Raw genomic sequence first — 56,215 nt, 5'->3', positions numbered from 1 at the left:
CAATAAGCCGCGCGGCAGTTCGGGGGCCGCGTGTTGTGCGGCTTCCAGGGCATCGATTTCAAACGATGACAGCAGCGGCGGGGTCATGTCTGCCCACAGCTCACGCGCGGCCAGCGCCACGGTTTTGCCGGTCAGCGGCCCGGTTCCGGTGGACGGTTTGATTTCGATGTTGGCCATCATGCCGTGCTGGCGACAACGTTCAGCGACCTGCGAGAGCAGCGGCAGCGGTTCGCCTTTAAATTCATGGCTGAACCAGCTCCCGGCATCGACGCGCAGCAGTTCGTTCCACGTCAGCTTCCCCGCCACGCCCCAGCCGTTGCTGGTGCGCTCCAGGTTGTCATCGTGCAGCAGAAAAATCTGCCCGTCCTGCGACAGCTTGACGTCAAACTCGATCATCGTGTGCCCGTAATGCGCGCCGACATCAATCGCCGCGAGGGTGTTTTCCGGGGCACGTTTTCCGCCGCCACGATGGGCGACGATACGGGGATAAGGCCAGTGACTCATATGCGTTGTCCTGTTTCACCATCAAACAGGTGCAGATGGTTTTCCGGCAGATGCAGCCACAGCGTGCTGCCCGCCTGCGGGCGTTGCTGATGCGGCAAGCGCACCACCATTTTTTGCTCACCCCAACGGCCATGCGCGAGGTTATCTGCACCCAAAATTTCCAGCGTATCCATCACCAGGGGTACGCCGCCTTCGGCCTGCGAGCTTAGCGCAATATGTTCCGGACGGATACCCAGCGTCATGCTGCGCCCGGCGTAGCCGCGATACTGCCAGTTCAGCGGTAACGCCATGCCGCTGGCGAGTTCGAAATGCGTGCCGGAGGCGCTGACCCGGCCATCAAGCAGGTTCATCGCCGGGCTGCCGATAAAGCTCGCCACGAAGCGGCTGGCGGGTTTTTCATACACTTCCACCGGGGTGCCTATCTGTTCGGCAATGCCTTTGTTCATCACCATCACCCGCTGCGCGAGAGTCATGGCCTCGACCTGATCGTGGGTCACATACAACGAGGTAGTATTCAGACGGCGGTGCAGCTGTTGCAGCTCCAGACGCATCTGCACCCGCAGCTTGGCATCGAGGTTCGAAAGCGGTTCGTCGAACAGGAACACCGCCGGGTCACGGACAATCGCCCGCCCCATCGCCACGCGCTGACGCTGGCCGCCGGAGAGCTCGCGCGGACGACGCGTTAACAAATGTTCCAGCTCAAGGATGCGCGCCGCCTCTTTCACCCGCTCGGCGATATGCCCTTTGCCCATGCCGCGGATTTTCAGGCCCCAGGCCATGTTCTCTTCCACGCTCATGTGTGGATACAGGGCGTAGTTCTGGAACACCATCGCAATCCCGCGCTCTTTCGGCTCCAGCTCGGTCACGCGCTGGCGGTCAATCCAGATATCCCCGCTGGAGACACGCTCCAGCCCGGCAACCATTCGCAGCAGCGTCGATTTGCCGCAGCCCGACGGGCCGACCATCACGATAAACTCACCGTCGGAGACATCCAGCGTCAGCGGCTGGATAACCTGGGTTTTGCCGTTGTCCCAGCTCTTGGTTACTGCCTGTAATTTTAATCCTGCCATCTTGGTTATTTCTCACTGTCCACTAAACCACGCACAAACGCACGCTGCATGGCTAAAACGATAATGACCGGCGGGATCAGCGTCAGCAGCATCGCCGCCATCACCTGATTCCACGCGGTAGTGCCTTCGCCGGTGGCGATCATGCCTTTAATGCCCGCCACCGCCGTGCCGAGATTGACGTCGGTGACGATCAGCAGCGGCCACAGATACTGGTTCCAGCCGTAGATAAAGGTGATCACGAACAGCGCCGCCAGGTTGGTTTTCGACAGCGGCAGCACGATGTCGCGGAAAAAGCGCATCGGCGATGCGCCGTCAATCCGTGCCGCTTCTATCAGCTCGTCCGGCAGGGTCATAAAGAACTGGCGGAACAGGAAGGTGGCGGTGGCCGAGGCCATCAGCGGTAGCGTCAGGCCGGTGTAGCTGTCGAGCAGCTTGAGGTTGGCGATCACTTCCACCGTCGGGAAAATACGCACCTCGACCGGCAGCATCAGGGTGATAAAAATCATCCAGAAAAACAGGTTACGCAGCGGGAAGCGGAACCAGACGATGGCGAATGCCGACAGCATCGACACCGCGATTTTGCCCACCGTGATGGTGAACGCCATGATGAAACTGTTGAGCAGCATCAGCCAGAACGGTGCGCTGTTGGCCCCGACACCGCGCAGCCAGATGAGCTTCATGTTCTCCAGCAAATGCGAGCCGGGCACCAGGGTCATTGGAGTGGCGAAGACCGCTTTGTCATCCAGGGTTGCCGCCACAAACGCGACGTACAGCGGGAACAAGACAACCGCAATCCCGAGGATCAACATACTGTGGCTGAACCAGGTCAGCCCGCGACGATGTTCAATCATTGATAGCGCACCTTACTTTCGACATAACGGAACTGCACCACCGTCAGGATAATCACCAACCCCATCAGCACCACCGACTGCGCCGCCGATGCGGACAGATCCAGCCCGGCAAAGCCTTCGCGGTAGATTTTGTAGATAAGCGTAGTTGTGGCCTGCACCGGGCCGCCTGCCGTCGCGGCATCGATAACCGGGAAGGTGTCGAAAAAGGCGTACACCAGATTGACCACCAGCAGGAAGAAACTCACCGGGGCAATCAGCGGCAGCGCAATCGCGAAGAAACGCCGCACCGGCCCGGCACCGTCAATCGCGGCGGCTTCCACCAGCGAGCGAGGAATCGACTGTAACGCAGCGAAGAAGAACAAGAAGTTGTAGCTGATCTGCTTCCACACTGAGGCGAACACCACCAGGAACATCGCCTGGCCGCTGTTCTGCGCGTGGTTCCAGTTGTATCCCATCAGCTCCAGCCAATGAGTAATCAGCCCGCGTCCGGGGTTGAAGAGGAAAATCCACAGCACCGCCGCGATGGCCGGGGCCACGGCGTAAGGCAGCAACATCAGGGTCTGATACAGACGGCTGCCGCGCACCACATAATCGACCAACGCGGCAAAAAACAGCGAGACCAGCAGGCCGCTAATCGTCACCAGGCCACTGAATTTGATGGTGGTCCAGAAAGCGTCGAGGTAGTAGCTGTCGTGAAACAGGGCGATGAAGTTGTCGAAGCCGACAAACTCGCTGGACAACCCAAACGGATCCACGCTCTGGAGGGAGTACCACAGCGCTTCGCCCGCAGGCCAGATAAAGAAAATGACGGTAATCGCCAGCTGTGGCGCGACCAGCACATAGGGCAGCCAGCGCGAGCGAAAGACCGGACGGGATGATGACATAGTTTGACTCTTTTTCGGAAAACGCCGGGTGGCGGCCTACATGAGGCAATGCGTAGGCCGGGTAAGCGCAGCGCCACCCGGCATTTCACAGGTTACGATTTGGTCGACTTCTCAAAACGGCGCAGCAGCTGATTACCCCGCTCGACGGCGGAATCCAGCGCCTGCTGTGGGGTTTTCTTGCCGGTCCACACCGATTCCAGTTCTTCATCCACGATGGTGCGGATCTGCGGCATGTTGCCCAGACGCAGGCCTTTAGTGAACGGCAACGGCGGCTTGTTCAGCATCTGACGGGTAGCGATATCCGCCCCCGGGTTCTTGTCGTAGAAGCCCTGTTGACGGGTCAGGTCATACGCCGCTTTGGTGATCGGCAGATAGCCGGTTTTCTGGTGCCATTCGGCAGCGATTTCCGGTTTGGTCAGGAAGTCGAGGAACTCGGCCACGCCTTTGTAAGTTTCTTTGTCTTTGCCCTGCATCACCCACAGGCTGGCTCCGCCGATAATGGCGTTTTGCGGCGCACCTTTCGCATCGGCGTCGTACGGCATCATGCCCACACCGTAGTTGAATTTGGCGTACTGACGAATGTCTGCCAGCGAACCGGAAGAGGCGGTGGTGATGGCACAATCGCCGCTATAGAACTTCTCAGTGGATTCATCTTTACGCCCGAAGTAACTGAAATCGCCCTTCTTATTCAGTTCTTCCAGCATCGCGATGTGCTTCACCTGCTCTGGCTTGTTGAATTCCAGGACCGCATTGGTGCCGTCAAAGCCGTTGTTTTGGCTGGCAAACGGCAGACCGTTCCACGCGCTGAAGTTTTCCAGTTGGATCCAGCCCTGCCAGCCACTGGCGTAGCCGCACTTCATGCCTGCCGCTTTCAGTTTGGCGGTGTAATCGGCCAGATCCTGCCAGGTTTTCGGTGGCTGATCCGGGTTTAATCCGGCTTTCTTAAAGGCATCTTTGTTGTAGTACAGCACCGGGGTGGAACTGTTAAACGGCTGGCTCAGCAGATGACCGGTTTTAGAATCGGTGTAATAACCGGACACGGTTGGCACGAACTGGGATTCATCAAACTGGATGCCCGCGTCTTTAAACACTTCGTACACCGGCTTAATGGCTTTCGAGGCCATCATGGTGGCGGTGCCGACTTCATAAACCTGTAATAAGGCAGGCGCGTTTCCGGTGCGGAAGGCCGCAATCCCTGCGGCCAGGCTCTGTTCGTAGTTGCCTTTATACACCGGCACAATTTTGTAATCGGGATGGGTGTCGTTAAAACGCTGGGCGAGGGAGTCAACTTCTTTGCCTAACTCCCCTTCCATGGAATGCCAGAACGGAACGGTGGTAACAGCCATGGCCTGGGAGGCAAAGGCCAGACCCAACGTCAGAGCTAAAGCGGTGTGTCGTAACGATGTCATTCGGTTATCTCTCTTGTTGTGCCGGATGCGCGAAATCACGCGTTTTTGTTCGCAACACAACATGACATGGGCGTATGACAGAAATAGAACCGGGAGATGACGGAGAGGTGACAGCCAGGCTTCAGGGAGGTGATGGAATGGTGACGGTGGAGGGACACAGTTCAGGAAACGGTAGGCCCGGCAAGCGACAGTGGACTGACCCCTTATTGTTGGACAGTCCACAGCGCCGCCGGGCAGAAATCATCAGCCGCCCAGATAGGCGCTGCGTACCGCTTCGTTTGCCAGTAACGCATCACCGGTGTCTTCCAGCACCACGTGACCGTTCTCCAGCACGTAGCCACGGTCGGCCAGTTTCAGCGCCTGATTGGCGTTCTGCTCAACGAGGAAGATGGTCATTCCCTCTTTGCGCAGTTGCTCAATGGTGTCGAAAATCTGCTGGATGATGATCGGTGCCAGGCCGAGCGACGGCTCGTCGAGCAGCAGTAGACGCGGCTGGCTCATCAGCGCCCGGCCAATCGCCAACATCTGCTGTTCCCCGCCGGACATGGTGCCCGCTCGCTGAATACGACGCTCCCACAGACGCGGGAACAGTTCGTATACCCACTTAATCCGGGTGTGATACTCGCTGCGGTCGGCAAAGAAGCCACCCATCGCCAGGTTCTCTTCCACGGTCATCCGGGAGAAAACACGACGCCCTTCCGGCACAATCGCCACCGCTTCGCGCATGATTTTTGCAGTCTGCCAGTCGGTAATATCTTTGCCATCAAAAGTGACGCGCCCGCTGGTTGCGCGTGGGTCGCCGCACAGGGTGCCGAGCAGCGTGGTTTTACCCGCGCCGTTGGCCCCAATCAGGGTGACGATTTCGCCCTGGTTGATGTGCAGGCTTACCTCATGCAGCGCCTGGATTTTGCCGTAGTGGGCGCTGACTTTGTCAAAGGACAACATGACTTTTTCCATCTTATGCCTCGCCCCCCATTATGCTTCACCCAAGTAGGCGCGAATAACGTCAGGGTTATTGCGGATTTCTGCCGGTGATCCGTTCGCCAGCGGCGTGCCCTGATTCACCACGTAAATACGGTCTGAAATACCCATCACCAGCTTCATGTCGTGTTCAATCAGCAGAATGGTGGTGTTGTGATGACTGCGCAGTTCGACAATCAGCTCGTCCAGCTCTTTGGTCTCTTTCGGGTTCAGACCCGCCGCCGGTTCGTCGAGCATCAGGATTTCCGGCTGGGTAACCATACAGCGGGCGATTTCCAGACGGCGCTGGTCACCGTAGGCGAGGTTGCTCGCCTGGCGGTTGGCGTGCGCCAGCAGACCGATGCGCTCGAGCCAGGTGGCGGCGCGATCCAGCGCTTCACTTTGCGCTTTACGAAACCCCGGGGTTTTCAGCAGCCCGGAGAAGACGCCGGTTTTCAGCTGCTGATGTTGCGCCACCAGCAGGTTTTCAATCACCGTCATTTCACGGAACAGGCGCACGTGCTGGAAGGTCCGCACCACGCCCATCTGGGCGATTTGCTGGCCCGGCAGGCCTTCAAGATGCTTATCGCGCAGCATAATGCTGCCCCCGGTTGGCTTATAGAACCCGGTCAGGCAGTTAAAGACCGTGGTTTTCCCCGCGCCGTTCGGGCCAATCAGCGAAACGATTTCCTGGGGATGCAGTTCGAGATTAACGTTATTGACCGCCAGCAGGCCGCCAAAACGCATCATCAGATCGTTAACGGATAATAATGGCTGACTCATGCCTGGTCTCCTTTGGTCTGTCCATTCTTCAGTTTCAGCTGTGGACGGGTCATCGGCAGCAAGCCTTGTGGACGCCAGATCATCATCAGAACCATTAAGCCACCCAGCATTAACATGCTGTATTCGTTGAAATCACGCATCAGTTCGCGTGATACCACCAGCAGGACTGCCGCCAGAATAACCGCGAACTGCGAGCCCATTCCGCCGAGCACCACAATCGCTAACACAAAAGCCGATTCGGCGAAGGTGAACGATTCCGGGCTGACGAAGCCCTGACGGGCGGCGAACAATGTTCCGGCGAAACCGGCAAACGCGGCGCTGATGGTGAACGCCGTCAGCTTGATGCGCGTCGGGCTCAGGCCCAGCGAACGGCAGGCGATTTCATCTTCACGCAGCGCTTCCCACGCGCGGCCCAGCGGCATACGCAGCAGGCGGTTAATCACGAACAGGGTCAGGACGACCAACAGCAGCGCCACCAGATAGAGGAAAATCACGCGGTCGTTCGGGTCATACTTCATGTTGAAGAAGTTGCTGAAGGTATCCCAGCCGCCTTCGCGCGCGGTCCGGCTGAACTCCAGACCGAACAGCGTCGGTTTCGGGATCTGGCTGATCCCGTTCGGGCCGCCAGTAATTTCGGTATTGTTGAGCAGCAGAATACGCACAATTTCGCCGAAGCCGAGGGTGACAATCGCCAGGTAGTCTCCGCGCAGACGCAGCACCGGGAAGCCGAGCAGGAAACCAGCCGCGGCAGAGACCAGGCCCGCCAACGGCAGACAGGTCCAGAAGCCGAGACCGTAATAGTGGTTCAGCAGCGCAAAGGTGTACGCCCCGATGGCATAGAAGCCACCGTAGCCGAGTACCAACAGGCCAGACAGCCCCACCACCACGTTCAGGCCGAGGCCGAGAATAATGTAGATCATGGTCAGGGTGGCGATATCAATGGTGCCGCGAGACACCATAAACGGCCACGCTACGGCAATCACCAACAGCGCAATCAGGAACAGCTTCTGTTTAACGGTCGAACCGTCAATCGCTGGCAGAACCAACTTCGGTCCGGAAACGCGCTTCAGGCCTTTCTGCACCATCGGACGCAGCAGCTGGAAGATAAACACCACCGCGGTGCCGATGTAAATCCATTGCCAACGGATATCCGCCGCGGAATTGACCACCAGCTTGGTCCCGCTCAGCGAAAGCTGAACGCCCATGAACACGCCCGCCAGCACGAAGAACATGGCGGCAGACAGCAACGCCATCGCAAAATGCATCGGTTTCATACTTTTTCTACCTCCGGACGACCCAGGATCCCGGTCGGCATTACCAGCAGCACCACAATCAGCAGCGCGAACGACACCACGTCTTTGTATTCGGTACTCAGGTAAGCGGAGGAGAGCGCTTCAGCTACGCCCAGGATAAGGCCGCCGATCATCGCCCCCGGAATGCTGCCGATACCGCCCAGAACCGCCGCAGTAAAGGCTTTCATCCCGGCCATAAAGCCAATGTACGGGTTAATCACCCCGTAGAACTGACCGAGCAGTACGCCCGCCACTGCCGCCATTGCGGCACCGATGACGAAGGTCAGGGCAATCACACGGTCGGTATTAATGCCGAGCAGGCTCGCCATTTTCAAGTCTTCCGCACAGGCACGACAGGCACGTCCCATGCGGGAATAGCGGATGAACACGGTCAGGGCCAGCATCGCCACAAAGGTCACCACCCAGATAACCAACTGCATGGTGGTTATCGAAGCAGAGAAACTTTCGCTGCTGCCGACAATCCACTGGCCGTTGAACAGGCTTGGCAGGGCGATGTCGCGCGAGCCTTCGGTCAGGCTGACGTAGTTTTGCAGGAAGATGGACATCCCGATGGCGGAGATCAGTGCAATCAGGCGTTTGGAGCTACGAACCGGGCGATAAGCGACCCGTTCAATGCTCCAGCCGTAGGCGCTGGCGATGACAATCGCCCCGACGAATCCGGCCCCAACCAGTAGCCAGCTGGTGTCGATGCCCATCATCATCAGTGCGGCGATAATCATGAACGACACATAGCTGCCGATCATATACACCTCGCCGTGGGCGAAGTTGATCATCCCGATAATGCCGTACACCATGGTGTAACCGATGGCGATCAGCGCGTAGGTGCTTCCCAGCGTGACGCCGTTAAACATCTGCTGCAGGAAATAAAGAAACTGCTCTGACATAAGGTAACCTTTTAAATCCGACAAGCCGGATACTGGATTCCACTCTAAATAATTCGAGTTGCAGGAAGGCGGCAAGTTTGCCCAGCCCCGGGAGCGTACAAGAAGTACGTGACCGGGGTGGGTGAACGCAGCCAACGCATCTGCGGCTCGAAGTATGACGAGTGGTTGTCTTATTTGGCGACGCTGGACGACCCGTCCGCATGCCACTGGAAGACACCAAATTCAAATCCCTTCAGATCGCCTTTCTCATCCCAGTTCAGCGGCCCAATCACGGTTTTTGCACCGTTTGCTTTCAAATCTTTAATCAACGCCTGCGGATCTTCGCTGCCGGTGCGGTTCATGGCGGTGGCCAGAGACTGCACTGCGGCATAGGTTATCCACACGTACGGGCCGCTCGGATCTTTCTTCTCGGCTTTCAGCGCATCAACGATACCTTTGTTGGCTGGGTCCTGGTCATAGCGTTTCGGCATTGTGACCAGCATCCCTTCGCCTGCGGCACCGGCGATGTTGGACAGGGAAGCGTTACCCACGCCTTCCGGGCCCATGAACTGCGTTTTCAGGCCAACGGAACGCGCCTGACGCAGGATCTGCCCCATTTCCGGGTAGTAGCCGCCGTAGTAAACGAAGTCGATATTTTCTTTTTGCAGACGGGCTACCAACGCGGAGAAGTCTTTCTCCCCGGCGGTAATCCCGTCGAAGAACACCACGTTCGCGCCGCTCTTCTTCAGGCTATCCTGCACGGAACGCGCCAGACCTTCGCCGTACTGCTGCTTGTCATGAATGATAGCGATGCGCTGCGGCTTCACTTTTTCCACAATGTATTTGGCAGCGGTCGGTCCTTGAGAGGAGTCGAGGCCCGCGGTGCGCATGATGTACTGATAGCCGCGCTGGGTCAGCTCCGGATTGGTTGCGCCCGGGGTGATCATCAGAATGCCTTCGTCTTCGTAAATGTCAGACGCAGGCTGCGTGGAGGAGGAGCACAGGTGGCCGATAACGTATTGAATGCCGTCGTTAACCACTTTGTTAGCGACCGCCACGGCCTGTTTTGGGTCACAGGCATCGTCATATTCCACGGCAACCAGTTTGTCGCCCTTGATGCCGCCCGCCGCGTTAATGTCTTTAACAGCCTGGCGTGCGCCGTTGAACTCCATGTCGCCCCACTGTGCGACCGGGCCAGACATCGCCCCAATCACCGCAACTTTAATATCCTTCGCCAGGGCTGATTGCGTCATCGCCAATGCAATCATTCCCGCAATCAATGTTTTCGCATTCCGTTTCATCTTCAATCCCCATTCGTGATGTTATTTGTATATATTTTGTATTTATCTGGTTAAAAAGCATTCTGTACTTTTAATGCACAACGCTATTTTTACCAGTCTCTTTAATGGTTTAGCGATGCTTTTTGCCAAAAACCTGACTAAAATCTCTATTTTTCAGTCGATTAAGAAAAGATAATATTCTGTATTCAGCCAGAGTTAAACAAAAAAAAGCGCCGTTTTCAGCATAAAATAAGGGTACAAAGAACCGAATAAATCACTACCTTTCAGGTTAAAATCCTGCTTATTTTTCGATCCATGACGCATTGCACTGCCACGACGATCGGCGGAAAACGAATCCGCTGTCATTCAGCATAAAAATAGAAATCGGTTAATCGCGATTTTCGATACACTCAGGGCACTATTTTTTGACGGGTAGCTTCACATGAAACTGACGGTAATCAGGCTGACGGCGCTCAGCGAGCAGGACCCTATCGATCTCGGTAAGATTTGGCCGGAATACAGTTCATCGTCCTTGCAGATGGATGACGAGCACCGGATTTACGCCGCACGGTTCAACGACAGGCTGTTAGGTGCCGTTCGGGTGACGCTAAAGGGCAACCAGGGCGCGCTGGATTCTCTGCGGATACGCGAAGTTACCCGTCGTCGTGGCGTGGGGAGATATCTGCTGGAAGAAGTGCTGCGCGAAAATCCTGGCATCGACAGTTGGTGGATGGCGGATGTAGGCGTCGAAGACCGGGAAGCAATGGCGGCGTTTATGTCTGCGGTCGGCTTTAAGGCGCAGGACAACGGTTGGGTGAAGGGATAAAAAAGCCGGGTGGCGGCTAAGCCTTACCCGGCCTACATTTATTGCCCATTTTCCCAAGCATTTCGCGTTGCAGGAAGGCGGCAAGTTATGAAATCCCCGGGAGCTTACTGAAGTAAGTGACCGGGGTTGAATAACGCAGCCAACGCGCCTGTGGCGCGAAAGGCGAAGGGAAAATTATTTCGCGTCGGTGGCGGTGCCGTTAGCATGCCAGGTGAACACGCCGAACTCGAAGCCTTTCAGATCGCCTTTCTTATCCCAGCTCAGCGGCCCCATGACGGTATCGACGCTGTTAGCTTTCAGCCATTCAGCAATCTTCGCCGGGTCGTCGCTCTGGTTCAGGCCGGCATTCAGAGACTGAATGGCTGCATAGGTGGTCCAGACGAACGCCCCGCTCGGATCCTGTTTCTTGGCTTTGATTGCATCCACAATCGGTTTGTTGGCCGGAACCTGATCGTAGTTCTTCGGTTTGGTCACCAGCAGACCTTCAGCAGAATCACCGGCGATGTTAGACAGCGACACGTTGGCCACGCCTTCCGGGCCCATGAACTGAGTCTTCAGGCCAGCGGCACGCGCCTGGCGCAGGATCTGCCCCATTTCCGGGTGATAGCCGCCGTAGTAAACGAAGTCGATATTCTCTTTCTTCAGACGCGCCACCAGCGTGGAGAAGTCTTTCTCCCCGGCGGTGATGCCGTCAAAGAACACCACGTTAGCGCCGCCTTTCTTCAGGGGGTCCTGCACCGCACGGGCCAGACCTTCGCCGTACTGCTGCTTGTCATGGACAATCGCGATGCGCTTCGGCTTCACGGTGTTGAGAATGTATTTTGCCGCCGTTGGGCCTTGGTCAGAGTCCAGCCCGGTGGTACGCAGGATCAGATTGTAACCGCGCGCGGTCAGCTCCGGAGCGGTCGCCGCCGGGGTGATCATCAGAATGCCTTCGTCTTCATAAATGTCAGACGCTGGCTGCGTGGAGGAGGAGCACAGATGGCCGATAACGTATTTGATGCCATCGTTGACGACTTTGTTCGCTACCGCCACGGCTTGTTTCGGGTCGCAGGCATCGTCATATTTTACGATTTCGAGTTTGTTGCCCTTGATTCCACCCTTGGCGTTAATATCCGCCACGGCCTGCTCAGCGCCAGTGAACTCCTGATCGCCATACTGCGCTACCGGGCCAGACATTGCCCCCACGACGGCAATTTTAATCTCTTCGGCCATCGCCATGTGGCTCATCGCCAACGCGATACATCCTGCCAGTAACGCTTTACCCTTCATATTCATCCTGAGATTCCCCATTGTGATGGTGATTGCTTTTGTTGTGATGTTGTTATGCAGCGCTTTATTTCTGTTTTAGGTCTGCCACCCGCGCTTTTGCAGCATACTCTGCTAAAACATACCCGATTTTTTGGCTTTTGGAACGAGAATTTTGAGGGTTATGTAACAGAAACGTGACAAAAAAAAGCCGCTCCGGAGAGCGGCAAGCCATTACTGGCTGAGGGAGCGTCGAATAATGTCCAGCGCCTTACGGAACTGAGCGTCAGGGATGGTGAGAGGGTAAAGGAAGCGGATCACGTTGCCGTAAACGCCACAGCTCAGCAGTAACAGGCCCTCTTTCATCGCCTTGTCCTGCACCTGTTTGGTAAATTCCGGGGACGGCTCGCCGGTCTGCGGATCGTTGAATTCCACGGCGACCATCGAACCCTGGGCGCGAACGTCGACGATATGCGGGCAATCGGCTTTGGCATTGTTCAGCACTTCCACCAGATGATGACCCAGTTCAGCGGCACGCAAACAGAGCTTCTCTTCGTCGATGATGTCGAGCACCGCATGCGCCGCCGCGACCGCCAGCGGGTTACCGGCGTAGGTGCCGCCCAGACCACCCGGAGCCGGGGCGTCCATCACGTCGGCACGACCCGCCACCGCTGACAGCGGCATGCCACCGGCCAGGCTTTTCGCCATCGTCATCAGGTCGGGTTTCACGTCGTAGTGTTCCATCGCAAACAGTTTGCCGGTCCGGGCGAAGCCGGTCTGCACTTCATCGGCAATCAGCAGAATACCGTGGGTGTCACACAGCTTGCGCAGGGCCTGCATAAAATCGGCTGGGGCGACGTTGAAACCGCCCTCGCCCTGCACCGGCTCCAGAATAATGGCCGCAACCTGATCCGGGGCGATATCCGCTTTGAAGATACGCTCCAGGCTGTGCATCGCATCAGCGGTGCTGACCCCGTGCGCCGCATTCGGGTACTGACCGTGGTAGACGGAACCGGGAAACGGACCGAAACCGATTTTGTACGGGGCCACTTTGCCGGTCAGCGCCATGGTCATAAAGGTACGGCCATGGAAGCCGCCGCCAAAGGTTACCAACCCCGGGCGTTTAGTGTAGGCGCGGGCAATTTTCACCGCGTTTTCGACCGCTTCGGCACCGGTGGAGAAGAATGCAGTTTTCGCCGGGCCGTTGACCGGCACGCGATCGTTGATGCGTTCAGCCAGCGAGACATAGCTTTCGTAAGGGACTATCTGATAGGCGGTGTGGGTGAAGGCCTGTAGCTGTTTTTCAATTGCCGCAACGATTTTGGGATGGCGATGGCCGGTGTTAAGCACCGCAATCCCGGCGGCGAAATCAATCACCTCGTTACCTTCCACGTCCCAGAGGGTAGAATTTTCGGCTTTCTCGGCATAGAAGCCACACATGACGCCAATTCCACGCGGTGTCGCCTGTAAACGGCGCTGATTCAGTTCACTGTTTTTCATCGACCTTACCCCATCTCAAATACGTTTAGTGTTAACAACTTTGAAACAATACAAGTGTTTTACTCTCTGAGCGGTTCTATAATCGAGTACCAGTTTTGAATAATTGAGGGATCCAATTGCGTTCTTTAGTGTGCGATCTCCTGCAACTGCGTCTGGATGAACAGCCTGACGATAAATTGCACAAGAAGCTGTATAACGCCGTGCGCCTGTCGATCCTCGACGGCAGCCTGCCGCCGCAAAGTCGCCTGCCGCCGTCCCGCGATCTCGCCAGCCAGTTACGCTTATCGCGCAACACGGTGCTGACCGTGTATGAGCAGTTGCTGGCAGAGGGCTATATCGTTTCCCGTTCCGGGAGCGGCACCTTCGTGGCGAAAACCGTGCCGGACGCGCTGCTGTTCGCGCCCGGCAGCCATCAGCAACAGGCCAGCGACTCACGCAGCGTGAGCTTTTCAGAACGTGGTCAGGCGCTGCTGGCACACAGTCGCGCCAGCCCTCGCCAGTGGGGCGCTTTTTTGCCCGGCGTGCCGGACGTGAACGAGTTTCCCCACGCCCTGCTGCGTAAAATCCACACCCGCATCAGCCGGAAACCGCAGGCGATGCAGCTCTCTTACAGCCCGTCCGGCGGCAGCCCGGCGCTGCAACAGGCGCTGATGGAGTATCTGCGCGTGGCGCGGTCGGTGCGCTGTACGCCGGACCAAATCCTGATAACCGAAGGCATTCATCAGGCCATTGATCTGGTATCACGCATGCTGTGTAACCCCGGGGATAGCGCATGGATTGAGGAGCCCGCCTATTGGGGCATTCGCAACGTGTTGCAGATGAATGGGGTGACGTTACAGGCGGTGGATGTCGATCTGAGCGGCATGAACCCGCCAGAGCCGGGCGAGACGCCGCCGCGGCTGATTTTCGTGACGCCGTCGCATCAGTATCCGCTCGGCTGTGTGATGAGTCTCGAACGCCGTCAGCGTCTGCTGGCGGTGGCGCGACAAACCGGCAGCTGGATTGTGGAAGACGATTACGACAGTGAGTTTCGCTTCTCCGGCCAGCCTATCCCAGCGTTACAGGGGCTGGTCGAAGACGCGCCGGTAATTTACATCGGCACCTTCAGCAAAACCATGTGGCCGGGCATGCGGCTGGGTTATGTGGTGCTCCCACGCCCGCTGGCGCAATCATTACGCACCGCCCATGCCGAACTGTATCGCAGCGGTCGTTTGCTCGACCAGGACGCGCTGGCGCTGTTTATCCGCGAAGGACATTACACCGCCCATATTCGCCGGATGCGACTGCTGTACGCTCGTCGTCGTCAGCGGCTGACAGGCCTGATAACCGATTACCTCGGCAAAGAAGCGCTGAGCGAATTTAACGATAATGCCGGGCTGCATCTGGTATTGAAGCTCAACGCCGGGTGCGATGACGTGGCGCTGGCGCAAAAAGCCAATGAAAAAGGTGTGCTGGTGCGGCCACTGTCGCGGTATTACCTGAATGACGCCACGCAGCGCGGGCTGTTAATGGGGTTTGCGGCGATGCGCGAGGAAGAGATGGAGGGGGCGTTTAAGGTCTTAATGGAGTGTATAAAATTGTAGGCCCGGTAAGCGCCTGGACGGCGCCACCGGGCATAAGCATTCGAATTACGCTTCGATCGCCATACGCAATTTTTTCATCGCGTTCTTTTCAAGCTGACGCACACGCTCTGCGGACACGCCATAGCGGTCAGCCAGCTCCTGCAGCGTGGACTTGTTGTCTTCGTCCAGCCAGCGGGCGCGAATGATATCCTGGCTACGTTCGTCCAGGCCTTCCATCGCGTGAGTCAGTTTGTTCGCGGCCTGCTCTTCCCAGTTGTCGTCTTCAATGCCGTCGGCAAAGTTAGACGATTTATCCTGAAGGTAGAGCACCGGTGCGACAGAATTGCTTTCGGAATCATCGTCAGACGACATATCAAACGCCATGTCCTGTGCGGACATTCGCGATTCCATTTCACGCACGTCTTTGCTGGATACACCCAGCTCACGCGCCACCATTTCGACTTCATCCTGATTAAACCAGCCCAGACGCTGCTTGGTTTTACGCAGGTTAAAGAACAGCTTACGCTGTGCTTTGGTGGTTGCGACTTTCACGATACGCCAGTTACGCAGCACGTATTCATGAATTTCGGCTTTGATCCAGTGCACGGCGAAAGAGACCAGACGCACACCGACTTCAGGGTTGAAGCGGCGCACGGCTTTCATCAGGCCGATGTTACCTTCCTGAATCAAATCTGCCTGCGGCAGGCCGTAGCCAGAGTAGTTACGAGCAACGTGAACAACAAAGCGCAGGTGAGACAGGATCAGCGTCTTCGCTGCTTCCAGATCGCCCTGGTAATGCAGCTTTTCCGCCAGTGCCCGTTCTTCATCAGCCGTCAACATCGGCCATGCGTTTGCCGCCCGGATATAGGAATCCAGGTTGCCAACAGGGGCTAAAGCTAAAGTTTGCATATCTTTGGTCATTCAAGTCCTCTCAATTTACGTCCTGGCCGTGCTACGTTCCCATCAGGCAACTTTCGGGCCAGTTGTTTCGTGCAGCGAGATTAACATTCACATTTTTATCAGACAGTGATGTTATCCACAAGTTCCATGCAACGATGTGAATAGATTACGCACAAAATGTGACATCACGGTGATAACGTTTGGACAGGGAAAGCAGATGGGTTTTGAAACTCTCCCTGCGAACAGGAATCTTCTTTGCAGCAGGGAGAGAGTATATCAGACTTTTTTTATTCCGGCGTAAAGTGGCGTAAATGTTGAACCGTCGCCAGCCAGGCGGCTACCCAGCCGATCATTGAGCAGACAATCAGCATCAGCAGACACTCGTCGAGGCCTAAGCCGCTGAGTTCAAACTGAGTGCCGAAGACCTTGGCGACTTCGGTGACCGCCGATGACAAACGCAGCACCAGAATCTCCGACAGAATCAACGACAGGAACGCCCCGGAGAAACCGAGTAGCGCCCCGCCATACAGGAATGGACGCAGGATGAAACCGTCGGTCGCGCCAATCAGTTTCTGCACGTTAATGGTATCCCGACGGGCGAAGATGCTCAGACGCACGCTGTTACCGATGACGAGGAAGACCGCCGCCACCATCAGCACGCCAATCATTGCCGCCACGCGTCCGACCAGGCCGGTGATGGAAGATAAACGGGCAAACCAGCTGTCGTCCATCCGCACTTCATCCACGCCCTGAATGCGGGATACGCGATCGCGCAAGGTGTTCAGCGAATCGGTGCCCTGGAAATCAAGCTTCGGAATGACCACCGCCACCGCAGGCAGCGGGTTCTCTTCCAGCATATCCAGCGCGCCGCCAAAGCCTGACCAGTTGCGGAACTCGCCCAATGCTTCATCTCGGGACAGGTAGTTCACTTTGTCCACGCCCTGCTCGGCCTGCAGTTGCCCTACGACTCTCGCCGCGGCGTCATCGTCCAGCGTTTTTTCAAGATAGACCGTGATTTGCGGCGACGGATAATACTGCGAGGCCGCGGTATTCACGTTCTTGTAAACCATATAGCAGACGCTCGGCAGCGTCAGGGAGATGGCGATCACCATCACCGTCAGAAACGTCGCGATCGGTTTACTTTTGAGGTCCTGCAACGCGCCGTTAAACGCGTAACGCACCTGTTCGTTGAAGACGTTGGTTTTGCGCGAGTTCGGCTTCGGGGCCGGTTTCGCACGTTTCGGCGCATTGCCGCCGTTGTGACCAGTGCCACCGCCGTTACGCAACCGGTCAAAGCGGTTGCCGAACTGGCGGATGTGGTTCATCGCGTCGCGTTTATTCACCGTAGCCTCCGTGCAAATGCCCGTCGCTGAGGGTCAGCATGCGGTATGAGCGGCTGGAGATCAGGCCCAGATCGTGGGTGGCCATCAGCACCGTTACCCCAACGCGGTTAAACTCTTCAAACAGGCGCAGAATGCCTTCCGACAACGCCTCATCGAGGTTACCGGTCGGTTCATCCGCCAGCAGCACCGCCGGTTTGTTCACCACCGCACGGGCGATGCCCACGCGCTGCTGCTCCCCGCCGGAGAGCTGAATAGGCAGGTTCTTCGCTTTGTCGAGCAGCCCGACTTTATCCAGCGCCGCCGACACGCGACGGCGGATATCATCGAAACTCGCCCCGGCGATAATCAGCGGGATCGCCACGTTATCAAACACGGTGCGGTCCATCAGCAGGTGGTGATCCTGGAAAATCATCCCAATCTGGCGACGCAGGAACGGCACTTCACGACTTTTCAGACGGCTGATGTCATGCCCGCCGAACCAGATTTTCCCGGTGCTTGGACGCTCGATACCGCAAATGAGCTTTAACAGGGTACTTTTCCCCGCGCCGGAGTGGCCGGTCAGAAAGGCCATCTCACCCGGCTGCAGCTGGAAGTTAATCCCCTGCAGCGCTTGTCTCCCACCGAGATAGGCTTTGCTGACTTGTTCAAAGCGAATCATTGTTAGTCCTCTCGGGCAAAAAGTGCCTCAATAAAATCGTCCGATTTAAACGGACGTAAATCTTCGATACGTTCGCCCACGCCAATGTAGCGAATCGGAATCCCGAACTGATCGGCCACCGAGAAGATAACGCCGCCCTTGGCGGTGCCGTCCAGTTTAGTCAATGTGATGCCCGTCAGCCCAACCGCTTCATGGAACAGCTTCGCCTGACTGATGGCATTCTGACCGGTGCTGGCATCCAGCGTCAGCATAATCTCGTGCGGTGCTTCTTCGTCCAGCTTTTTCATCACGCGAACGATTTTCTTCAACTCTTCCATCAGGTGCGATTTATTCTGCAAACGCCCTGCGGTATCGGCGATCAACACATCGACGTTACGCGCTTTCGCCGCCTGAATCGCATCGAAAATGACCGATGCGGAATCGGCACCCGTATGCTGCGCAATCACCGGGATGTCGTTGCGCTGGCCCCAGACCTGGAGCTGCTCAACCGCTGCGGCACGGAAGGTATCGCCCGCCGCCAGCATCACCGATTTGCCCTGCTGCTCGAACTGACGTGCCAGCTTGCCGATAGTGGTGGTTTTGCCCACCCCGTTGACGCCGACCATCAGAATAACAAATGGGGATTTGCCTTCAATATTAAGCGGTTCATCCACTTTTGCGAGGATTTCGCCCATTTCATCTTTCAGCAGACCGTACAGCGCTTCGGCATCGCGCAGCTGTTTACGGCTCGCGCCTTCGGTCAGATTGGCGATGATTTTACGGGTGGTGTCTACGCCAACATCGGCAATCAGCAGCTGTTCTTCCAGTTCTTCAAACAGATCATCATCGATTTTCTTGCCGCGGAACAGGCTGATAAATCCGGAACCGAGATTTTCTTTGGTTTTTAGCAGGCTGCGTTTGAGCCGCGCGAAGAAGCCCTCTTTGGTTGGGCGCTCCTGCTCCTGCTGTGGCTGCGCGGGTTCTTCGGCGTCTTCTTCAACCGTTTCTTGCGGCGCATCGATGGCGTTTTCCGCGGCATCCGCGGCGGCCAGGGCCTGGGCTTCAAGTTCTTCGTCGCTCAGTTCGTCTTCCGCAAATTCGTCTTCCGGGAGCACATCTTCCGGGATGACGGCTTCGACAACTTCGTCAATCACGGCTTCGGGTTCAGGTTCGACTTCTGCCTCGGGTTCGACTTCTGCCTCGGGTTCGACTTCTGCCTCGGGTTCAGCTTCTGGCTCAGCCTCAACGTGAACCACGGCTTCAGCCTCAACGATGACCTCTTCCGGCTCGACGGGCTGCGGCGCGGCGCTGTGAACAACCTCTTCGGTCACCTCAACAACGTCGTCGGCAAATGCCTGGGTTTCGGTTTCGCTGTGCGCAGTGACTTCCGCTTCCGCTTTCTGTTCCGCTTCGGCGACGGGCTCAACGGCGATCTCTTCCACAGTTTCCTGTTCGATAACCGGTTCTACAGGTGCCTGCTGCGCTTCGCTTTGCTGCTGTTCGGCTTCCTGTTGCTGCTCTTCTTCTTTCTGTCCAAAGCCCAGCCAGGAGAAAAAGCCTCTTTTTTTGTCTTTTGCCATTGGCGACCACGCTCTTCGCTGTTGATTCCCGGTACTGCGTCACTGCGCTATGTACATGGAAGCTAAAAAAATGATGAAATAGTCTATCACTTAACTTAACGCGCATCACCGCCTGGAAGAGTAATCCGGCATTGAGCTGAGCATAGATATGAAAAAACCAAATCACTCCGGCAGCGGCCAAATCCGCATTATAGGCGGGCAATGGCGGGGCCGTAAGCTCCCGGTACCCGACAGCCCAGGCCTGCGCCCGACCACCGACCGCGTCCGCGAGACGCTGTTTAACTGGCTTGCACCGCATATGGTCGATGCCCGCTGCCTCGACTGTTTCGCCGGAAGCGGCGCGCTGGGGCTGGAAGCGCTGTCCCGTTATGCCGGTAGCGCGACGCTGCTGGAGATGGAACGCCACGTGGCACAACAGCTACAAAAAAACCTCGCGACGCTGAACGCCAGCCATGCCAAAGTGGTGAATACCAACAGCTTAACGTTCCTGGCGCAGGCTGGCACGCCGCACGACGTGGTGTTTATCGACCCACCGTTCCGTAAAGGACTACTGGAAGAGACGCTGAATCTGCTGGAAACCCAGGGCTGGCTGGCGGATGATGCACTTATCTATGTCGAAAGCGAAGTGGAAAACGGCCTACCGCCGGTGCCTGCGCACTGGGATTTACACCGTGAGAAGGTGGCCGGTCAGGTCGCTTATCGCCTTTATCACCGTAAAGCACAAGGAAATAATGATGCTGCTTAATATAGGCCGTCTGCTGATGCTTTGCGTCTGGGCCTTCCTGGTTCTCAACGTGGTGCACCCGTTCAAATTTCCGGTCAATATCTTCGTCAACGTGGCGCTGATCTTCATGATCCTGATGCACGGCCTGCAAATGACGCTGCTGAAAGCCACCATGCCAAAAGATGGCCCACAGATGACCCGTGGCGAACAGGTTCGCGTGTTCCTGTTTGGGGTGTTTGAGCTGATTGCGTGGCAGAAGAAGATGAAGCTCACGCCGAAGAAAAAGTGATTTTATGCGCGGCAACAAACCGCGCCCGAACCGTGGGCCCGGCCACGTTTACGCTGCCGGGCACCCCATCATGGCGTCGTAAATGACACGAACCGCGAGCCTTTATAGCTCAGCGTGCCCTTATCCCCGACCGTTAACTGGTCATAGGTTTTTTCTTCCAGACGGAAGGTCACTTCCAGCCCGCCGGTTTCCGGCTTAAAGCTCGCTTCATACCGGATATCGCTCCCCGCCGGGGCGACGATTTGCTGGCGGGAACGTCGCTCGTTAATCACTTTTTGCCGCTTATTGGTCACCACTACCCGCTTTTGTTGCAGCGGCGCGGCATCGTTCTCCAGCTTCTCACGACGCTGTTGCACGAAACGGAACGAGGCGGCGACGACGATAATCGCGACCACAATCACAAAAAAGAGCGGCATTTTGCTCATTGGAACGTTCTCTTGATGTCTGGTAAGAATTGGCGCAAAAGAGGATACCCCGCCCGACCCGGCATTGCCATCCTCCCACTTGCGCCACTACACTGAACTGAAGAGAACTTATACATCAATAACAGATACAGGGACTTATTATGTTGTGGTCATTTATCGCGGTCTGTTTATCCGGTTGGCTGTACGTCGATGCGTCCTATCGCGGCCCGGTGTGGCAGCGTTGGGTGTTTAAACCCGTCACGCTTATCCTGCTGCTGCTGCTCGCCTGGCAAGCGCCGATGTTCAATGCCATTAGCTATCTGGTGCTGGCGGGCCTGTGTGCGTCGCTGATTGGCGATGCGCTGACGCTGTTATCACGTGAACGCCTGCTGTACGCCATCGGGGCCTTCTTCCTGTCGCATCTGCTGTATACGATTTGGTTTGCCAGCCAAATGACGCTCTCCTTCTTCTGGCCGCTGCCGCTGGTGCTGCTGGTGATTGGCGCGTTGTTGATTGCCGTAATCTGGTCACGCCTTGAGGAATTACGCCTGCCGATTTGTACGTTTATTGCGATGACCCTGGTGATGGTGTGGCTGGCCGGGGAGCTGTGGTTCTTCCGCCCGGTCGATACCGCGCTGTCGAGTTTCCTCGGCGCGACGCTGCTGCTGGTGAGCAATATCGTCTGGCTGGGCAGTCACTACCGCCGTCGTTTCCGCGCCGACACCGCCATTGCTTCAGCCTGCTACTTCGCCGGGCACTTTTTGATTGTCCGGGCGCTGTACTTATAATAAATCGCGGTAAAAAGAAGCTTGACTCTGGAGTCGACTCCAAAGTGTATGCTCTGTGTTATTGAGAATTTTATCATTAACAGGAGAGTGCCATGTCGACACCAGAAACGGATGGCAAAAAGGTTCCTAACTTCGCCTCATTCCAGCTCACGCCGGTTACACCCGACGCAGAGAGCTGCGGCTGCGGCGAGACCTGTTCAGCCCCTGAGCAACCCTCTGCCCCACAGGGCGCGCACCGTTATAGCTGGCTAGTCAGCGGCATGGACTGCGCGGCCTGCGCCCGAAAAGTCGAAAACGCCGTGCGGCAACTGTCCGGCGTGCGCCAGGTGCAGGTGCTGTTCACCACCGAAAAATTACTGGTCGATGCCGACCGGGATATTCGCCCGGAGGTAGAAACCGCAGTCAGCAAAGCGGGCTACGCCCTGCGTGCCGAAGATGCCCCACAACAACCCGCCCCCTCGCGTCTGCGTGAAAACCTGCCGTTGATAGTGCTCATGGTGATGATGGCGCTGAGCTGGGGTTTGGCACAGGTAAACCATCCCCTCGGTAACCTGGCGTTTATCGCCACCACCCTGGTTGGCCTGTTCCCTATCGCCCGTCAGGCGCTGCGTTTGATAAAAAGCGGCAGCTGGTTTGCCATCGAAACGCTGATGAGCGTGGCGGCACTTGGGGCGCTGTTCATTGGGGCGACCGCCGAAGCGGCGATGGTCCTGCTGCTGTTTCTCATCGGCGAACGCCTTGAAGGCTGGGCCGCCAGCCGCGCCCGCAAAGGCGTCAGCGCGTTGATGGCCCTCAAACCTGATACCGCCATTCGGCTGCGTAACGGCCAACGCGAAACCGTAGCCCAGCGCGATTTACGTCCGGGTGATGTTATCGAAGTTGCCGCCGGGGGCCGCCTGCCAGCCGACTGCACCCTGGTGTCAACGTTCGCCAGCTTCGATGAAAGTGCGCTCACTGGAGAATCGGTGCCGGTCGAGCGCAACCAGGGCGAAACCGTTCCGGCAGGTGCCACCAGCGTCGATAGACTGGTACAGCTGAGCGTGGTATCAGAGCCCGGCGACAGCGCCATCGACCGCATCCTGCGTCTGATTGAAGAAGCGGAAGAGCGTCGCGCCCCAATCGAGCGTTTTATCGATCGTTTCAGCCGCATCTACACTCCGGCGATTATGCTGGTCGCGCTGCTGGTTGCCGTTCTGCCGCCGCTGCTGGCGGGCGCGGAATGGCTGCCATGGATCTACAAAGGCCTGACCTTGCTGCTGATCGGCTGTCCGTGTGCGCTGGTGATTTCCACCCCGGCGGCGATCACCTCCGGGCTGGCGGCGGCCGCACGCAGAGGGGCGTTAATCAAAGGCGGCGCAGCGCTGGAACAGCTCGGCAGCATTCAACATATCGCGTTTGATAAAACCGGCACTCTGACGGTCGGTAAACCGCGCGTAACCGCTATCGTGCCGCTGAACGGCGCGACGGAAGCGTCCCTGCTGGCGCTGGCGGCTGCGGTGGAACAGGGCTCCAGCCACCCGCTGGCCACGGCAATAGTGAATGAAGCCACGGCGCGTCAGCTTGCCCTGCCCCAGGCTCTGAACCAGCGCGCGCTGGCCGGGTCAGGTATCGAAGCGGACGTGGCCGGCGAAAAAGTGCTGATTTGTGCCGGGGATAAATTCCCGAGCGGAGAGCACGCCGCGCTCATTGCCCAGCTTGAAGACGCCGGGCAGACGGTGGTGGTGGTGGTAAAAAACCAGACGCTACAGGGGATTCTGGCACTGCGCGATACCCTGCGTGACGATGCCCGGGAGGCGGTCAACGCCCTGCATGATTTAGGCATTCAGGGGATTATCCTCACCGGTGACAACCCGCGTGCCGCCGCCGCAATTGCCAAAGAACTGGGGCTTGATTTCCGCGCAGGGCTGCTGCCTGCGGACAAAGTCACGGCGGTCACCGCACTGAATGCACAGGCCCCATTGGCGATGGTCGGGGATGGCATCAACGATGCCCCGGCGATGAAGGCTTCAACTATCGGTATTGCGATGGGCAGCGGCACCGACGTGGCGCTGGAGACCGCTGATGCGGCGCTGACCGGCAACCGTCTGACCGGCCTGGCGCAGATGATAAGCCTGGCCCGCGCCACCCGCGCCAATATTCGGCAGAACATCGCGCTGGCGCTGGGGTTGAAGGGGATTTTCCTGGTGACGACGCTGCTGGGCATCACCGGACTGTGGCTGGCGGTGCTGGCAGATACCGGCGCGACGGTGCTGGTCACCGCCAATGCGCTGCGGTTGCTTAATCGCAAAAGTTAGCGCGTAAGCCCGGCCAGCATCAGCGCCGCCGGGCTTACCCATGACTACATTCCCAGAACGTGTGGCAACCACAGCGATATCGCCGGGATGTAGGTTACCATCGCCAGCACAATCAGCAGCACGCCGTAGAACGGCAGCATCGCACGCACCACGGTTTCTATCTTCTGCTTACTCACTGCACTGGCGACAAACAGCACCGATCCCACCGGGGGCGTAATCAGGCCGATCCCGAGGTTTACCATCATGATCATCCCAAAATGTACCGGATCGATCCCCAGCGCATTGGTCACCGGCAGCAGCACTGGGGTCAGGATCAGGATGATCGGTGCCATGTCCATCAGGGTGCCAATCAGCAGCAACATGATATTCAGGTACATCAAAATCACGTACTTGTTGCTGGAAAGCGTGGTGAAGAACTCGGTGATGCGCACCGGCAACTGCATGTAGGTCATCACCGCGCCAAAGGCGGCGGCAAAACCAATCAGGATCATCACGATACTGACGGTTTTCACCGTGCGATACATCAGCTTTGGCAGCTCACTCCACTGATAGTCGCGATAGATGAACATGGTGACGAAGAACGCCCACAGGCAGGCAACCGCCGCAGATTCCGTTGCGGTAAATATCCCCGAGAGGATCCCGCCCAGAATAATCACCACCGTCATCAGCCCCCACAGAGCGTCGAGGAAAATCTTCACCGCCTGTTTGAACGGGATAACCTCCCCTTTCGGGTAGCCCCGCTTATGGGCGAAGCAGAGACACATCACCATCAGGCTGACCCCTAACAGCAGCCCCGGTAATACGCCGGCGATAAACAGCGTGGCGATAGACACCGTGCCGCCCGCCGCCAGCGAGTAAATCACGGAGTTGTGGCTCGGCGGGATCAAAATCGCCTGTACGGAACCGCTGGCCGTGACCGCCGCCGCATACTCACGCGGATATCCCTTCTTCTCCATCTCCGGGATCATCACGCTGCCGATGGACGCAGTATCCGCCACCGACGAGCCGGAAATCGCCCCGAAAAAGGTCGACGCCACAATGTTCACCAACGACAGCCCGCCGCGAATAAAGCCGACAAACAGATAGGCAAAATTGACCAGACGGCGGGCAATTCCGCCTTCCGCCATAATCGCCCCGGCCAGAATGAAGAACGGAATTGCCAGCAGGGTAAATTTGTTAACCCCGCTGGTTATCTGGATCATCAGCGCTTCCAGCGGTAAATCAATCCAAAGTGCGCCCGCCACTGCGCTGAGCCCCACGGCAAACGCCACTGGCATACCGATAGCCAGCAGAATGGCGAGGGTGAAAAGCAGAATAAATGCGTCCATCTAACACCCCTTAACCGTGATTACCGATGAGTACCACCGGACGGTTCTCCTGAGAACCGAACAGCAATCGCTCGATGACGAATAGAATCAGTACCGCCGAACCGACCGGCAGCGGCAAGTAGGTCTCGCCGGAGGTCAGCAACGGAAACTCCGCCACCGGCTGCTCCCACAGATCGGCGCACAGCCAGGCGCTGTACCAGAACATCAACCCGGTTATCAGCAACATCATCAAATCGACCAGGCGTGCGGTGACGCGTTGTAACGCCGCAGGCAGGCGATCGGTCAGCATGTTGACCGCAATGTGCGATCCGGCGCGGTAACCCACCGCCGCACCGACGAAGGTAAAGGTCACCATGCACAGGATGGCCACGGGCTCAGGCCAGGACTCGCCCCGGTTCAGCACGTAGCGTGAGAAAATCCCGATGGGAATGACGATGGTCATCACCAGCAGCGACACGCCAGCCACCCACATCGCCAGCATGTACAGCTTATCCATCAGCCTTGAAAAAGAGTCGGACATAGGTCCTCCGGTCACGGGATGGCTCACTGTACGTCAGCGATGGCTTTCATCAGATCCTGGTGCTTTTCGCCATAGGCTTTACGCACCGGTTCCGTTGCCTGGACGAAATACGTTTTGTCGATGTCATGGAACTGCACGCCACCGGCTTTCATTTTTTCCAGTGCCTGCTGGTTGTAGGCGTTCCACAGCTGGCGTTGTTCCATCTGTGCTTCACGGGCCAGGGTCACGATTTTTTGCTGCTGGTCGGCGCTCAGTTTGTCCCATTTCACTTTGGAATAGAGCAGCATTTCCGGGGTGATAAAGTGCCCGCTGAGGGTATAGTGCTTCGCCACCGGGATGTAGTTATGGGCGATAAAGGTCGGCGGATTGTTCTCCGCACCGTCAATAACCCCGGTCTGCATCCCGCTGTACACCTCACTCACGCCCATTGCGACGGCATTTGCGCCCATATCCTTCAGGGTATCAATCGCCACCGGGCTACCCTGCACGCGGATTTTCATGCCCTTCAGATCCTCAGGCTTGGTGACCGCTTGCTTGGTTATCAGGTTACGGGTACCGGAGTCCATCCAGCCGAGGAACACCAGTTTGGATTTTGGGTTGTTGGTGAGCTTCTCACCAATTTGTTTGCCGATGTCGCCGTCAATGACCTTGTGCATATGATCTTCATCGCGGAACACATAGGGCAGGGTGAACACTTCGATATCGGGCAGGATCGCCGCCACCGGGGCCATTGAGACGCGGATCATGTCGATCGCCCCCATCTGCGCCTGTTCAATCATTTGCTTTTCATCGCCCAGCACACCGCCCGGGAAGACTTTAATCTCCAGCTCGCCGTTGGTTTGTTGTTTGAGTTTTTCGCCCATGTGCTGCACTGCCACCACGTTTGGGTAGCCTTCAGGATGAACATCGGCAGCGCGGATGGTCTGCGCGAAAACGGAAGAAGTGAAACAGAGAGTGGCAGTCGAAAAGCATAAGGCGGCCACAAATGGCCTGACAGTCATTTTCATCGGTCGTCTCCAGGGGCATTTAATAAAACGTTGTTTTAGTTTTGCGTGTAAAAATTAGCCTGGTACGAGAAGAACGACGGTGAGACGCCTCACAAAAGATACAAATATGAAACGTTGGTTTAACCATTTGATAACGATATTTCAGGGCAGATCACAGTTTCTGCCCTTGGGGGATCAGTGATTTTTACGAATCAGATAGCGGTAAGGCAGCGAATCGGTGTGCTGAGCAATCAGCTCATGATCCATAAAACGGCAGAAGCCTGGAATGTCACGGGTCGTCGCCGGGTCATCTGCGACTATCAGCAACGTTTCACCCACCGGCATGGTGCGTACGGTTTTGCGGACCATCATTACCGGCTCCGGGCAGCGCAGGCCCTGAGCATCCAGGGTGTGGTCAGCAGCAGAAAAAAGATCGCTCATTGTTCACTCAGTCAGTCAAAAAACCGCCTTAGTTTACCCCCAGTTTTTTGTGACGCAAGGCAGGTTAACGATTGCGCGAAAATTAGCCGTTGCAAAGCGCACAGAACGCAGTATTATGCGGCGGTTTTGCAAAGTCTCACAACGCGTTATTGGCGCAGCCAGTTTGAATGAGGCCAGCGCGGAGCGCCCGGAGCGTACACGTAGTACGTGAGGAGCGCGAGCACTGCCCGATGTCAAAATGGCAAGTAAAATAGCGTGTAGCACATATTGGGTTCCCTCACCCCAACCACTAAAAAGGTCACAATATGCTTCAGTTTTCTCAAGCTCAGCGCGTAAAAGCGTTGTTCTGGCTTTCACTTTTTCATCTGCTGGTGATCACCTCCAGTAACTATCTGGTCCAGCTGCCGGTCTCCATTTTTGGTTTTCATACCACCTGGGGCGCGTTCAGTTTTCCCTTTATTTTCCTCGCGACCGATCTGACCGTGCGTATTTTTGGCGCGCCGCTGGCCCGTAAAATCATTTTTGCGGTGATGGCCCCTGCGCTGCTGATTTCTTACGTGATTTCGTCGCTGTTCTATATGGGCGAATGGCAGGGCTTTGCGGCACTTGGCCACTTCAATCTGTTCGTGGCACGCATCGCGGCGGCAAGCTTTATGGCCTATGCGCTGGGGCAAATTCTCGACGTACACGTCTTTAATCGCCTGCGTCAGAACCACCGCTGGTGGCTGGCCCCAACGGCATCGACCCTGTTTGGCAACGTCAGCGATACCCTCGCCTTCTTCTTCATCGCCTTCTGGCGCAGTCCGGATCCGTTCATGGCCGCACACTGGGTAGAAATCGCGCTGGTTGATTACACCTTCAAGGTGCTCATTAGCCTGGTGTTCTTCTTGCCGATGTATGGCGTATTGCTAAATATGTTGTTGAAAAAACTGGCAGATAAATCTGAAAACCGCGCTTTTCAGCCAGGGTAAAGGTTCATCCAACGGGTTGTGATAAGATAGGTGGATGTGCCATTAATGGCCGTTTATCAAAAGGAAGATGTCAATGCGCAATTTGGTTAAATACGTCGGTATTGGCCTGCTGGTAATGGGCCTTTCAGCCTGTGATAACAGCGACAGCAAAACCCCGGTTCAGGGCGCAGCCGCCGAAAGCAACGCCGCTGCACAGCCTGTAAAACTGCTGGATGGCAAACTCAGCTTCTCCCTGCCGGCCGATATGACCGACCAGAGCGGCAAACTGGGCACCCAGGCCAATAACATGCACGTCTATTCTGACGCCACCGGCCAGAAAGCGGTGATCGTGATTGTCGGCGACAACACCGACCAGGATCTTGTCGCGTTGGCTTCCCGCCTTGAAGAGCAGCAGCGCAGCCGCGACCCGCAGTTGCAGGTCGTGACCAACAAATCCATCGAGCTGAAAGGTCATACCCTGCAACAGCTCGACAGCATCATCTCTGCCAAAGGCCAGACCGCGTACTCTTCAGTGGTATTGGGCAAAGTGGACAACAAACTGCTGACCCTGCAAATCACCCTGCCTGCTGACGACCAGCAAAAAGCGCAGGCGACCGCAGAGAACATCATCAATACCATCGTCATCAACTAAGTTAACCTGCTGACGACAAAGCCCCCGGTTTCGCGACCGGGGGCTTTTTTACGTCCAACAGGACCGAAACGATTCTTTCGTCATTCTTTCCGATAGTCAGCGCGGCGCAACGCACTACACTTAATGCCGGTAAACAATAAGGAAATGACCATGACAACGCCTGCCGCTGATAAAGCGGGACTACACATCTTATTAAAACTGGCGGCGCTGGTGGTGATCCTGGCCGGGATCCACTCTGCTGCCGATATTATTGTTCAACTGCTTCTGGCCCTCTTTTTCGCCATTGTTCTCAACCCGCTGGTAACCTGGTTTATTCGTCGGGGTGTTTCCCGACCGCTCGCCATCTCCATTGTGGTGTTCGTGATGCTGTGCGTCCTCACCGCGCTGATAGCCGTGCTGGCGGCCTCTGCCAACGAGTTTGTCGCCATGCTACCGAAGTACAACAAAGAACTTACCCGCAAACTGCTGGCGCTACAGGATGCGATGCCGTTCCTGCATATGCACATGTCGCCAGAGCGAATGCTGCAACGCGTCGACTCCGATAAGATGATGACCTTCGCCACCACCATGATGACCGGGCTTTCCGGGGCGATGGCCAGCATCGTGCTGTTGGTGATGACGGTGGTGTTTATGCTGTTCGAGGTGCGCCACGTGCCGTACAAACTGCGTTTCGCGCTGGTGAACCCGCAAATTCACATCGCTGGCCTGCACCGCGCGCTGAAAGGCGTTTCACACTATCTGGCGCTGAAAACGCTAATAAGCCTGTGGACCGGGCTGATTGTCTGGCTTGGCCTGATGCTGCTCGGCGTACAGTTCGCGTTGATGTGGGGCGTGCTGGCGTTCCTGCTGAACTACGTGCCGAACATTGGCTCGGTGATTTCCGCCATTCCACCGATGATTCAGGCGTTCCTGTTTAACGGCTGGTACGAGTGCCTGCTGGTCGGCGGGTTATTCCTCGCCGTGCATATGGTGCTGGGAAATATCGTCGAGCCGAAGATGATGGGTCGCCGCCTCGGTATGTCAACGCTGGTGGTCTTCCTGTCGTTACTGGTCTGGGGCTGGCTGCTCGGCCCGGTCGGAATGCTGCTGTCGGTGCCGCTCACCAGCGTCTGTAAAATCTGGATGGAGACCACCAAAGGCGGCAGCAAGCTGGCTATCCTGTTGGGACCAGGCCGACCTAAAAGCCGATTGCCGGGATAAGGACATTGCCCGGCGGGGCTGCGCTTGCACGAGTCTACCGCTCCCGTAGACCCGGCAAGCATCGCGCCGCCGGGGAAAATGAATAATACCCTGAGAAAAATTAGCCTTTAATTAAAATCAAAAACGCTGGAATGTTAATTAAGACCCACTGGATTATCACATTAATAGATATTCCGGTTGCAGCCCCCTACAGACTCCCTTATCATTTTTAACGTCAAAATAACCAAAAAAGCACCGGATATCGCGGCAGGGCCATATTTACCTTTTGTTGATGCCGGGTTTGGATAATGCCTGGTTTAATCACGCATTACTTTTATTTAATGGAGTTATTGATGAAAAAGTTAGTGAAGTGGTTTGTTGCCGCAGCCATGGTCGGCGCGCTGGCGGGTTGCGTCTCCCGCACCGCGCCGATTGAAACCGTTCAGAGCCCGGTGACGGCAGGTCACACTGACGCTCAGGTGCGTAATGCCATTTTAAAAGCGGGACTCAACCGTCAGTGGATCATGACCGACGCAGGCCCTGGCATCATTAAAGGCCGTCAGCAGGTACGCGACCACACCGCCAATATTTTGGTACAGTATTCTGCCAACAGCTACATCATCAAATACGATGGCAGCACTAATCTGATGGCCAGCGGCGGCCAAATTCATAAAAACTATAACCGCTGGGTACATAACCTCGATAAAGATATTCAGATTAGTCTCTCCAGCGCCGTACAGCAGTAATCGTTATTTTGGATATCAGGCTACCAGGGCCTGATATCCCATTGCGTTTTCCAGCCTGATGAAAAAAATAGTGAAATTAAGACCACTCTGCCTGACAGATAATCGCCAGACTGCCGACAACATTGTAGGATGTGGCCGAAAACAGTGGCTGCCCTGCAAAATGCCGCGTGAATAAAATGATAATAAATGGCATAACCTTAAAGAAAATCGACAGACCAGGCTCGAATTGATGATATTTGCATTAACCCTTCTCGACTGGCAGGCCCGAGCGCCGGGCTTAAGCGACGACGCGCAATGGCATCATTGGGCGCATCACGCTCAGCCCATCGACCCTGCTGCGCCGCAGGCCAAACTGACCGCGCTGCCGATGATGACTGCTCGCCGCCTCAGCTCGGGCAGCAAGCTGGCGGTGGAGTGCGGGCTGTCGATGCTGAATAAGCACGCCATTGATGCGGTGCTTTACACCAGCCGTCACGGGGAACTGGAACGCAACTACCGCATCCTGCACGCCCTGGCGACGGAGCAAGCCGTCTCCCCAACCGATTTCGCGCTGTCGGTGCATAACTCTGCGGTGGGCAATCTGACTATCGCCGCCCAACAGCCCATCGTCTCCTCATCGCTTGCCGCCGGAAAAGACACTTTTCAGCAAGGTCTGTGCGAAGTCATCAGCCTGCTACAGGCGGGCTATCAGCGGGTGTTGATGGTCGATTTCGATGGCACGCTGCCCGCGTTTTACAAGGATGACGTCCCCGCCTCAATGCCCGGTTGGGCCTACGCCTGCGCGATGGTTTTCGCAGCCGGGAACGCCCTGACCTGCACCACGCGTCCAGGCGGCAGCCAAGCGGAAAACCCGTTGCCGCAAAGCCTGACCTTCCTGCGCCATTACCTGAATAACGACCCTGAATTTGCAATTGACGGCGAAGTGGCCCGCTGGTGCTGGAGCCGCGCATGAAAAGCGTCAGTTCCCGCCTGAATCGCCTGTGGCGTATTTTCGCCACCGGATTCTGCTTTTCGCTGTTCGGCCTCGGCGGCCTGCTGCTGTCGCTTATCTGGTTTAACATTCTGTTAGTGTTGGTGCGCCAGCCTGCGCGCCGCCGCAGCCTCGCCCGACGCAGCATTGCCACCAGCTTTCGTTTTTTCCTGTGGGTGACGAAAGTGATGGGCGTGCTCGATTACCGTTTTCACGGCAAAGACATTTTGCGTCAGGAGCGCGGCTGTCTGGTGATCGCCAATCACCCGTCGCTGCTCGATTACGTCTTATTGGCCTCAGTGATGCCTGACACCGACTGCATGGTGAAAAGTGCCTTACTGAAGAATCCGTTTGTCAGTGGGGTTATTCGCAGCGCGGATTATTTGATTAACAGCCAGGCCGACAGCCTGCTGCCCGCCTGCCAGCAGCGTCTGGCTCGCGGCGACACGATTTTGATTTTCCCGGAAGGTACCCGCACGCGGGTGGGTGAGCCGATGACGCTCCAGCGCGGGGCGGCGAATATTGCGGTGCGTTGCGCAAGCGATGTCCGAATTGTGACGATCCATTGCAGTCAACGCATGCTCGACAAACAGAGCAAGTGGTATGATGTGCCGCCGGTGAAACCCATATTCGACGTGAATGTGGGCGAGCGTCTCGCCATCGCCGACTTTTATGATGCAAACTTACAAGAACCGGCCCTGGCTGCCCGACAGCTCAACCGCCTTTTTTTGTCTCAATTGCAGCAGACCAACCCGGAAACCTAACCGGGAAAGACCTATATTTGGCAGGAATTAATGATGCAAGCCCTCTATCTTGAAATAAAAAACCTCATCATTCAGACCCTGAATCTTGATGAGCTGTCAGCGGATGATATCGACACCGATGCCCCTCTCTTTGGCGACGGCTTAGGCCTGGATTCCATCGACGCGCTGGAGCTGGGGCTGGCGGTAAAAAATCAGTATGGCGTGGTGCTTTCAGCAGAAAGCGAAGAGATGCGTCAGCATTTCTATTCCGTCGCCACACTGGCGTCCTTTATTAACGCGCAACGTGCGTGAAGACGAGTCCGTTATGACTGAACAAGAAACGATTTATCAGGAAGTGAGCGAGCTTCTGCAAAAACTGTTTGAACTCGACCCTCAGGACATTAAGCCTGAGTCCCGCCTGTACGAAGACCTGGAGCTGGACAGTATCGATGCCGTCGATATGGTGGTCCACCTGCAGAAAAAAACCGGTAAGAAAATTAAGCCTGATGAGTTTAAGTCGGTCCGCACCGTTCAGGATGTGGTCGATGCCGTAAGCCGTCTGCTGCACGACGAGTAACCCGGATGCGCGGCTTAGGCTCGCAGCCGTTACTCCGGCTGGCGACGGGCGCGATTGTGCTGGCCTGGCCTCTGCTGGTCGGCTTTGGTCTGGCCCACAACGGCCTGCACTGGCTGCTGCCGCTGATGGCGCTGCTGTTGCTGGCACGTCTGTTCCAGGTGCGCAAACAGGCCGGGCCGATGCGCCGGGTGCTGCAAATCGTGGCCCTGACCGGGATTGCCCTGTGCGCCGCCAGCGCCTTGCTAAAAGCTCACCAACTGTTGCTGTTCTATCCGGTGGTGGTCAACGCGGTGATGCTGGCGGTCTTTGGCGGCTCTTTGTGGAGCGCGATGCCGCTGGTTGAGCGTCTGGCGCGGCTGCGCGAACCCAATTTACCCCCGCAAGGCGTGCGCTATACCCGGCAGGTGACCCGCATCTGGTGCCTGTTTTTTATCGTGAACGGCACGATAGCCCTCTTCACCGCGCTGCAGGGTGACATGCGGCTGTGGACCGCCTGGAACGGCGTGATTGCCTACCTGCTGATGGGCAGTCTGATGGCCGGAGAATGGCTGGTGCGCCGACGTTTGATGAAAAGAGAACAACCATGAAACACCCCCTTCCGCTGTCGCAGTGGCTGAATCCAACCCGCCCGGACGAGACCTGTATCGCCTGGCTCGGCACGCGTGAATGGCAGCTCGGTGAACTGCGCCATGACGTCGTCACCCTGATGCAGGCGTTACACGCCCAGCCCGGCACGCGGTGGGCGCTCTGTTTCGAAAACAGCTATCTGTTTGTCGTGGCGCTGCTGGCCACGCTGCACGCGGGCAAAGTTCCGGTGATCCCCGGTCATTGCCGCGTCTCGTTGCTCAACGAACAGCAGGACTTATTCGACGGCATTCTGAGTGAAGCGTCCCTCGACTGCGCGGGCCCGCAGATCGTGGTCAGCGCCAGGTCTGCCTCGACCTCAACGCACGGGCACGACATCACCCCGTCGCCGATTGCCGCCGACAGCGTTATCGAACTGTTCACCTCCGGCTCCACCGGCCAGCCGAAAAAAATCATTAAGCCGGTAGCCCTGCTCGACGCGGAAGCGCAGATGCTGCATACCCGCTTTGAGCAGCGCCTCGACGGCTGCCGGGTCGTGGCTTCCGTGGTGCCGCAGCATCTGTACGGCCTGACCTTCCGCATCTTTTTACCGATGGCCTGCGGGATGCCGCTGCACGCGTCGATGCTCTATTACGCCGAGCAGCTCAGCGCCCTGCCTGCTGAGCACCGCTATGTGTTCATCAGCAGCCCGGCATTTCTCAAGCGCCTGGACGCGAATCTCATCCCGCCGCCGGTCAGCATGCTTCTCTCCGCAGGTGGAATGCTGCCGTGGAAAGAGGTGAAAGAGACCCAGAGCTGGCTCAAGGTCTGGCTCGATGAAATCTACGGCAGTACCGAAACCGGGGTCATCGCCTGGCGACAGCGCATCGACAACGGCACCTCCTGGCAGCTGTTCCCGGGCGTGACGCTGCGCGCCGAAGACGACGAGTGGCGCTTGCTGTCACCCTTGCTGAACGATGAGCAGGGCCTGCTGCTGGACGACATGATTGAGCTGGTCGACGACGGTTTCCGCCTCGCGGGTCGCCGGGGTCGGGTGGTCAAAATTGAAGAAAAACGCGTGTCCTTAAGCGAGATTGAACAACGCCTGATGACGCTGGAAGGCATCGAGGATGCCGTCGCCCTGCCGGTATCACGCGGCGGTCGTCAGGGGATCGGCGTGGTGCTGGTGCTGACCGAAAGCGCACGCCAGCAGTGGCAGGCCAACGGCGGGAAAGCGCAGGAGCAGGCCTGGCGTCTGGCGCTGATGCCGTGGCTGGAATCGGTCGCCGTACCGCGCTACTGGCGGGTACTCGATGAAATCCCGGTCAACAGCATGAACAAGCGCGTCTACGCCCAATTGCAGGAGTTATTTTCGTGAAGCCTCGTGAAATTGAGCGCCATCAGCCTGCGCCACAGATGCTGTCGATCGTGCTGCATCTGGATCCTGACCTGTTCTGGTTCCAGGGCCATTTTGACGTGCAGCCGCTGTTGCCCGGCGTGGCGCAGCTCGACTGGGTAATGCACTATGCTACCACCCTGCTGACCCCCGGCTTTCGTTTTCACAGCATTCAGAACGTGAAGTTTCAGGCTCCGCTGCTGCCGGAAACGACCGTCACCCTGGAACTGGCCTGGCAGGTGGACAAACAGCTGCTGACCTTCAGCTATCAGCGCCACGACGGCGACGAACGTCACACGGCGAGCAGCGGAAAAATTCGCTTATGTCAGTAGCCTTCTGCCCCTGCATTCTGATCCCCTGCTACAACCACGGCCCGATGATGGCGAGCGTGCTTGCCCGGCTGTCTGATTGTCAGCTGCCCTGCATTGTGGTGGATGACGGCAGCGATGAGGCCACCCGCACAATTCTCGAATCCCTCGCCGCCACCCATGAAAACCTGACCCTGCTGCGGCTGGCACAGAATGCGGGCAAAGGTGCGGCGGTGCTCCGTGGTCTGGAAGAGGCGCAGCGCGCAGGTTTCAGCCATGCGGTGCAGGTTGATGCTGACGGCCAGCACGCGATTGAAGATATCCCGCGTCTGTTAACGCTGGCGGAGAAGCACCCGCAGGCGCTGATTTCCGGGCAGCCGATTTACGACGATTCCGTGCCGCGCTCGCGCCTGTACGGCCGCTACGTGACCCACGTCTGGGTATGGATTGAGACGCTGTCTCTCCAGCTGAAAGACAGCATGTGCGGGTTTCGCGTCTACCCGGTGGCCCCCACCCTGCAACTTGCGCAGCAGGTAGCGCTCGGCCAGCGGATGGACTTCGACACCGAGGTCATGGTGCGCCTCTACTGGCAGGGCAATCCCAGCTATTTTGTGCCGACCCGCGTGACCTATCCGCCGGATGGCCTGTCGCATTTTGATGCCCTGAAAGACAACCTGCGCATCTCGGGGATGCACACCCGGCTGTTCTTCGGCATGCTGCCACGCATCCCGTCGCTGCTGTTCCGCCGTCGTCGCCAGCACTGGGCGAAACAGCCGGAAGCCAAAGGGCTGTGGGGAATGCGACTGATGATTTGGGTGTGGAAAACCTTCGGTCGCGGCGCGTTCTCCCTGCTGTTATGGCCGGTGATCGCGGTGTTCTGGCTCACCGCCCGCGAACCGCGTCGCGCCTCACAGCAGTGGATTGCCCGGGCGAAAAAAGAGCTGGTAGCGCGCAATTTGCCGCCGCCCAAACGCTTCAACAGCTTTCAGCATTTTTTAGGCTTCGGCCACGCCATTCTCGACAAAATCGCCAGTTGGCGCGGGGAACTGAAGCCGGGCCGGGATATCGTTTTTGCCCCCGGGGCGCAGGCAGCGCTGGATATGTCTGCCACGCAGGGCAAGCTGCTGCTGGCCTCGCACCTGGGTGATGTCGAAGCCTGTCGCGCGTTGTCGACCCGCACCATTAACGCGTTGGTATTCAACGACAACGCCCAGCGCTTCAAGCAGGTGATGGAAGAAAACGCCCCGCAGTCGGGCATCAATCTTATTTCCGTCACCGATGTCGGCCCCGATACCGCGATGCTACTGAAAGAGAAGCTCGATCGGGGCGAGTGGGTGGCGATCGTCGGCGATCGCATTGCGGTAAATCCGCAGCGCGGCGGCGACTGGCGCGTTATCTGGAGCGAGTTTATGGGCTCTCCCGCCCCGTTCCCTCAGGGACCGTTTATCCTGGCCTCGGTGCTGAAATGCCCGGTGCTGATGATTTTCGCCCTCAAGCAGCAGGGCAAATTGCAGGTTCATTGTGAACCGTTCGCCGATCCGCTGTTGTTACCCCGCGGCGAGCGCCAGCAGGCATTGCAGACCATCGTCGATCGTTACGCGCAGCGGCTCGAGCATTACGCCCTGCTGTCGCCCCTCGACTGGTTTAACTTTTTTGATTTCTGGCGACTGCCGGACGCGACTGAGAAGGAGTAACGGGTGCTCAACGATCCCCGCTTTACCACCGAAGTTGAAATCACCGTGCCGTTTCACGACGTCGATATGATGGGCGTGGTGTGGCACGGGAACTACTTCCGCTATTTCGAAATCGCCCGCGAGGCGCTGCTCAATCAGTTCAACTATGGCTATCGCCAGATGAAGGCATCCGGCTATGTCTGGCCGGTGGTCGACACCCGCGTGAAGTACCGCGACGTGGTGACTTTCGAGCAGACCATTCGCGTGCGCGCCAGGCTGGAAGAGTACGAAAACCGTTTGCGCATCGGCTACGAAATTTTCGACGCCGCCAGCGGGAAGCGCACCACCACCGGCTACACCATTCAGGTGGCGGTGGACGAGAACACCAAAGAACTGTGCTTCGTCAGCCCGCCGGTTTTATTTGAACGCATGGGAGTGAACGCATGAAACTGTGGCCGCTTGTGGTCCTGCTGCTGGCCCCGCTGACGCACGCCGTCACCCTGGATCAATTGCAGCAGCGCTTTACCGAACAGCCGCTGGTGCGGGCGCATTTCGAGCAGACCCGCACCATCAAAGCCATGCCGCAGCCGCTGCGCTCGCAGGGCGAAATGCTGATTGCCCGCGACACCGGGCTGCTGTGGGATCAGACCGCCCCGTTCCCGATGCGCCTGATGCTCGATGACTCGCGGATGGTGCAAATCATCAACGGTCAGCCGCCGCAGACGATTACCGCCGACAACAATCCGCAGATGTTCCAGTTTAACCACCTGCTGCGGGCGCTGTTCCAGGCCGATCGTAAGGTGCTGGAGCAGAACTTCCGCGTTGACTTCCAGGACCAGGGCAACGACCGCTGGACGCTGAAGCTGACGCCCATCACCACCCCGCTGGATAAGATTTTTACCTCAATCGATCTCGGCGGGAAAACCTATCTGGAAACCATCCAGTTGAACGATAAACAGGGCGATCGGACCGATATTACCCTGAGCAACCCGCGCCTGACCCCGGCCACTTTGACCGATGATGAACGTCAACGCTTTGCCGCCCACTAGCGCCCGTCGTGCAGCCTGGGGCTGGCTGGGGCTGTGCCTTGTTCTGCTCACCGCGCTGGCGCTGATGCTCCCGCGGGCGCGGATCAACAGCAGCGTGCTGGCGATGCTCCCGACCCAAAGTATGGGGGCCATTCCTCCGGCGTTGAGCGACGGCTTTATGCAGCGCCTCGACCGCCAGGTGGTGTGGCTGGTTAGCCCTGGCAAAACCGCCAACCCAGCGGTAGCGAGCCGCTGGCAAACCCTGCTGGCGCAGTCCGGCGCATTAAGCGACCTCAAAGGCCCGATGGATGCGGCCAGCCAGCAGGCGTGGGGCACGTTCTTTTTCCAGCATCGTAATGCGTTGATGGACAGCGCGACCCGTAGCCGTCTGCAACAGGGCGGCGAGGCGCAGGCCCAGTGGATTTTATCCCAGCTGTACTCGGCGTTTTCCGGAGTGAGTGGTAAAGAGCTGAGCAACGATCCGCTGATGCTGATGCGTGGCTCGCAGCTGGCGCTGGCGGCGAACGGACAGAAGCTGCGGCTGATGGACGGCTGGCTGGTGGCTCAGGACAGCGCGGGTAACTACTGGTATTTGCTGCACGGTGAGGTGAACGGCGCGTCCTTCGACATGCAGCAAACCCACCAGCGCGTCAGCCAATTGGCGGGGCTGGAAGCTGAACTCAAAGCCCAGTTCCCGCAGGCGCAGCTCCTGTCGCGCGGGACGATGTTCTACAGCGATTACGCCAGCCAGCAGGCGAAGCATGATGTCTCAACCCTCGGGGTGGCGACCGTGCTTGGGGTCATCCTGCTGATTGTGCTGGTATTCCGCTCGATTCGCCCGCTGCTGCTGTGCCTGCTGTCCGTCGGGATCGGCGCGCTGGCGGGCACGGGGGCGACACTCTGTCTGTTTGGCGAACTGCATCTCATGACCCTGGTGATGAGCATGAGCATCATCGGCATTTCAGCAGACTACACCCTCTATTATCTGACCGAACGGCTGGTCCACGGCGAGGTTTCCACCCCGTGGCAAAGCCTGGTCAAAGTGCGCCGAGCCCTGCTGCTGGCGCTGCTGACCACCGTGGTGGCGTATCTGCTGCTGATGCTGGCCCCGTTCCCCGGCATCCGGCAGATGGCGGTATTTGCCGCGGCGGGTCTGAGCGCCTCATGTCTGACGGTGATTTTCTGGCATCCGTGGCTGTGTCGCGGCTTGCCGGTGCGCCCGGTGCCGCTAATGACCGTGATGCTGCGCTGGCTGGCGGCGTGGCGGCGCAACAAAAAGCTCTCCATCGGCCTGCCGGTGGCGCTGGCGCTGTTCTCGCTGGCGGGTCTCGCGACCCTGCGAGTGAATGACGATATTTCGCAACTGCAAGCCCTGCCGCCGCAGTTGTTGGCGCAGGAGAAAAAAATCACCGCCCTAACCGGACAGAGCGTCGATCAGAAATGGTTCGTGGTGTACGGCGATTCCGCCCAGCAGACGCTGGAACGGCTCGAAGCCTTTACGCCACAGTTGGAAAAAGCGCGTCAGACGGGCCTGTTCACCCAGTTCCGCGCCCTGCCGCTCAACTCCTTGCAGCGCCAAAAGCAAGATTTGGCGCTGTTGAAACAGGCCACGCCTGCGGTGGTCAACGCCCTGCAAAGCACCGGCCTGAAAACGGTGACGCCTGATCTGAATCCGATGCCGGTGACGGTCGATGCCTGGCTGAAAAGCCCGGTCAGCGAAGGCTGGCGTCTGCTGTGGCTCACGCTGCCAGACGGGAAGAGCGGCGTGCTGGTCCCGGTTGACGGTGTAAAAGACAGCGCGGCGCTGCAACGCTTAGCTGAACAGGCCGATGGCGTGGCGTGGAACGATCGCAAAGCGTCGTTTGATAGCCTGTTCGCGTTATACCGCACGATATTAACCGCCCTGCTCGGCGTGGCGCTGGTCGTTATCGCCATCGGCGCAATGCTGCGGCTTGGCTGGCGCAAAGGGCTGATAAGCCTGGTGCCGTCGCTGTTATCGCTCGGCTGCGGGCTGGCGGCGCTGTCGTTCAGCGGTCATGCGCTGAACCTGTTCTCATTGCTGGCGCTGGTGCTGGTGCTGGGGATTGGCATCAACTACACCCTGTTCTTCAGCAATCCGCGCGGCACGCCGCTCACCTCACTGCTGGCGATTATTCTGGCGATGATGACCACCCTGCTCACACTGGGGATGCTGGTCTTCAGCGCCACCCAGGCGATCAGCAGCTTCGGCATTGTGCTGGTCAGCGGCATTTTCACTGCGTTTCTGCTGTCGCCGCTGGCGATGCCGGGCAAGAAAGAGAGAAAGAAATGATGATACGCCCCCTCTGGCACAGCCTCGCCCTCGCGGCAATGTTGGCCCTCACCGGCTGTAGTCATTCGACGCCGGATAACAACGCTCGCCCACAGGCGTGGCTGCAACCGGGAACGCAGATAACACTCCCGCCGCCGGGCATTACCCCTGCGGTCAATTCCCAACAGTTGCTGACCGGCAGTTTTCACGGCCAAACCCAGTCCCTGCTGGTGATGCTCAATGCCGATGATAAAAAACTGACCCTGGCGGGGCTCTCATCGGTGGGTATTCGTCTGTTCCTCGTCACCTATGACGACAAAGGCATCCATACTGAACAGTCCATCGTGGTGCCGCAACTGCCGCCTGCCAGCCAGGTGTTGGCCGACGTGATGCTCAGCCACTGGCCGATTAGCGCCTGGACCCCGCAGTTGCCGAAGGGCTGGACCCTGACCGACCGCGGGGATAAACGTGAGCTACGCAATGCCCAGGGCAAGCTGGTGACGGACATCACCTACCTGCAACGCAAAGGTAAGCGCGAGCCGATCAGCATTGAGCAGCACGTGTTCAACTACCACATCACCATTCAATATCTGGGTGACTGAGATGATCTACATTGCTGCCGCGGGCATGATTAACGCGCTGGGCCGCACGCCGGATGAGATTGCCGCTAACCTGGGCGCAGGCGTTGCACCGGGGATGCGCCTGCGTGAAGGCTGGTTGCAGGGCGAGGTGCCTGCGGTACTCGGCGGCGTGGATGGGGAACTGCCGCCCATCCCTGATGAGGTTGCCGAACACCGTTCCCGCAACAATCAACTGCTGCTGGCGGCGCTGGAACAGATCCAGCCGCAGGTCGACGAGGCGATTGCCCGTTTTGGCCGCGACCGGGTGGCGGTGATTATGGGCACCAGCACCTCGGGCCTCGATGAAGGCGATATCCACGCCAGGCTGGCGCTGAACGGTAAACCAAGCCCCGACTGGCGCTATGCACAACAGGAGCTGGGCGACCCGTCGCGCTTCCTGCGTAACTGGCTGAAGCTGGAAGGCCCGGCCTATACGCTGTCTACCGCCTGCTCCTCCAGCGCCCGGGCGATGATCAGCGGTCGCCGCCTGATTGAGGCCGGACTGGTCGACGTAGCGATTGTCGGCGGGGCCGATACGCTCAGCCGGATGCCGGTCAACGGGTTCAATAGCTTAGAATCACTGTCGACCACGCTGTGCCAACCGTTTGGCCGCGACCGCGATGGGATCACCATTGGCGAAGGCGCAGCGCTGATGCTGCTCACCCGCGAGCCGCAGGCTGTGGCCCTGCTCGGGGTGGGCGAATCCAGCGATGCACACCATATTTCCGCCCCGCATCCGCAGGGGGAAGGCGCAGTTCGCGCTATCCAACAGGCGTTACACGACGCCGGACTGACCCCGCAGGACGTGGGCTATATTAACCTGCACGGCACCGCCACCCCGCTCAACGATCGGGTTGAGTCGCAGGTGATCCACGCGTTGTTTGGCGACCGCGTACCGTGCAGTTCAACCAAGCATCTGACCGGGCACACGCTGGGCGCGGCGGGCATTACCGAAGCGGCGCTGAGCTGGCTTATCCTCGCGCGTAATTTACCGCTTCCGCCACAGGATTTCAGCCATTCACTGGCCGACCCGACGCTTCCGGCGTGCGGGATTATCACCGCCCCGCAGCCGCTGCTGCGCCCGGTGATTCTGTCTAATTCATTCGCCTTTGGCGGCAATAACGCCAGCCTTGTGCTGGGGAGAACCGCATGAGCCACTACTTATCCCCCGGGGCGTATCTGCCGCACGACGCGCCGATGCTGCTGCTGGAAAGAGTACTGAACGTCAGCGAAGAACAGGCCACCTGTCAGGTGACGGTCACTCGCCGGGGCGTGCTGGCCCCATTCATTGACGCCAGCGGCAATCTGCCGGGCTGGTATGCGCTGGAGCTGATGGCGCAGACCGTGGGCGTGTGGTCTGGCTGGCACCGCCAGCAAAATGGCGAAGCACAAATTTCACTGGGTATGGTGCTTGGCGCGCGCGAGCTGAAATGCGTCGCGGGCGAATTTGCCGCCGACAGCGTGCTCGAGGTGACCGTTACGCTGCTGATGCAGGACGAGCGCTTCGGCAGCTTTGAGTGCGAAATTATCGCCGACGGCAAGAAGCTTGCCAGTGGGCGGGTCAACACCTTCCAGCCCACTTCCGAAGAATTAAACTCCCTTTTTGAACAGAGAAAGTCATCATGAGTCGTTCCGTTCTGGTCACCGGGGCCAGCAAAGGCATTGGTTGCGCGATTGCGCGCCAGCTGGCCGCCGATGGATTTACCGTTGGCGTGCATTATCACCGCGATGCGTCCGGCGCGCAGGCCACCCTCAACGCCATTGAAAGTGCGGGTGGCACAGGCCGTCTGTTGCAGTTTGACGTCGGCAACCGCGAGCAGTGCCGCCAGGTTCTGACCGCCGATATCGAACAGCACGGCGCGTGGTACGGGGTGGTCAGCAATGCGGGTATCGCCCGCGACGGTGCGTTTCCGGCACTCAGCGACGACGACTGGGACAGCGTTATCCATACCAATCTCGACAGCTTCTACAACGTGATTCACCCGTGCGTGATGCCGATGATTGGCCTGCGCAGCGGGGGTCGTATCATCACGCTATCCTCCGTTTCCGGACTGATGGGCAATCGCGGTCAGGTCAACTACAGCGCGGCCAAAGCCGGGATCATCGGGGCCACCAAAGCGCTGGCGATAGAGCTGGCGAAACGCAAAATCACCGTCAACTGCATCGCCCCAGGCCTGATCGACACCGGGATGATCGAGATGGAAGACGCCGCGCTGAACGAAGCGATGAGCATCATCCCCATGAAACGCATGGGCCAGGCCGAGGAAGTCGCCGGGCTCGCCAGCTATCTGATGTCCGATATCGCGGGGTACGTTACCCGGCAGGTGATTTCCATCAACGGAGGCATGTTATGACCCGTCGGGTGGTGATCACCGGCATGGGCGGCGTGACCGCGTTTGGCGAGAGCTGGCAGAGCGTGTCTGAGCGTTTGCGCGGGTATCAGAATGCGGTACGCAAGATGCCGGAATGGCAGATTTACGACGGGCTGCACACCCTGCTCGGCGCACCGATTGATGATTTCACCCTGCCTGCGCATTACACCCGCAAGCGCATCCGCGCGATGGGCCGGGTGTCGCTGCTGTCGACCCGCGCCAGTGAACTGGCGCTGGAGCAGGCCGGGCTGCTGGACGATGCGGTGCTGACCAACGGTGAAACCGGGATTGCCTACGGCTCCTCAACCGGCAGCACCGGGCCGGTGAGTGAATTTGCCACCATGCTGACCGAGAAACACACCAACAACATCACTGGCACGACTTACGTGCAGATGATGCCGCACACCACCGCCGTGAATACCGGGCTGTTCTTCGGCCTACGCGGGCGCGTGATCCCCACGTCCAGCGCCTGTACCTCCGGCAGCCAGGCGATCGGCTACGCCTATGAAGCCATTCGTCACGGTTATCAAACGGTGATGGTCGCGGGCGGAGCGGAAGAGTTGTGCCCGTCGGAAGCGGCGGTGTTTGATACCCTGTTCGCCACCAGCCAGCGCAACGATGCGCCCACCACCACGCCCGCGCCGTTTGACACCCGTCGTGACGGGCTGGTGATCGGCGAAGGCGCAGGCACGCTGGTGCTGGAAGAGCTGGAGCACGCCAAAGCGCGCGGGGCGACAATCTTCGGGGAAATCATCGGCTTCGCCACCAACTGCGATGCGGCACATATCACCCAGCCGCAAAAAGAAACGATGCAGATTTGCATGGAGCAATCCCTGCGCCAGGCCGGGCTTTCGCCGACGGATATCGGCTATATTTCCGCGCACGGCACCGCCACCGATCGCGGCGATCTCGCCGAAAGCCAGGCCACCGCCGCGGTATTTGGCAACCGCACGCCCATCTCATCGCTGAAGAGTTATTTCGGGCATACGCTGGGCGCGTGCGGTGCGCTGGAAGCGTGGATGAGCCTGCAAATGATGCGTGAAGGCTGGTTTACGCCGACCCTAAACCTGCGCCAGCCAGACGTACAATGTGGCGATTTGGACTACATTATGGGAGAGTCCCGGGCTATTGATTGTGAGTTTTTGCAGAGCAATAACTTCGCCTTCGGCGGGATCAACACCTCGATTGTCATCAAACGCTGGGAGTAACGATGTATCGGCTGTTCCTCGGGAAAATTTCGACCCTCAGTCTGACGCCCCTCCCGTCGGCGCTGGCACAGCATGCGCCGGACGGGAAGCGTCGCAGCGCGTGGCTTGCCGGTCGGGCACTGCTGTGTCACGCCGTCTCGCCCCTGCCGGACATTCGCTATGGCGAGCAGGGAAAACCGGCGTTCGACGACAGCCATTCGCTGTGGTTTAACCTGAGCCACAGCGGGGATAGCATCGCCCTGTTATTAAGCGACGAAGGTGCGGTGGGATGCGATATCGAAGCGATTCGCCCGCGCCCGCAGTGGCCTCAACTGGCGAATGCAACCTTCACCCATAATGAACATCGTGAAATTGAACGTGCAGCCGAGGAGCACCGTCTGGCGGCGTTCTGGCGGATCTGGACGCGGAAAGAAGCGATGGTGAAGCAGCGTGGCGGCAGCGCCTGGCAGATTGTCAGTTATGACAGCACCGCGCCGCTGCATCTGCATTTGAGCGACGTCCAGACCGATGGCCTGAGTCTGGCGGTGTGTACTCCGACCCCGTTTGATGTCGTCCCGCAGGTTATCGAGCGTTTAGCTTAATTTCCCTCTCCCCTGTGGAGAGAGGGAAAACGTTATGCTTCGAGGGTAAAGCGTGGCGCAGTGAGATCGCTGCGCTGGAGATAACACAGATCGTACAAGAGCCCCACCAGGTTCACTCTGTGTTCGTTGGGGAGTACGACCGAGATCAGCGTGTGGGTCACCGCCTCGCAATACTCAAGCAGCAGTTCGGAATCTGGATTGAAACAGCTGGTCGTTTCAGCCGGAAGTTCTTTCGCGGTCAATTGCAGAATCCGCACATCGGATAACAGTTCGCCCAGGGCTGATTTCATCGCCAGCAGATACGTTTGCATGCAGCGCAGCACGGGCTGCATAGCGTACTGATCTGTCGAATCCATTAAAATGGCCGCCAGCAGTTCGCAGCGCTCGGCAATGGCAATACAGTCGGGGTGTTCTTCGAGTTCGGGATAGAGGGAAAGCTCTTCGGGCTGAGATTCATTCGACATATTCAACATCTCCTTTAGTCGGCTAATGCCACACCGGAAATGCCAACTTCACGGTGGTGGCCCAGACAGAGTTGGCATACTGGCCTAAAGAACCAGCGAACCTTGCGGTTCCACTATCTGGGTCACCAAGTCCGTGAAGATATCACATACCTTCAAATCATTGGATGAAGCAGACTACAATCCTGTTAAAAGGATCGTCTTTAGCGTCAGAATGCCAATTCTGGCACCCGTTTGTGCAGGTGCAAGGCCACTCTAAACCTGTGGTTTTTTTAATAAACAGCCCATTTTATATTCCTGAAAGCGCCTCGCAAAATATCGAACGGCGTTGTTGCAGTTGCAGAAAGCTTACGGCGATGCTCGTAAAACATACCCTGACTTCGGTTTACGCTGAGAGGAAACGTGATGCTTCGAAGGTGAAGCATGGCGCTTTACCATTTTGCGAGGGCAATCCATTTACGCCTGCGGAGAAGGTTTACACTTTTGAATGGAGAGAATAAACGTTAGCAAGGAACCGCTATGTATTACAGGCAACACGTTATCCGTCATTTGCAGTCCAATAAAATTCTCGCATTAAAATTAGAAAATGCTGTAACAGGTGTTGGGAAATCGCGAATATCATCACCCGGATGATTCGATAACTATGATGAATCTAATCAACAGGTTTTTTAAGCGGCTGTTTACGTCTTCCGTTTTACCCTACGGTCCCGCGTTGCTTACACTTGTCTTCGCAGTCGTTCTGGTTCATTTTTTTCCTGAAGGCCCTATTTGGCCCGTGGGCGCTTTCTTCATATTCATGATATTTATATTTTCTCGTTACATTAAATAGCTCACCAATTATTACCCATTGTTTGATGCCAACGCTTCCAATACATAGAAGGAAATATTATCTACCGTGATACGTGGAATAATCTGTGTATCGCCTGATACCTTCCCGTTCAGGGGCGCAAACCCCTTTAACGGTTAGGTGGTGGCGGCGAAAATATCGTCATTACCCCGGCCATCACCAGCAGTACGCCCGCCAGCCCTTGCAAGGAAAAGACTTCGTGTTGCAGCACCAGCGCGGCGGCCCATACCGCGATATAGCTCAGACTCAACAGCGCGTAGGCCTTAGCCAACGGCAATCGCCGCAGGGCGAAGAACCAGCACACCATCGACGCCAGATAGCCCAAAAGCCCGAACAGCAGCGTCACGGTGCCCGCGTCGAACCGCAGGAGGTGCCACAGCAAGGTGACAACATCGCTCACCTCCGGCAGGGTCAGCATCGCCTGACGCAACAGCAGTTGCGCCCCGCTGACCAGAAACACACTGAGCAACGCCCATACAATGCCCATCAGTGGCTGCCTCCCATGATGACGATGCCCAGAATAATCAATCCGACGCCCAGCCAGTGACGCTGCGATACCGGCTCATGCCAGATGAAACGTGCCGCCAGCGTCACCCACACAAAATTCAGACTCAGCATCGGGTATGCAATCCCGACGGGTAAACGCTGCAATACCACCAGCCACAGCGCCATGCCGAAGCCCAGCGCCAACAGCGCCAGGCCCAGCCATAGGACGAGATGCGGCCCACGCCGTCCGGATTTCGCCGGGCGGGTCGCCTGTTTCTGGCACAGCATACCGACACAGCTCAGCAGGCTGGCCAGCAGCAGAGAGAAGGTGGTTACCATTGCGGCAGATACTGCACAAACACCATCCGGCTCATCACATACAGGTTATCGGGTTTCGGCAAACCGAGCTCCTCGAGCTTTTGTCCTTTGTTCAACTGTAGCACCAGCGACACCGGGCCTTGCGCACGATGCGCCGCCAGCCAACCGTCGAACTCATCAGGATTGATATAACGGCCCTGCGCATCCGGGTAAGCCAGCCCGTATTTCAGTTCGCCCTGCTGGCCGAACATCATGATGTCGCTGCGTTTAAGATCCCACGCCAGCCCGGCCGCCACGCCCACGCTGTTGGTGAGCACATAGCGGCTGGGGGCCAGTTGTTCACTCACGATATCAGTGATGAACTGCGGCTGTTTGCTGTCGATAACTTTATCCGGGATCGCAAAGCCGACCAGCAGCGCCAGTCCCAACGGACAGCAGGCAGCCAGTGCCCAACGCTTCACGCCATCGCGAATCGACAGCCAGCCCACCAGCGCCCAGGCAGCAAACGCCACCGCCGCCAGCAAACACTTATACAGTTCGATGCTGTTCCACACCGGTTTCGACAGCAGGCCCCACGGGGAGACCACCAGCACCGCCCCCAGCCCCATCAGGCCGAAAGCGATGTTGGTAATCCCGTTGTAGCGCAGCGCCTTCGACCCTTTATCGACGGCCTCCAGCGCATAACGCGCCATCAGGATTGCCAGCGGCGCAAAACACGGCAGGATGTAGGTGGGCAGCTTGCCTTTGGCGATGCTAAAAAACAGCAACGGCATGACCACCCAGCCCAGCAGATAGAACGCACTGCGCTGCGGGTCACGTACTGTCCAGCCGGTTTTGAGCGCCCCCGGCAGCAGCGCCAGCCACGGTAAACTGCCCGCAATCAGGAACGGAATGTAGTACCAGAAAGGCGCTTTATGCTGCGCATCACTCTGCGCGAAACGCTGGACGTGTTCTACCCAGAAGAAGTAGCGCCAGAAATCGGGTTCGCGCTGCGCAATCGCCAGACCCCACGGCAGCACGGTGAGGATACACACCCCCACCGCCACCCAGCCCCACAGCAGCACCTCTTTCCAGCGCTTCTGCACCAGCACCCACGGCAGCACGCTGATAACCGGCACCGCCAGGGCGAGAAAGCCTTTGGTCATCACCCCCATCCCGCAGGCGACGCCCAACAGTACGTAGCCGCCAAGTTTTCCGGCGCGCGTCGGCGACTGGGTTGCGCCCCAGAAGCTGCACATCGCCAGCATCAGCCACAGGGCAATCATCGGGTCGAGCACCGCGTAAGTCCCGATGCCATATACCAAAAATGCGGTCAGGAAGATGACGGTAGACAGAATCACCGTGCGCTTATCCTGCCACAGTTTCCAGGCCAGCCAGGCCACCAGCAGCGCGGTACAGGCGGTGGAAAAGACCACCCCGAAGCGCACCGCAAAGTTGGAATGACCAAACAGCCATTGACCGATACTGTTGAACCAGTAACCGGCAATCGGTTTTTCGAAGTAACGCAGGCCGAGGAAATGCGGCACCAGCCAGTCGCCCGTCGCCAGCATTTCGCGGCTGATCTCCGCATAGCGGGTCTCATCTGGCTGCCACAACAAACGGAAATTCAGAGGCAGGACATAATACAGCACGAATAAAAACAGCAGCGATGCGCTTAAACGTACGGATTTCATAGCACTTAATCCAATAATTGTTCTTGGCCCAGCCAGCCTTCCCGGCCCGCCAGTTCACCTCGCACCACATTCCCTTTGGGTAGCGAACGAAAATCCTCCGGCAACAGCTGGCTCAACGGGCAAAAGGAAATGCCCTCCTGGACTGCCTGCCGTATCAGGTCTTCAAATTGTGACGCGCCAATAATGCCTTCTACCTCAGCATGGATGGTGTAAACCGGCACGCCAGGGTCGTGATGGATTTGCTCCAACAGCCAGTCGTTATAGCCTTCGGCAGCAACGCGGGTGCCCACGGCTTCATCCCAGGTCGGTAACGTGACCGGGATTTGCACGGTGCCCGTTTTCCCTTCGCCCAATACCGGCAGGAAAGGCCGGGTCCCGCGACAATCGCTGTTGTAGAGAAACTCAAAGCCCTCTTTGGCTCTGACCACGCGCCCATCGGCCCGCCAGCCCGCGACGGCGGAACAGGTTACGGGGGTGCCGATAATCTCTTCCAGCGCCTGCAAGCCGCGGCCAATCTCCAGCTCCAGGTGCGGCTGATCCCAGACGCCGCTCCACATCTGCCAGCGATGATGATCCCAGGCATGCAGCCCGACCTCATGTTCTTTGGCGGTGGCGCGGATCACCTCCGCGTTCGCGGTTCCGATGATTTTCCCCGGCCAGGCGGTGCCCGCCAGCAGGATATCCCAGCCGTACAGCGATGCCGCACGCGAGCGCAGCATCTTCCACAAGAACTTTGGCTTTAACAGACGCCAGAGATGGCGTCCCATGTTGTCCGGCCCAACGCTGAAGAAGAAGCTGGCCTGAATGTCGTGCCGCCGGAGGATCTCCAGCAGGCGGGGGACGCCCTCGCGGGTGCCGCGAAAGGTATCCACATCAACGCGTAAGCCAACTTTTCGCATCATTTTTGCGGTTCCGTTAACTCAACGGTGCGCAGGAAGAAGTCCAGCGTCTGCTCAACCGTTTGTTGCATTTCCACCGTCGGCTGCCAGTCGAGGCAACGTTTGGCGTTACGAATGCTCGGCTTACGGTGCTCAACGTCCTGATACCCTTTGCCGTAATAATCGCTGCTTTCCACTTCGCGGAAGCCCGCAAACGGCGGGAACTGGTTACGCAGAGGATGACGTTCGAAGCAGTCGAGCAGCATTTCAGCCAGCTCTTTGATGCTCGCTTCATTATCCGGGTTACCGATATTAATGATCTGCCCGTCGCAGCGCCCGTCTTTGTTCTCAATGATGCGGAACAGCGCTTCGATCCCGTCGCTGATATCGGTGAAACAGCGCTTCTGCTTCCCGCCTTCGATAAGCTTAATCGGCGAACCTTCGACCAGGTTGAGGATCAGCTGGGTGATGGCGCGGGAACTGCCGATCCGCGCGGCATTAAGGTTATCCAGACGAGGCCCCATCCAGTTGAACGGACGGAACAGGGTGAATTTGAGATTTTCTTTGTCGCCGTAGGCCCAGATAACACGGTCCAGCAGCTGTTTAGACACCGAGTAAATCCAGCGCTGTTTGTTGATAGGCCCAACAACCAGATTCGAGGCGTCTTCATCGAAGTTGTTGTCGGTACACATACCGTACACTTCCGAGGTGGACGGGAAGATGATGCGCTTGTTGTACTTCACACAGTCGCGGATTATCTTCAGGTTCTCTTCGAAATCGAGTTCGAACACCCGCAGCGGGTTACGGGTGTATTCGATGGGGGTGGCGATCGCTACCAGCGGCAGCACCACGTCACATTTTTTGATGTGGTATTCGATCCACTCGGAGTGAATGCTGATATCACCTTCAACAAAGTGGAAGCGCGGGCAGTCGAGGAAACGGCTGATGGCATCTGAGCCGATATCCAGGCCGTAAATTTCGTAGTTATCATCTGCCAGCAGACGCTCGGTCAGGTGGTTACCGATGAAACCGTTGACCCCGAGGATCAGCACCCGCGTGCGGCGTTTCACCGCCACAAACGGTTTGCTCGACAGCAGCGCGCTCGGCACCAGACCCAGCGCCAGCGCCAGCTGTGCGCCCTGCATATAAACGCCTTTGTCGGTTTGCCCGGTCAGAATTTCCAGCGCCCCGCTACCGCAGGCCACCACCAGCGGGTTCACCGACAGCACGGTGCCCGGCTTAGCCGCCGTCATGTCGTGACGCACGCGGGATTTCCAGACGATGAACTTGTGGGTGCCGACGAAACCGAACGCGCCCGGCCACGGATCAGACACCGCGCGCACCAGGTTGTGCAGCGATGCGGCGGACTGTTCCCAGTTCAGTCGCCCGTCTTCCGGCGTGCGGCGGCCAACGTAGGTCGCCTGGCTTTCGTCCTGAACGGTTTCAATTATGTCGCCGGTGGCAATCTGCGGCAGTACATCACGCAGCAGCGTTTGCGCGGCGCTGCACACTTTACGGTGCAGGCTCAGCGCCACGTCGGCATCGTCAATCTGCACCTTCAACTGGCCCATAATGTTGCCCGCGTCCGCGCGTTTCACCATCCTATGCAGGGTCACGCCGGTCTCTTTTTCCCCGTTAACCAGCACCCAGTTCAGCGGGGCGCGACCACGATAGCGTGGCAGCAGGGAACCGTGCAGATTGAACGCCCCCTGTGGCGCGAGGCTGACGATATCGTCGCTCAGCAGATGGCGGTAGTAGAAGGAAAAAATGACGTCGGGTGCCATCGTACGAATACGCTCCACCCACAGCGGATGGTTCACGTCTTCCGGGGCATACACGGTAATTCCCTGCTCGGCAGCCAGACGGGCGACGGAGCCAAAGAAGTTATTCTCCCCGGCGTTATCCGGATGCGTAAAGATCGCCTTGATGTCATATCCCGCGTCAAGCAGGGCCTGAATACCGGTGCAACCCATGTCGTGATAGGCGAATACGACAGCTTTCATGAACGATTTTCCTCTTCTGCAGCCAGTTTTTCCTGGCGAACAACACGTTGAATAAAGTAGCGGGGACGGGCTCGCACATCGTTATAGATGCGCCCGATATACTCCCCGAGAAGTCCCATACCGACGAACTGCGCGCCGATAAACATAAACAGCACGGCGAACAGCAGGAATAACCCGTCGCCCGCCCATTCAGCGCCCAGCGCCAGACGTAAAATCACCAGCAGAATGGCGAACGCAAAACCCGCCAGGGCAATCACGCTGCCGACCACGCTCAATAGACGCAGCGGCGTGGTGGTCAGACAGGTCACCAGGTCGTACATCAGGTTAATCAGGCGCATAAAGCTGTATTTGGAATCACCAAACTCGCGCTCGGCGTGCAGCACCGGGATCTCCACCGCGCGACGCGCGAAGGTATTGGCGAGAATCGGGATAAAGGTGCTGCGCTCGTGGCAGTTGAGCATCGCGTCGATAATGTGGCGGCGATAGGCGCGCAGCATGCAGCCGTAGTCGCCCATCGCTTTACCGGTGGTGCGCTGGATCAGGCGGTTGATCATCTTCGAGGCGGATTTACGGAAGATGCTGTCCTGGCGATTCTGGCGCACGGTGCCCACCACGTCGTAGCCTTCGTCGGCTTTTTCCACCAGACGCGGGATCTCTTCCGGCGGGTTTTGCAGGTCGGCATCAAGGGTAATAATCAGGTCGCCGGTGACGTGGCTAAAGCCCGCCATAATTGCCGAGTGTTGGCCGTAGTTACGGTTCAACAGCACCGCCACAATATGGCTACCCGGGGCCTCGGCGGCGAGGCTCAGCATCTGGGCAGAATCGTCGCTGCTGCCGTCATCAACCAGCAGGATTTCGTAATCACGGTTTAAGGTGGCGCAGGCGGCATCGGTGCGGCGGATAAGTTCAGGCAGGCTTTCCTGCTCGTTGTAGACCGGGATGACCACCGAGACTTTTTGTATTGTAGGCGCTGCAAACATATCAATGTCCTGCGAGCTGATGGAGCGCAGAAATGACGCGGGTTGTGTCGTCATGAGTCATATCCGGGAAGAGAGGCAGAGAACAAATGCGCGCGCTGTTCCACTCCGTGTTCGGCAGGGAGAGGTTCGGATAGCGTTCGCGATAATATTTTTGGGTGTGCGCAGCGCGGAAATGCAGGCCGGTGCCGATCCCCAGCGCCTTCAACTGTTCCATCAGCCCGTCGCGGCTGATACCACAACGGGATTCATCCACGCGAATGATAAACAGATGCCAGGCGTGCTGATGCGGCCACGCCGGAATGGCGAGCGGCTGGAACGGGGTGTCGGCGAGTTCAGTTAAGTAGCGTTGAGCTATTTCAGCGCGTTTAAGATTGGCCTGGGGCAGTTTACCGAGCTGAACCAGGGCCAGCGCGGCGTTGATATCCGCCAGGTTGTATTTGAAGCCCGGGGAAATCACTTCCGCCTGCGGCGCACGACCGTGAGTCTGGCGGTCATAGGCATCGACGCCGAGACCGTGGAATTTCAGGCTGCGAATGCGCAACGCCAGCCGATCGTTATCGGTGACGATCAATCCCCCTTCGGCGCAGGTCATGTTTTTGATCGCGTGGAAGGAGAAAATCGCAGTGCCTTTGTCGCCGACGTGACGGCCTTTGTAGTAGGTTCCCGCCGCGTGGGCCGCGTCTTCAATCACCGGAATACCGTGCTGGTCGGCGAGGGCGCGAATGGCATCGATGTCGCACGGTGCGCCGGCGTAGTGAACGGGAATAATGGCTTTGGTGCGCGGCGTGATAGCAGCGGCAACTGCTTCCGGGGTGATCATTAACGTGTCGTTATCGACGTCAATCATCACTGGGGTGGCACCCAGCAGCTCAATCATATTCAGCGTCGACACCCAGGTCTGCGACGGGGTGATCACTTCATCGCCGGGGCCGATATTCAGCGCCATCAGGGTGACATGCATCCCGCCGGTGGCGGAGCTGACGGCAATGGCGTGGCGGTTGCCGGTCAGGGCGCAAAACGCCTCTTCAAGCTGCGCATTCTTTGGCCCGGTAGTTATCCACCCGGACTGCAAGACCTCTTTCAGCGCAGCGAATTCCTCATCCCCCATGGACGGGCGTGAGAAAGGTAAAAAGTCACTCATTGATTATCCTTACCCTGAACGTTGGGGTTAAACCAAAAACCATCCTGCGCCAGCAGAGTTAAACGAAGTAATAATAAGAAGAGTCGAAAAGCGCGCGTAGATAAACGCCAGCTCAACGCAGTTAAAATTAGCGGAGGTAGATTAGGATAATATTAAGAATGAGGAGAGCCGGGGAAATAAAGCCTCCGACTCGCGGGTTCTCGTGCCTTCGCTACTCAATCTAAACGGGCGAACAGCCTCGCAGATGTAACGACATGTTTTGGTGAGAAGATGCACAAAACCCCTTTAAAACAATCAAGTACATATTCCTGCCATTATGTAAAAAAAGATATCTAACATTCTTGAGGTTTACCCCCCGGGACAATAACCGTACTGTTCAGGACGATAAACAAGCGACTGAAAAATTTAAAATTAAATACCACCTCTTGTTTTAGTTTCTTTCAATTACCGCTCAGGAATACTCTTCAATTATGAACATAAGCTTCGTTAGCGATAACTTCTACCTGTGTACAGGTATCGAATCACAACTTTTTGATTCCCATCAGATTACCTGCAAGCATGATATCGACATGTACCTTCAGGCTTATAATCCAGAGAACTATCTGGTGGTGGGTATTGAGAATCTATTTCTGCGTGATTATTTCATTAAAACAGTGAAGCGACTCAACGTTAAATATATGATTCTGATGCAGGACATTATTAAAGATCACTGCTTCAAGATTGGCGATGTGGTGTTCTCTTCGCTGGAATGCAGCCCGCACTACATCCAGAAGATTGTCCGTTATTTCCCCAAGCCGCGCCAAAATGTTCTCACCCAGCGCGAGCTGGATATCCTTGATGTGTTCCACCTGCAAAATGTGAAAATTGCCCGCGAACTGGATATCTCGCAAAAAACCGCCAGCGGCCACCGGGTGAATATTCAGCACAAGCTGCGGATGAAATCGAAAAACACGCTGGCGATGCTGCGTATCAAAACCGCCATTTCTCGCAGTAACGGCTCACAGCTTCACGGTCTGCTGACGCACTGACGTTTTAACTGACTGACGTCCAGTCTACTTTTCGACCTCACATTTTCAACGTTTTGCATTGCTCATCCAGGCTAAAAAACGTAGCATTCCTGCGGTTTTTCTTATTCGATAACTCGCTAATTGCTGATAAGTGCTGATGATGTCTTTGCGTATTGTGTTATGGCTATGCTGTTTATTTGGCTTTCAGTGTACCGCCCTGGCGAGCACCTCGGTGCCCCATCACGCCAGCAAAAATGCTGTCGTTAAGCCCGCCAAAACTGCCGCAAACTTCAAGCGACATAAGCGTCTGATGCGTGAGTATCAGCACTGGAAAGGCACCCGCTACCGTCTGGGCGGGAACTCGCATAAGGCGATTGATTGCTCCGCCCTGACCCGTCGCCTGTATCATGATGCGTTTGCCGTCGACTTGCCTCGCACTACCGGCGGGCAGCTGAGTCGCGGTAAGAGAGCGAAACAAAAAACGCTGCATATTGGCGATCTGCTGTTCTTCAAAACCGGGCGGGCGCAAAAGCATGTGGGGATTTACATTGGCGAGAACCGGTTTATCCATGCCTCACGCCGCAAAGGGGTCACCATTTCTCAGCTCAGCAATCCCTACTGGACAAACCATATGATCGCCGCGCGGCGGGTGTTAACCGATACCGCCGTGAGATAATTCTAAATACAATCTCAACCAGTTTCATTTCCTTCTCGAATAATTGCGCGGCCTGAATATAATGGCCGCACATTTTAACGATCTCGTTATGGCGAGGCTCCTGTACAAATATAAGTTATCGCCCTGATGGTATCGAGAGAGACCACACAGGGAAATACAGGCATCCATCGAATCAAGGTGTTGCCAAGATAACTTCTGCCGGACATTTATGCCGGGCGGATACGTTGTACAGTGCTAAATCCAGGACGTAGGGATCTGCTCAGTTTGCTATTCCTGTCTTGTTTGTTCGCCCCTATGAGGTATTTTTTATAGGGAAATCAACATGTCTCAAATCCAGTTTGCGGCTAACACACCTACCGCCGTTTTTGACGGTGACACCATCAATCACTATATGTCGCAGAATGTTATTGCTCTGGCCGATCATTACTGCGTGCATGAAGCCCGTGAATCCTTTCTCAAGCAGCTGCAAAATGACGATATTCCTGGCCATGTGTTTGTGGTCGCCGGAAATAAGCTGCGGGGGATTTTATCAGTTCGAAAATTATTGCAGGAAATCGATGAGGGCCAACCCATTTGTAGCCTGATGGACAGCTGCGTCTTT

The 56,215-nt window shown here is 57.4% G+C and carries 59 protein-coding genes and 1 riboswitch (2 of these 60 only partly in view); of the genes, 30 read left to right on the top strand and 29 right to left on the bottom strand.

All coding sequences use genetic code 11. The features are described from left to right. The 10 genes from ugpQ to livK all read right to left on the bottom strand — a co-directional run. Nucleotides 1–504, bottom strand: partial view of a glycerophosphodiester phosphodiesterase gene (gene ugpQ / locus SIK69_RS04840; RefSeq protein WP_319785550.1) — the 5' portion only. Its footprint begins 234 nt before the window's first position; the window shows 504 of its 738 coding nt (coding positions 1–504); it begins with the start codon at nt 502–504; its stop codon lies off the left edge, out of view. Beyond that, nucleotides 501–1,574, bottom strand: coding sequence for a sn-glycerol-3-phosphate import ATP-binding protein UgpC (locus SIK69_RS04835; RefSeq protein ID WP_319785549.1), 1,074 nt, complete (start codon nt 1,572–1,574; stop codon nt 501–503). The genes ugpQ and SIK69_RS04835 overlap by 4 nt, the downstream gene beginning before the upstream one ends. Before the next feature lie 5 nt (nt 1,575–1,579). Continuing rightward, entirely contained in the window at nt 1,580–2,425 is an 846-nt protein-coding gene (gene ugpE / locus SIK69_RS04830) for a sn-glycerol-3-phosphate ABC transporter permease UgpE (protein ID WP_319785548.1), read from the bottom strand. Beyond that, the gene (ugpA, locus tag SIK69_RS04825) at nt 2,422–3,309 is read right to left on the bottom strand and encodes a sn-glycerol-3-phosphate ABC transporter permease UgpA (RefSeq protein ID WP_319627060.1); all 888 of its coding nucleotides are present in this window, start codon (nt 3,307–3,309) and stop codon (nt 2,422–2,424) included. The genes ugpE and ugpA overlap by 4 nt, the downstream gene beginning before the upstream one ends. A 92-nt stretch (nt 3,310–3,401) precedes the next feature. Then, a complete protein-coding gene (gene ugpB / locus SIK69_RS04820) occupies nt 3,402–4,718 on the bottom strand; it encodes a sn-glycerol-3-phosphate ABC transporter substrate-binding protein UgpB (protein WP_319785547.1) in 1,317 nt (438 codons plus the stop codon). Nucleotides 4,719–4,961: 243 nt separating this feature from the next. After that, the gene (gene livF, locus SIK69_RS04815) at nt 4,962–5,675 is read right to left on the bottom strand and encodes a high-affinity branched-chain amino acid ABC transporter ATP-binding protein LivF (protein WP_319627062.1); all 714 of its coding nucleotides are present in this window, start codon (nt 5,673–5,675) and stop codon (nt 4,962–4,964) included. A gap of 18 nt (nt 5,676–5,693) precedes the next feature. Next, entirely contained in the window at nt 5,694–6,461 is a 768-nt protein-coding gene (livG, locus tag SIK69_RS04810) for a high-affinity branched-chain amino acid ABC transporter ATP-binding protein LivG (protein WP_319785546.1), read from the bottom strand. Next, nucleotides 6,458–7,735 (bottom strand): high-affinity branched-chain amino acid ABC transporter permease LivM, encoded by a 1,278-nt coding sequence (locus SIK69_RS04805; protein ID WP_319785545.1) that lies wholly within the window; start codon nt 7,733–7,735, stop codon nt 6,458–6,460. The genes livG and SIK69_RS04805 overlap by 4 nt, the downstream gene beginning before the upstream one ends. Further along, nucleotides 7,732–8,658 carry a high-affinity branched-chain amino acid ABC transporter permease LivH gene (gene livH / locus SIK69_RS04800; protein WP_319627065.1) on the bottom strand — a complete coding sequence of 309 codons (927 nt, stop codon included), beginning with the start codon at nt 8,656–8,658 and terminating at the stop codon, nt 7,732–7,734. Before livH ends, SIK69_RS04805 begins: the two co-directional genes overlap by 4 nt. Nucleotides 8,659–8,828: 170 nt before the next feature. Then, nucleotides 8,829–9,938 (bottom strand): high-affinity branched-chain amino acid ABC transporter substrate-binding protein LivK, encoded by a 1,110-nt coding sequence (gene livK, locus SIK69_RS04795; RefSeq protein WP_319627066.1) that lies wholly within the window; start codon nt 9,936–9,938, stop codon nt 8,829–8,831. A gap of 421 nt (nt 9,939–10,359) precedes the next feature. Here livK and panM point away from each other — a divergent pair, with 421 nt between their 5' ends. Further along, nucleotides 10,360–10,743 (top strand): aspartate 1-decarboxylase autocleavage activator PanM, encoded by a 384-nt coding sequence (gene panM, locus SIK69_RS04790; RefSeq protein ID WP_319627067.1) that lies wholly within the window; start codon nt 10,360–10,362, stop codon nt 10,741–10,743. 174 nt (nt 10,744–10,917) lie between these two features. Here panM and livJ read toward each other — a convergent pair whose 3' ends face one another. Both livJ and SIK69_RS04780 read right to left on the bottom strand, forming a co-directional pair. Then, a complete protein-coding gene (gene livJ / locus SIK69_RS04785) occupies nt 10,918–12,021 on the bottom strand; it encodes a branched chain amino acid ABC transporter substrate-binding protein LivJ (protein WP_319627068.1) in 1,104 nt (367 codons plus the stop codon). Between the two features lie 204 nt (nt 12,022–12,225). Beyond that, nucleotides 12,226–13,491, bottom strand: a complete 1,266-nt coding sequence (locus SIK69_RS04780; RefSeq protein ID WP_319627069.1) for a 4-aminobutyrate--2-oxoglutarate transaminase — start codon at nt 13,489–13,491, stop codon at nt 12,226–12,228. A gap of 116 nt (nt 13,492–13,607) precedes the next feature. Here SIK69_RS04780 and pdxR point away from each other — a divergent pair, with 116 nt between their 5' ends. Further along, nucleotides 13,608–15,074 (top strand): MocR-like pyridoxine biosynthesis transcription factor PdxR, encoded by a 1,467-nt coding sequence (pdxR, locus tag SIK69_RS04775; RefSeq protein WP_319627070.1) that lies wholly within the window; start codon nt 13,608–13,610, stop codon nt 15,072–15,074. A gap of 45 nt (nt 15,075–15,119) precedes the next feature. On the opposite strand, the gene rpoH is transcribed toward pdxR, so the two are convergent. From rpoH to ftsY, 4 genes are all read right to left on the bottom strand, one after another. Then, nucleotides 15,120–15,974: an RNA polymerase sigma factor RpoH gene (gene rpoH, locus SIK69_RS04770; RefSeq protein WP_319627071.1), complete on the bottom strand. Its 855-nt coding sequence runs from the start codon at nt 15,972–15,974 to the stop codon at nt 15,120–15,122. A gap of 266 nt (nt 15,975–16,240) precedes the next feature. Continuing rightward, a complete protein-coding gene (gene ftsX, locus SIK69_RS04765; protein WP_319627072.1) occupies nt 16,241–17,296 on the bottom strand; it encodes a permease-like cell division protein FtsX in 1,056 nt (351 codons plus the stop codon). After that, nucleotides 17,289–17,954: a cell division ATP-binding protein FtsE gene (gene ftsE / locus SIK69_RS04760; RefSeq protein ID WP_319627073.1), complete on the bottom strand. Its 666-nt coding sequence runs from the start codon at nt 17,952–17,954 to the stop codon at nt 17,289–17,291. Before ftsE ends, ftsX begins: the two co-directional genes overlap by 8 nt. Nucleotides 17,955–17,956: 2 nt before the next feature. Continuing rightward, nucleotides 17,957–19,513: a signal recognition particle-docking protein FtsY gene (ftsY, locus tag SIK69_RS04755; protein WP_319785544.1), complete on the bottom strand. Its 1,557-nt coding sequence runs from the start codon at nt 19,511–19,513 to the stop codon at nt 17,957–17,959. 148 nt (nt 19,514–19,661) lie between these two features. On the opposite strand from ftsY, the gene rsmD reads away from it, so the two are divergent. Beyond that, a complete protein-coding gene (gene rsmD, locus SIK69_RS04750; protein WP_319627075.1) occupies nt 19,662–20,258 on the top strand; it encodes a 16S rRNA (guanine(966)-N(2))-methyltransferase in 597 nt (198 codons plus the stop codon). After that, a complete protein-coding gene (locus SIK69_RS04745) occupies nt 20,248–20,526 on the top strand; it encodes a DUF1145 family protein (protein ID WP_319627332.1) in 279 nt (92 codons plus the stop codon). The genes rsmD and SIK69_RS04745 overlap by 11 nt, the downstream gene beginning before the upstream one ends. Nucleotides 20,527–20,594: 68 nt before the next feature. Here the strand turns inward: SIK69_RS04745 and SIK69_RS04740 are convergent, their stop codons facing one another. Beyond that, nucleotides 20,595–20,951 (bottom strand): DUF2500 domain-containing protein, encoded by a 357-nt coding sequence (locus tag SIK69_RS04740; protein WP_319627076.1) that lies wholly within the window; start codon nt 20,949–20,951, stop codon nt 20,595–20,597. Nucleotides 20,952–21,091: 140 nt separating this feature from the next. On the opposite strand from SIK69_RS04740, the gene SIK69_RS04735 reads away from it, so the two are divergent. Together SIK69_RS04735 and zntA are read left to right on the top strand one after the other, a co-directional pair. After that, complete coding sequence (locus tag SIK69_RS04735; protein ID WP_319785543.1) at nt 21,092–21,718, top strand: lysoplasmalogenase; 627 nt, start codon at nt 21,092–21,094, stop codon at nt 21,716–21,718. Nucleotides 21,719–21,810: 92 nt separating this feature from the next. Further along, nucleotides 21,811–24,012 (top strand): Zn(II)/Cd(II)/Pb(II) translocating P-type ATPase ZntA, encoded by a 2,202-nt coding sequence (gene zntA / locus SIK69_RS04730; protein WP_319785542.1) that lies wholly within the window; start codon nt 21,811–21,813, stop codon nt 24,010–24,012. A 44-nt stretch (nt 24,013–24,056) separates the two neighbouring features. On the opposite strand, the gene SIK69_RS04725 is transcribed toward zntA, so the two are convergent. The 4 genes from SIK69_RS04725 to tusA form a co-directional block, all read right to left on the bottom strand. Next, a complete protein-coding gene (locus tag SIK69_RS04725; protein WP_319785540.1) occupies nt 24,057–25,340 on the bottom strand; it encodes a TRAP transporter large permease in 1,284 nt (427 codons plus the stop codon). Between the two features lie 10 nt (nt 25,341–25,350). Further along, on the bottom strand, nt 25,351–25,860 hold the full coding sequence (locus SIK69_RS04720) for a TRAP transporter small permease (protein WP_319785539.1): 510 nt from the start codon (nt 25,858–25,860) through the stop codon (nt 25,351–25,353). 23 nt (nt 25,861–25,883) lie between these two features. Further along, nucleotides 25,884–26,867 (bottom strand): TRAP transporter substrate-binding protein, encoded by a 984-nt coding sequence (locus SIK69_RS04715; RefSeq protein WP_319785538.1) that lies wholly within the window; start codon nt 26,865–26,867, stop codon nt 25,884–25,886. A 174-nt stretch (nt 26,868–27,041) separates the two neighbouring features. Next, the gene (gene tusA, locus SIK69_RS04710; protein ID WP_319627082.1) at nt 27,042–27,287 is read right to left on the bottom strand and encodes a sulfurtransferase TusA; all 246 of its coding nucleotides are present in this window, start codon (nt 27,285–27,287) and stop codon (nt 27,042–27,044) included. A 305-nt stretch (nt 27,288–27,592) separates the two neighbouring features. Between tusA and SIK69_RS04705 the strand changes: the two genes are divergently transcribed. From SIK69_RS04705 to acpT, 21 genes are all read left to right on the top strand, one after another. Then, a complete protein-coding gene (locus SIK69_RS04705; protein ID WP_319627083.1) occupies nt 27,593–28,258 on the top strand; it encodes a 7-cyano-7-deazaguanine/7-aminomethyl-7-deazaguanine transporter in 666 nt (221 codons plus the stop codon). A gap of 73 nt (nt 28,259–28,331) precedes the next feature. Further along, nucleotides 28,332–28,889, top strand: coding sequence for a DcrB family lipoprotein (locus SIK69_RS04700; RefSeq protein ID WP_319785537.1), 558 nt, complete (start codon nt 28,332–28,334; stop codon nt 28,887–28,889). Nucleotides 28,890–29,039: 150 nt separating this feature from the next. Continuing rightward, nucleotides 29,040–30,089, top strand: coding sequence for an AI-2E family transporter (locus tag SIK69_RS04695; protein WP_319627085.1), 1,050 nt, complete (start codon nt 29,040–29,042; stop codon nt 30,087–30,089). A 332-nt stretch (nt 30,090–30,421) separates the two neighbouring features. Continuing rightward, the gene (locus SIK69_RS04690) at nt 30,422–30,814 is read left to right on the top strand and encodes a hypothetical protein (protein ID WP_319785536.1); all 393 of its coding nucleotides are present in this window, start codon (nt 30,422–30,424) and stop codon (nt 30,812–30,814) included. Between the two features lie 229 nt (nt 30,815–31,043). Further along, on the top strand, nt 31,044–31,766 hold the full coding sequence (locus tag SIK69_RS04685; protein ID WP_319627087.1) for a beta-ketoacyl synthase chain length factor: 723 nt from the start codon (nt 31,044–31,046) through the stop codon (nt 31,764–31,766). Further along, nucleotides 31,745–32,548, top strand: coding sequence for a lysophospholipid acyltransferase family protein (locus tag SIK69_RS04680; protein ID WP_319627333.1), 804 nt, complete (start codon nt 31,745–31,747; stop codon nt 32,546–32,548). Before SIK69_RS04685 ends, SIK69_RS04680 begins: the two co-directional genes overlap by 22 nt. A 33-nt stretch (nt 32,549–32,581) precedes the next feature. Then, a complete protein-coding gene (locus SIK69_RS04675) occupies nt 32,582–32,839 on the top strand; it encodes a phosphopantetheine-binding protein (protein ID WP_110510180.1) in 258 nt (85 codons plus the stop codon). Nucleotides 32,840–32,852: 13 nt separating this feature from the next. Further along, a complete protein-coding gene (locus SIK69_RS04670; protein ID WP_319627088.1) occupies nt 32,853–33,104 on the top strand; it encodes an acyl carrier protein in 252 nt (83 codons plus the stop codon). A 5-nt stretch (nt 33,105–33,109) separates the two neighbouring features. Then, complete coding sequence (locus SIK69_RS04665) at nt 33,110–33,691, top strand: COG4648 family protein (protein WP_319627089.1); 582 nt, start codon at nt 33,110–33,112, stop codon at nt 33,689–33,691. Next, a complete protein-coding gene (locus SIK69_RS04660; RefSeq protein ID WP_319785535.1) occupies nt 33,688–35,046 on the top strand; it encodes an AMP-binding protein in 1,359 nt (452 codons plus the stop codon). The genes SIK69_RS04665 and SIK69_RS04660 overlap by 4 nt, the downstream gene beginning before the upstream one ends. Then, nucleotides 35,043–35,396 (top strand): ApeI family dehydratase, encoded by a 354-nt coding sequence (locus tag SIK69_RS04655; protein WP_319627091.1) that lies wholly within the window; start codon nt 35,043–35,045, stop codon nt 35,394–35,396. The genes SIK69_RS04660 and SIK69_RS04655 overlap by 4 nt, the downstream gene beginning before the upstream one ends. After that, on the top strand, nt 35,387–37,066 hold the full coding sequence (locus SIK69_RS04650; protein WP_319785534.1) for a glycosyltransferase family 2 protein: 1,680 nt from the start codon (nt 35,387–35,389) through the stop codon (nt 37,064–37,066). The genes SIK69_RS04655 and SIK69_RS04650 overlap by 10 nt, the downstream gene beginning before the upstream one ends. Nucleotides 37,067–37,069: 3 nt before the next feature. Beyond that, on the top strand, nt 37,070–37,492 hold the full coding sequence (locus tag SIK69_RS04645; protein WP_319785533.1) for an acyl-CoA thioesterase: 423 nt from the start codon (nt 37,070–37,072) through the stop codon (nt 37,490–37,492). Next, nucleotides 37,489–38,094, top strand: a complete 606-nt coding sequence (locus SIK69_RS04640) for an outer membrane lipoprotein carrier protein LolA (protein WP_319627094.1) — start codon at nt 37,489–37,491, stop codon at nt 38,092–38,094. The genes SIK69_RS04645 and SIK69_RS04640 overlap by 4 nt, the downstream gene beginning before the upstream one ends. After that, the gene (locus SIK69_RS04635) at nt 38,063–40,384 is read left to right on the top strand and encodes an MMPL family transporter (protein WP_374941348.1); all 2,322 of its coding nucleotides are present in this window, start codon (nt 38,063–38,065) and stop codon (nt 40,382–40,384) included. Before SIK69_RS04640 ends, SIK69_RS04635 begins: the two co-directional genes overlap by 32 nt. Then, nucleotides 40,384–40,965: a DUF3261 domain-containing protein gene (locus tag SIK69_RS04630; protein WP_374941304.1), complete on the top strand. Its 582-nt coding sequence runs from the start codon at nt 40,384–40,386 to the stop codon at nt 40,963–40,965. Before SIK69_RS04635 ends, SIK69_RS04630 begins: the two co-directional genes overlap by 1 nt. A 1-nt stretch (nt 40,966) precedes the next feature. Then, a complete protein-coding gene (locus SIK69_RS04625) occupies nt 40,967–42,136 on the top strand; it encodes a beta-ketoacyl-[acyl-carrier-protein] synthase family protein (RefSeq protein ID WP_319785532.1) in 1,170 nt (389 codons plus the stop codon). Next, the gene (locus tag SIK69_RS04620; protein ID WP_319627097.1) at nt 42,133–42,609 is read left to right on the top strand and encodes a hotdog family protein; all 477 of its coding nucleotides are present in this window, start codon (nt 42,133–42,135) and stop codon (nt 42,607–42,609) included. The genes SIK69_RS04625 and SIK69_RS04620 overlap by 4 nt, the downstream gene beginning before the upstream one ends. Then, nucleotides 42,606–43,337 carry a 3-ketoacyl-ACP reductase FabG2 gene (locus tag SIK69_RS04615; protein ID WP_319627098.1) on the top strand — a complete coding sequence of 244 codons (732 nt, stop codon included), beginning with the start codon at nt 42,606–42,608 and terminating at the stop codon, nt 43,335–43,337. The genes SIK69_RS04620 and SIK69_RS04615 overlap by 4 nt, the downstream gene beginning before the upstream one ends. Continuing rightward, on the top strand, nt 43,334–44,563 hold the full coding sequence (locus SIK69_RS04610) for a beta-ketoacyl-ACP synthase (protein WP_319627099.1): 1,230 nt from the start codon (nt 43,334–43,336) through the stop codon (nt 44,561–44,563). The genes SIK69_RS04615 and SIK69_RS04610 overlap by 4 nt, the downstream gene beginning before the upstream one ends. Before the next feature lie 2 nt (nt 44,564–44,565). Continuing rightward, on the top strand, nt 44,566–45,144 hold the full coding sequence (gene acpT / locus SIK69_RS04605) for a 4'-phosphopantetheinyl transferase AcpT (RefSeq protein WP_319785531.1): 579 nt from the start codon (nt 44,566–44,568) through the stop codon (nt 45,142–45,144). A gap of 32 nt (nt 45,145–45,176) precedes the next feature. On the opposite strand, the gene SIK69_RS04600 is transcribed toward acpT, so the two are convergent. From SIK69_RS04600 to arnB, 8 genes are all read right to left on the bottom strand, one after another. Continuing rightward, on the bottom strand, nt 45,177–45,608 hold the full coding sequence (locus SIK69_RS04600) for a hypothetical protein (protein ID WP_319785529.1): 432 nt from the start codon (nt 45,606–45,608) through the stop codon (nt 45,177–45,179). A gap of 953 nt (nt 45,609–46,561) precedes the next feature. Then, nucleotides 46,562–46,939 carry a 4-amino-4-deoxy-L-arabinose-phosphoundecaprenol flippase subunit ArnF gene (gene arnF, locus SIK69_RS04590; protein WP_319785527.1) on the bottom strand — a complete coding sequence of 126 codons (378 nt, stop codon included), beginning with the start codon at nt 46,937–46,939 and terminating at the stop codon, nt 46,562–46,564. Next, nucleotides 46,939–47,277, bottom strand: coding sequence for a 4-amino-4-deoxy-L-arabinose-phosphoundecaprenol flippase subunit ArnE (gene arnE / locus SIK69_RS04585; RefSeq protein WP_319785526.1), 339 nt, complete (start codon nt 47,275–47,277; stop codon nt 46,939–46,941). The genes arnF and arnE overlap by 1 nt, the downstream gene beginning before the upstream one ends. Continuing rightward, nucleotides 47,271–48,929 carry a lipid IV(A) 4-amino-4-deoxy-L-arabinosyltransferase gene (gene arnT / locus SIK69_RS04580; protein ID WP_319785525.1) on the bottom strand — a complete coding sequence of 553 codons (1,659 nt, stop codon included), beginning with the start codon at nt 48,927–48,929 and terminating at the stop codon, nt 47,271–47,273. The genes arnE and arnT overlap by 7 nt, the downstream gene beginning before the upstream one ends. A gap of 5 nt (nt 48,930–48,934) precedes the next feature. Continuing rightward, nucleotides 48,935–49,828, bottom strand: coding sequence for a 4-deoxy-4-formamido-L-arabinose-phosphoundecaprenol deformylase (arnD, locus tag SIK69_RS04575; RefSeq protein ID WP_319627335.1), 894 nt, complete (start codon nt 49,826–49,828; stop codon nt 48,935–48,937). Next, on the bottom strand, nt 49,828–51,810 hold the full coding sequence (gene arnA / locus SIK69_RS04570) for a bifunctional UDP-4-amino-4-deoxy-L-arabinose formyltransferase/UDP-glucuronic acid oxidase ArnA (RefSeq protein ID WP_319785524.1): 1,983 nt from the start codon (nt 51,808–51,810) through the stop codon (nt 49,828–49,830). Before arnA ends, arnD begins: the two co-directional genes overlap by 1 nt. Continuing rightward, nucleotides 51,807–52,790 (bottom strand): undecaprenyl-phosphate 4-deoxy-4-formamido-L-arabinose transferase, encoded by a 984-nt coding sequence (gene arnC, locus SIK69_RS04565; RefSeq protein WP_319627336.1) that lies wholly within the window; start codon nt 52,788–52,790, stop codon nt 51,807–51,809. The genes arnA and arnC overlap by 4 nt, the downstream gene beginning before the upstream one ends. Before the next feature lies 1 nt (nt 52,791). Next, nucleotides 52,792–53,931 (bottom strand): UDP-4-amino-4-deoxy-L-arabinose aminotransferase, encoded by a 1,140-nt coding sequence (arnB, locus tag SIK69_RS04560; RefSeq protein WP_319785523.1) that lies wholly within the window; start codon nt 53,929–53,931, stop codon nt 52,792–52,794. A gap of 470 nt (nt 53,932–54,401) precedes the next feature. On the opposite strand from arnB, the gene SIK69_RS04555 reads away from it, so the two are divergent. The 3 genes from SIK69_RS04555 to SIK69_RS04545 form a co-directional block, all read left to right on the top strand. Then, complete coding sequence (locus SIK69_RS04555; protein WP_319627107.1) at nt 54,402–54,959, top strand: LuxR C-terminal-related transcriptional regulator; 558 nt, start codon at nt 54,402–54,404, stop codon at nt 54,957–54,959. Nucleotides 54,960–55,095: 136 nt separating this feature from the next. After that, on the top strand, nt 55,096–55,614 hold the full coding sequence (locus SIK69_RS04550; protein WP_319785522.1) for an NlpC/P60 family protein: 519 nt from the start codon (nt 55,096–55,098) through the stop codon (nt 55,612–55,614). 75 nt (nt 55,615–55,689) lie between these two features. Next, nucleotides 55,690–55,874: riboswitch (M-box (ykoK) riboswitch) on the top strand. A 62-nt stretch (nt 55,875–55,936) separates the two neighbouring features. Then, nucleotides 55,937–56,215 carry the start of a magnesium transporter gene (locus tag SIK69_RS04545; protein ID WP_319627108.1) on the top strand. The gene runs 732 nt beyond the window's last position, so 279 of the gene's 1,011 nt are visible here — the first part of the coding sequence; the start codon lies at nt 55,937–55,939; its stop codon lies off the right edge, out of view.

It is taken from the genome of Scandinavium lactucae (assembly GCF_033843265.1).
Classification (GTDB): Bacteria; Pseudomonadota; Gammaproteobacteria; order Enterobacterales; family Enterobacteriaceae; genus Scandinavium; species Scandinavium lactucae.
The sequence above is the reverse complement of the archived record's forward strand: the minus strand, read 5'-3'. Positions and strand labels throughout refer to the sequence as shown.

Bases quoted from the DNA above. Each gene is read 5' to 3' on its own strand.
- SIK69_RS04835 (WP_319785549.1), bottom strand. From the start codon at position 1,574: ATGGCAGGATTAAAATTACAGGCAGTAACCAAGAGCTGGGACAACGGC.
- ugpE (WP_319785548.1), bottom strand. From the start codon at position 2,425: ATGATTGAACATCGTCGCGGGCTGACCTGGTTCAGCCACAGTATGTTG.
- ugpA (WP_319627060.1), bottom strand. From the start codon at position 3,309: ATGTCATCATCCCGTCCGGTCTTTCGCTCGCGCTGGCTGCCCTATGTG.
- ugpB (WP_319785547.1), bottom strand. From the start codon at position 4,718: ATGACATCGTTACGACACACCGCTTTAGCTCTGACGTTGGGTCTGGCC.
- livF (WP_319627062.1), bottom strand. From the start codon at position 5,675: ATGGAAAAAGTCATGTTGTCCTTTGACAAAGTCAGCGCCCACTACGGC.
- livG (WP_319785546.1), bottom strand. From the start codon at position 6,461: ATGAGTCAGCCATTATTATCCGTTAACGATCTGATGATGCGTTTTGGC.
- SIK69_RS04805 (WP_319785545.1), bottom strand. From the start codon at position 7,735: ATGAAACCGATGCATTTTGCGATGGCGTTGCTGTCTGCCGCCATGTTC.
- livH (WP_319627065.1), bottom strand. From the start codon at position 8,658: ATGTCAGAGCAGTTTCTTTATTTCCTGCAGCAGATGTTTAACGGCGTC.
- livK (WP_319627066.1), bottom strand. From the start codon at position 9,938: ATGAAACGGAATGCGAAAACATTGATTGCGGGAATGATTGCATTGGCG.
- panM (WP_319627067.1), top strand. From the start codon at position 10,360: ATGAAACTGACGGTAATCAGGCTGACGGCGCTCAGCGAGCAGGACCCT.
- livJ (WP_319627068.1), bottom strand. From the start codon at position 12,021: ATGAATATGAAGGGTAAAGCGTTACTGGCAGGATGTATCGCGTTGGCG.
- SIK69_RS04780 (WP_319627069.1), bottom strand. From the start codon at position 13,491: ATGAAAAACAGTGAACTGAATCAGCGCCGTTTACAGGCGACACCGCGT.
- rpoH (WP_319627071.1), bottom strand. From the start codon at position 15,974: ATGACCAAAGATATGCAAACTTTAGCTTTAGCCCCTGTTGGCAACCTG.
- ftsE (WP_319627073.1), bottom strand. From the start codon at position 17,954: ATGATTCGCTTTGAACAAGTCAGCAAAGCCTATCTCGGTGGGAGACAA.
- ftsY (WP_319785544.1), bottom strand. From the start codon at position 19,513: ATGGCAAAAGACAAAAAAAGAGGCTTTTTCTCCTGGCTGGGCTTTGGA.
- rsmD (WP_319627075.1), top strand. From the start codon at position 19,662: ATGAAAAAACCAAATCACTCCGGCAGCGGCCAAATCCGCATTATAGGC.
- SIK69_RS04745 (WP_319627332.1), top strand. From the start codon at position 20,248: ATGCTGCTTAATATAGGCCGTCTGCTGATGCTTTGCGTCTGGGCCTTC.
- SIK69_RS04740 (WP_319627076.1), bottom strand. From the start codon at position 20,951: ATGAGCAAAATGCCGCTCTTTTTTGTGATTGTGGTCGCGATTATCGTC.
- SIK69_RS04735 (WP_319785543.1), top strand. From the start codon at position 21,092: ATGTTGTGGTCATTTATCGCGGTCTGTTTATCCGGTTGGCTGTACGTC.
- zntA (WP_319785542.1), top strand. From the start codon at position 21,811: ATGTCGACACCAGAAACGGATGGCAAAAAGGTTCCTAACTTCGCCTCA.
- SIK69_RS04725 (WP_319785540.1), bottom strand. From the start codon at position 25,340: ATGGACGCATTTATTCTGCTTTTCACCCTCGCCATTCTGCTGGCTATC.
- SIK69_RS04720 (WP_319785539.1), bottom strand. From the start codon at position 25,860: ATGTCCGACTCTTTTTCAAGGCTGATGGATAAGCTGTACATGCTGGCG.
- SIK69_RS04715 (WP_319785538.1), bottom strand. From the start codon at position 26,867: ATGAAAATGACTGTCAGGCCATTTGTGGCCGCCTTATGCTTTTCGACT.
- tusA (WP_319627082.1), bottom strand. From the start codon at position 27,287: ATGAGCGATCTTTTTTCTGCTGCTGACCACACCCTGGATGCTCAGGGC.
- SIK69_RS04705 (WP_319627083.1), top strand. From the start codon at position 27,593: ATGCTTCAGTTTTCTCAAGCTCAGCGCGTAAAAGCGTTGTTCTGGCTT.
- SIK69_RS04700 (WP_319785537.1), top strand. From the start codon at position 28,332: ATGCGCAATTTGGTTAAATACGTCGGTATTGGCCTGCTGGTAATGGGC.
- SIK69_RS04695 (WP_319627085.1), top strand. From the start codon at position 29,040: ATGACAACGCCTGCCGCTGATAAAGCGGGACTACACATCTTATTAAAA.
- SIK69_RS04690 (WP_319785536.1), top strand. From the start codon at position 30,422: ATGAAAAAGTTAGTGAAGTGGTTTGTTGCCGCAGCCATGGTCGGCGCG.
- SIK69_RS04685 (WP_319627087.1), top strand. From the start codon at position 31,044: ATGATATTTGCATTAACCCTTCTCGACTGGCAGGCCCGAGCGCCGGGC.
- SIK69_RS04675 (WP_110510180.1), top strand. From the start codon at position 32,582: ATGCAAGCCCTCTATCTTGAAATAAAAAACCTCATCATTCAGACCCTG.
- SIK69_RS04670 (WP_319627088.1), top strand. From the start codon at position 32,853: ATGACTGAACAAGAAACGATTTATCAGGAAGTGAGCGAGCTTCTGCAA.
- SIK69_RS04665 (WP_319627089.1), top strand. From the start codon at position 33,110: ATGCGCGGCTTAGGCTCGCAGCCGTTACTCCGGCTGGCGACGGGCGCG.
- SIK69_RS04660 (WP_319785535.1), top strand. From the start codon at position 33,688: ATGAAACACCCCCTTCCGCTGTCGCAGTGGCTGAATCCAACCCGCCCG.
- SIK69_RS04650 (WP_319785534.1), top strand. From the start codon at position 35,387: ATGTCAGTAGCCTTCTGCCCCTGCATTCTGATCCCCTGCTACAACCAC.
- SIK69_RS04640 (WP_319627094.1), top strand. From the start codon at position 37,489: ATGAAACTGTGGCCGCTTGTGGTCCTGCTGCTGGCCCCGCTGACGCAC.
- SIK69_RS04635 (WP_374941348.1), top strand. From the start codon at position 38,063: ATGATGAACGTCAACGCTTTGCCGCCCACTAGCGCCCGTCGTGCAGCC.
- SIK69_RS04630 (WP_374941304.1), top strand. From the start codon at position 40,384: ATGATACGCCCCCTCTGGCACAGCCTCGCCCTCGCGGCAATGTTGGCC.
- SIK69_RS04625 (WP_319785532.1), top strand. From the start codon at position 40,967: ATGATCTACATTGCTGCCGCGGGCATGATTAACGCGCTGGGCCGCACG.
- SIK69_RS04620 (WP_319627097.1), top strand. From the start codon at position 42,133: ATGAGCCACTACTTATCCCCCGGGGCGTATCTGCCGCACGACGCGCCG.
- SIK69_RS04615 (WP_319627098.1), top strand. From the start codon at position 42,606: ATGAGTCGTTCCGTTCTGGTCACCGGGGCCAGCAAAGGCATTGGTTGC.
- SIK69_RS04610 (WP_319627099.1), top strand. From the start codon at position 43,334: ATGACCCGTCGGGTGGTGATCACCGGCATGGGCGGCGTGACCGCGTTT.
- acpT (WP_319785531.1), top strand. From the start codon at position 44,566: ATGTATCGGCTGTTCCTCGGGAAAATTTCGACCCTCAGTCTGACGCCC.
- SIK69_RS04600 (WP_319785529.1), bottom strand. From the start codon at position 45,608: ATGTCGAATGAATCTCAGCCCGAAGAGCTTTCCCTCTATCCCGAACTC.
- arnF (WP_319785527.1), bottom strand. From the start codon at position 46,939: ATGGGCATTGTATGGGCGTTGCTCAGTGTGTTTCTGGTCAGCGGGGCG.
- arnE (WP_319785526.1), bottom strand. From the start codon at position 47,277: ATGGTAACCACCTTCTCTCTGCTGCTGGCCAGCCTGCTGAGCTGTGTC.
- arnT (WP_319785525.1), bottom strand. From the start codon at position 48,929: ATGAAATCCGTACGTTTAAGCGCATCGCTGCTGTTTTTATTCGTGCTG.
- arnD (WP_319627335.1), bottom strand. From the start codon at position 49,828: ATGCGAAAAGTTGGCTTACGCGTTGATGTGGATACCTTTCGCGGCACC.
- arnA (WP_319785524.1), bottom strand. From the start codon at position 51,810: ATGAAAGCTGTCGTATTCGCCTATCACGACATGGGTTGCACCGGTATT.
- arnC (WP_319627336.1), bottom strand. From the start codon at position 52,790: ATGTTTGCAGCGCCTACAATACAAAAAGTCTCGGTGGTCATCCCGGTC.
- arnB (WP_319785523.1), bottom strand. From the start codon at position 53,931: ATGAGTGACTTTTTACCTTTCTCACGCCCGTCCATGGGGGATGAGGAA.
- SIK69_RS04555 (WP_319627107.1), top strand. From the start codon at position 54,402: ATGAACATAAGCTTCGTTAGCGATAACTTCTACCTGTGTACAGGTATC.
- SIK69_RS04550 (WP_319785522.1), top strand. From the start codon at position 55,096: ATGATGTCTTTGCGTATTGTGTTATGGCTATGCTGTTTATTTGGCTTT.